General features: G+C 61.5%; 50 protein-coding genes and 3 pseudogenes. 35 read left to right on the top strand and 18 right to left on the bottom strand.

The features are described from left to right. Positions 1-591 precede the first annotated feature (591 nt). The 6 genes and pseudogenes from NKH03_RS24870 to NKH03_RS24845 form a co-directional block, all read left to right on the top strand. On the top strand, positions 592-1,932 hold the full coding sequence (locus NKH03_RS24870) for a DUF6600 domain-containing protein (protein WP_352971177.1): 1,341 nt from the start codon (positions 592-594) through the stop codon (positions 1,930-1,932). Between the two features lie 269 nt (positions 1,933-2,201). Then, complete coding sequence (locus NKH03_RS24865) at positions 2,202-2,426, top strand: DUF768 domain-containing protein (protein WP_352971175.1); 225 nt, start codon at positions 2,202-2,204, stop codon at positions 2,424-2,426. A 177-nt stretch (positions 2,427-2,603) separates the two neighbouring features. Continuing rightward, positions 2,604-3,671, top strand: coding sequence for a glycosyltransferase family 2 protein (locus NKH03_RS24860; protein ID WP_352883330.1), 1,068 nt, complete (start codon positions 2,604-2,606; stop codon positions 3,669-3,671). Then, positions 3,646-4,338, top strand: a complete 693-nt coding sequence (locus tag NKH03_RS24855; protein ID WP_352869566.1) for a class I SAM-dependent methyltransferase — start codon at positions 3,646-3,648, stop codon at positions 4,336-4,338. Before NKH03_RS24860 ends, NKH03_RS24855 begins: the two co-directional genes overlap by 26 nt. Further along, on the top strand, positions 4,316-4,765 hold the full coding sequence (locus NKH03_RS24850; RefSeq protein ID WP_352971174.1) for a GtrA family protein: 450 nt from the start codon (positions 4,316-4,318) through the stop codon (positions 4,763-4,765). Before NKH03_RS24855 ends, NKH03_RS24850 begins: the two co-directional genes overlap by 23 nt. A gap of 53 nt (positions 4,766-4,818) precedes the next feature. Beyond that, positions 4,819-4,977: pseudogene (locus NKH03_RS24845) on the top strand (AraC family transcriptional regulator); the annotation flags it as partial. A gap of 102 nt (positions 4,978-5,079) precedes the next feature. Here the strand turns inward: NKH03_RS24845 and NKH03_RS24840 are convergent. After that, a complete protein-coding gene (locus NKH03_RS24840; RefSeq protein WP_352869562.1) occupies positions 5,080-5,703 on the bottom strand; it encodes a hypothetical protein in 624 nt (207 codons plus the stop codon). Continuing rightward, positions 5,690-6,664 carry a hypothetical protein gene (locus NKH03_RS24835; protein ID WP_352971173.1) on the bottom strand — a complete coding sequence of 325 codons (975 nt, stop codon included), beginning with the start codon at positions 6,662-6,664 and terminating at the stop codon, positions 5,690-5,692. The genes NKH03_RS24840 and NKH03_RS24835 overlap by 14 nt, the downstream gene beginning before the upstream one ends. Before the next feature lie 698 nt (positions 6,665-7,362). Here NKH03_RS24835 and dgoD point away from each other — a divergent pair. The 7 genes from dgoD (at position 7,363) to NKH03_RS24800 (ending at position 14,597) form a co-directional block, all read left to right on the top strand. Continuing rightward, on the top strand, positions 7,363-8,535 hold the full coding sequence (gene dgoD, locus NKH03_RS24830; protein WP_352971171.1) for a galactonate dehydratase: 1,173 nt from the start codon (positions 7,363-7,365) through the stop codon (positions 8,533-8,535). A gap of 5 nt (positions 8,536-8,540) precedes the next feature. After that, positions 8,541-9,317, top strand: a complete 777-nt coding sequence (locus NKH03_RS24825; protein WP_352971169.1) for an SDR family oxidoreductase — start codon at positions 8,541-8,543, stop codon at positions 9,315-9,317. Between the two features lie 25 nt (positions 9,318-9,342). Beyond that, on the top strand, positions 9,343-10,320 hold the full coding sequence (locus NKH03_RS24820) for a substrate-binding domain-containing protein (RefSeq protein WP_352971167.1): 978 nt from the start codon (positions 9,343-9,345) through the stop codon (positions 10,318-10,320). A gap of 76 nt (positions 10,321-10,396) precedes the next feature. Continuing rightward, positions 10,397-11,920 carry a sugar ABC transporter ATP-binding protein gene (locus NKH03_RS24815; protein ID WP_352971166.1) on the top strand — a complete coding sequence of 508 codons (1,524 nt, stop codon included), beginning with the start codon at positions 10,397-10,399 and terminating at the stop codon, positions 11,918-11,920. Then, on the top strand, positions 11,917-12,918 hold the full coding sequence (locus NKH03_RS24810) for an ABC transporter permease (protein WP_352971164.1): 1,002 nt from the start codon (positions 11,917-11,919) through the stop codon (positions 12,916-12,918). The genes NKH03_RS24815 and NKH03_RS24810 overlap by 4 nt, the downstream gene beginning before the upstream one ends. Before the next feature lie 2 nt (positions 12,919-12,920). Next, a complete protein-coding gene (locus tag NKH03_RS24805; protein ID WP_352871689.1) occupies positions 12,921-13,721 on the top strand; it encodes a FadR/GntR family transcriptional regulator in 801 nt (266 codons plus the stop codon). Continuing rightward, positions 13,722-14,597, top strand: coding sequence for an aldose 1-epimerase (locus NKH03_RS24800; RefSeq protein WP_352879573.1), 876 nt, complete (start codon positions 13,722-13,724; stop codon positions 14,595-14,597). A 263-nt stretch (positions 14,598-14,860) separates the two neighbouring features. On the opposite strand, the pseudogene NKH03_RS24795 reads toward NKH03_RS24800, so the two are convergent. After that, positions 14,861-15,322: pseudogene (locus NKH03_RS24795) on the bottom strand (NAD(P)/FAD-dependent oxidoreductase); the annotation flags it as partial. Between NKH03_RS24795 and NKH03_RS24790 the strand changes: the two are divergent. Beyond that, positions 15,320-15,840, top strand: a pseudogene (locus NKH03_RS24790) (hydantoinase/oxoprolinase N-terminal domain-containing protein); the annotation flags it as partial. The pseudogenes NKH03_RS24795 and NKH03_RS24790 overlap by 3 nt on opposite strands. 321 nt (positions 15,841-16,161) lie before the next feature. On the opposite strand, the gene NKH03_RS24785 reads toward NKH03_RS24790, so the two are convergent. Then, positions 16,162-17,031 (bottom strand): LysR family transcriptional regulator, encoded by an 870-nt coding sequence (locus NKH03_RS24785; protein ID WP_352971161.1) that lies wholly within the window; start codon positions 17,029-17,031, stop codon positions 16,162-16,164. A 211-nt stretch (positions 17,032-17,242) separates the two neighbouring features. On the opposite strand from NKH03_RS24785, the gene NKH03_RS24780 reads away from it, so the two are divergent. The 3 genes from NKH03_RS24780 to NKH03_RS24770 all read left to right on the top strand — a co-directional run bounded on the left by NKH03_RS24780 (position 17,243) and on the right by NKH03_RS24770 (position 19,131). After that, complete coding sequence (locus NKH03_RS24780; RefSeq protein WP_352871684.1) at positions 17,243-17,398, top strand: YjiS-like domain-containing protein; 156 nt, start codon at positions 17,243-17,245, stop codon at positions 17,396-17,398. A 235-nt stretch (positions 17,399-17,633) separates the two neighbouring features. Then, on the top strand, positions 17,634-18,482 hold the full coding sequence (fghA, locus tag NKH03_RS24775) for an S-formylglutathione hydrolase (protein WP_352971159.1): 849 nt from the start codon (positions 17,634-17,636) through the stop codon (positions 18,480-18,482). A gap of 115 nt (positions 18,483-18,597) precedes the next feature. Next, positions 18,598-19,131, top strand: coding sequence for a hypothetical protein (locus NKH03_RS24770; protein WP_352971157.1), 534 nt, complete (start codon positions 18,598-18,600; stop codon positions 19,129-19,131). 16 nt (positions 19,132-19,147) lie between these two features. Here the strand turns inward: NKH03_RS24770 and NKH03_RS24765 are convergent, their stop codons facing one another. The 10 genes from NKH03_RS24765 to NKH03_RS24720 all read right to left on the bottom strand — a co-directional run bounded on the left by NKH03_RS24765 (position 19,148) and on the right by NKH03_RS24720 (position 27,388). Beyond that, positions 19,148-19,738, bottom strand: a complete 591-nt coding sequence (locus NKH03_RS24765) for a hypothetical protein (RefSeq protein ID WP_352971155.1) — start codon at positions 19,736-19,738, stop codon at positions 19,148-19,150. Beyond that, positions 19,735-20,334: a L,D-transpeptidase gene (locus NKH03_RS24760; RefSeq protein ID WP_352971153.1), complete on the bottom strand. Its 600-nt coding sequence runs from the start codon at positions 20,332-20,334 to the stop codon at positions 19,735-19,737. The genes NKH03_RS24765 and NKH03_RS24760 overlap by 4 nt, the downstream gene beginning before the upstream one ends. Beyond that, on the bottom strand, positions 20,318-21,481 hold the full coding sequence (locus NKH03_RS24755) for a CpaE/TadZ family protein (RefSeq protein WP_352971151.1): 1,164 nt from the start codon (positions 21,479-21,481) through the stop codon (positions 20,318-20,320). The genes NKH03_RS24760 and NKH03_RS24755 overlap by 17 nt, the downstream gene beginning before the upstream one ends. Further along, positions 21,478-22,119, bottom strand: a complete 642-nt coding sequence (locus NKH03_RS24750; RefSeq protein ID WP_352971150.1) for a TadE/TadG family type IV pilus assembly protein — start codon at positions 22,117-22,119, stop codon at positions 21,478-21,480. Before NKH03_RS24750 ends, NKH03_RS24755 begins: the two co-directional genes overlap by 4 nt. A gap of 2 nt (positions 22,120-22,121) precedes the next feature. Beyond that, the gene (locus NKH03_RS24745) at positions 22,122-22,658 is read right to left on the bottom strand and encodes a TadE/TadG family type IV pilus assembly protein (protein WP_352971183.1); all 537 of its coding nucleotides are present in this window, start codon (positions 22,656-22,658) and stop codon (positions 22,122-22,124) included. Between the two features lie 5 nt (positions 22,659-22,663). Then, complete coding sequence (locus NKH03_RS24740; RefSeq protein ID WP_352971148.1) at positions 22,664-24,193, bottom strand: TadE/TadG family type IV pilus assembly protein; 1,530 nt, start codon at positions 24,191-24,193, stop codon at positions 22,664-22,666. Positions 24,194-24,264: 71 nt separating this feature from the next. Then, positions 24,265-24,555, bottom strand: coding sequence for a hypothetical protein (locus NKH03_RS24735; RefSeq protein WP_352971146.1), 291 nt, complete (start codon positions 24,553-24,555; stop codon positions 24,265-24,267). Continuing rightward, positions 24,542-25,984 (bottom strand): type II and III secretion system protein family protein, encoded by a 1,443-nt coding sequence (locus NKH03_RS24730; RefSeq protein WP_352971144.1) that lies wholly within the window; start codon positions 25,982-25,984, stop codon positions 24,542-24,544. The genes NKH03_RS24735 and NKH03_RS24730 overlap by 14 nt, the downstream gene beginning before the upstream one ends. A gap of 55 nt (positions 25,985-26,039) precedes the next feature. Then, a complete protein-coding gene (gene cpaB / locus NKH03_RS24725; protein WP_352971142.1) occupies positions 26,040-27,077 on the bottom strand; it encodes a Flp pilus assembly protein CpaB in 1,038 nt (345 codons plus the stop codon). Between the two features lie 92 nt (positions 27,078-27,169). After that, positions 27,170-27,388 (bottom strand): Flp family type IVb pilin, encoded by a 219-nt coding sequence (locus tag NKH03_RS24720; RefSeq protein ID WP_352871662.1) that lies wholly within the window; start codon positions 27,386-27,388, stop codon positions 27,170-27,172. A gap of 529 nt (positions 27,389-27,917) precedes the next feature. On the opposite strand from NKH03_RS24720, the gene NKH03_RS24715 reads away from it, so the two are divergent. The 7 genes from NKH03_RS24715 to NKH03_RS24685 all read left to right on the top strand — a co-directional run bounded on the left by NKH03_RS24715 (position 27,918) and on the right by NKH03_RS24685 (position 35,060). Then, entirely contained in the window at positions 27,918-29,306 is a 1,389-nt protein-coding gene (locus tag NKH03_RS24715; protein ID WP_352871661.1) for a TadA family conjugal transfer-associated ATPase, read from the top strand. Positions 29,307-29,341: 35 nt separating this feature from the next. Next, positions 29,342-30,277, top strand: a complete 936-nt coding sequence (locus NKH03_RS24710) for a type II secretion system F family protein (protein ID WP_352971140.1) — start codon at positions 29,342-29,344, stop codon at positions 30,275-30,277. Between the two features lie 31 nt (positions 30,278-30,308). Continuing rightward, complete coding sequence (locus NKH03_RS24705; RefSeq protein ID WP_352971138.1) at positions 30,309-31,244, top strand: type II secretion system F family protein; 936 nt, start codon at positions 30,309-30,311, stop codon at positions 31,242-31,244. 54 nt (positions 31,245-31,298) lie between these two features. Beyond that, a complete protein-coding gene (locus NKH03_RS24700) occupies positions 31,299-31,838 on the top strand; it encodes a tetratricopeptide repeat protein (protein WP_352971136.1) in 540 nt (179 codons plus the stop codon). A gap of 1 nt (position 31,839) precedes the next feature. Then, positions 31,840-32,379 carry a prepilin peptidase gene (locus NKH03_RS24695; RefSeq protein WP_352971135.1) on the top strand — a complete coding sequence of 180 codons (540 nt, stop codon included), beginning with the start codon at positions 31,840-31,842 and terminating at the stop codon, positions 32,377-32,379. Positions 32,380-32,639: 260 nt separating this feature from the next. Then, on the top strand, positions 32,640-33,776 hold the full coding sequence (locus NKH03_RS24690) for a hypothetical protein (protein ID WP_352971133.1): 1,137 nt from the start codon (positions 32,640-32,642) through the stop codon (positions 33,774-33,776). A 264-nt stretch (positions 33,777-34,040) separates the two neighbouring features. Then, entirely contained in the window at positions 34,041-35,060 is a 1,020-nt protein-coding gene (locus NKH03_RS24685; RefSeq protein WP_352971131.1) for an isopenicillin N synthase family dioxygenase, read from the top strand. A gap of 247 nt (positions 35,061-35,307) precedes the next feature. Here NKH03_RS24685 and NKH03_RS24680 read toward each other — a convergent pair whose 3' ends face one another. The 4 genes from NKH03_RS24680 to NKH03_RS24665 form a co-directional block, all read right to left on the bottom strand. Next, complete coding sequence (locus tag NKH03_RS24680; RefSeq protein WP_352971181.1) at positions 35,308-36,417, bottom strand: alcohol dehydrogenase family protein; 1,110 nt, start codon at positions 36,415-36,417, stop codon at positions 35,308-35,310. A gap of 17 nt (positions 36,418-36,434) precedes the next feature. Further along, positions 36,435-37,814, bottom strand: coding sequence for an aspartate aminotransferase family protein (locus NKH03_RS24675; RefSeq protein WP_352971129.1), 1,380 nt, complete (start codon positions 37,812-37,814; stop codon positions 36,435-36,437). Positions 37,815-37,847: 33 nt separating this feature from the next. Then, on the bottom strand, positions 37,848-39,341 hold the full coding sequence (locus NKH03_RS24670) for an NAD-dependent succinate-semialdehyde dehydrogenase (RefSeq protein WP_352971127.1): 1,494 nt from the start codon (positions 39,339-39,341) through the stop codon (positions 37,848-37,850). A 292-nt stretch (positions 39,342-39,633) separates the two neighbouring features. Then, positions 39,634-40,125: an Lrp/AsnC family transcriptional regulator gene (locus tag NKH03_RS24665; RefSeq protein WP_352871651.1), complete on the bottom strand. Its 492-nt coding sequence runs from the start codon at positions 40,123-40,125 to the stop codon at positions 39,634-39,636. An 83-nt stretch (positions 40,126-40,208) separates the two neighbouring features. On the opposite strand from NKH03_RS24665, the gene ehuR reads away from it, so the two are divergent. The 11 genes from ehuR to NKH03_RS24610 all read left to right on the top strand — a co-directional run bounded on the left by ehuR (position 40,209) and on the right by NKH03_RS24610 (position 50,803). Continuing rightward, positions 40,209-41,594, top strand: coding sequence for a MocR-like ectoine utilization transcription factor EhuR (gene ehuR, locus NKH03_RS24660; protein ID WP_352971124.1), 1,386 nt, complete (start codon positions 40,209-40,211; stop codon positions 41,592-41,594). 123 nt (positions 41,595-41,717) lie between these two features. Continuing rightward, on the top strand, positions 41,718-42,503 hold the full coding sequence (ehuA, locus tag NKH03_RS24655) for an ectoine/hydroxyectoine ABC transporter ATP-binding protein EhuA (protein WP_352971122.1): 786 nt from the start codon (positions 41,718-41,720) through the stop codon (positions 42,501-42,503). Between the two features lie 67 nt (positions 42,504-42,570). Then, positions 42,571-43,422, top strand: coding sequence for an ectoine/hydroxyectoine ABC transporter substrate-binding protein EhuB (ehuB, locus tag NKH03_RS24650; RefSeq protein WP_352871648.1), 852 nt, complete (start codon positions 42,571-42,573; stop codon positions 43,420-43,422). 165 nt (positions 43,423-43,587) lie between these two features. Further along, complete coding sequence (gene ehuC / locus NKH03_RS24645; protein WP_352971120.1) at positions 43,588-44,247, top strand: ectoine/hydroxyectoine ABC transporter permease subunit EhuC; 660 nt, start codon at positions 43,588-43,590, stop codon at positions 44,245-44,247. A gap of 34 nt (positions 44,248-44,281) precedes the next feature. Beyond that, a complete protein-coding gene (gene ehuD / locus NKH03_RS24640; RefSeq protein ID WP_352871644.1) occupies positions 44,282-44,941 on the top strand; it encodes an ectoine/hydroxyectoine ABC transporter permease subunit EhuD in 660 nt (219 codons plus the stop codon). A gap of 3 nt (positions 44,942-44,944) precedes the next feature. Next, the gene (gene eutA / locus NKH03_RS24635; RefSeq protein WP_352971118.1) at positions 44,945-45,724 is read left to right on the top strand and encodes an ectoine utilization protein EutA; all 780 of its coding nucleotides are present in this window, start codon (positions 44,945-44,947) and stop codon (positions 45,722-45,724) included. A gap of 5 nt (positions 45,725-45,729) precedes the next feature. Then, entirely contained in the window at positions 45,730-46,722 is a 993-nt protein-coding gene (gene eutB / locus NKH03_RS24630) for a hydroxyectoine utilization dehydratase EutB (RefSeq protein ID WP_352971116.1), read from the top strand. After that, positions 46,719-47,711 (top strand): ectoine utilization protein EutC, encoded by a 993-nt coding sequence (gene eutC, locus NKH03_RS24625; RefSeq protein ID WP_352971113.1) that lies wholly within the window; start codon positions 46,719-46,721, stop codon positions 47,709-47,711. The genes eutB and eutC overlap by 4 nt, the downstream gene beginning before the upstream one ends. A 196-nt stretch (positions 47,712-47,907) precedes the next feature. After that, positions 47,908-49,098: an ectoine hydrolase DoeA gene (gene doeA, locus NKH03_RS24620; protein WP_352971111.1), complete on the top strand. Its 1,191-nt coding sequence runs from the start codon at positions 47,908-47,910 to the stop codon at positions 49,096-49,098. A gap of 5 nt (positions 49,099-49,103) precedes the next feature. Further along, positions 49,104-50,102: a N(2)-acetyl-L-2,4-diaminobutanoate deacetylase DoeB gene (gene doeB, locus NKH03_RS24615; protein ID WP_352971109.1), complete on the top strand. Its 999-nt coding sequence runs from the start codon at positions 49,104-49,106 to the stop codon at positions 50,100-50,102. 446 nt (positions 50,103-50,548) lie between these two features. Then, the gene (locus NKH03_RS24610) at positions 50,549-50,803 is read left to right on the top strand and encodes a hypothetical protein (protein WP_352971179.1); all 255 of its coding nucleotides are present in this window, start codon (positions 50,549-50,551) and stop codon (positions 50,801-50,803) included. The last annotated feature ends 219 nt before the right edge of the window (positions 50,804-51,022 follow it).

Here is a 51,022-nt window from a genome sequence, read left to right as displayed (position 1 = left end):
CTGGGGTGCGGCGAGCAGTTCGCGAGCGCGCGCGATGTTGGCCTTGCGGTTGGCGCTGGCAAGCAGCCCATAGTGGCGGATGCGGACAGGTCGCGGAGGCCGTCGACTTCGAGGTGCCGATGAGGTTTCTGCTCCCGCGCGGCTTGACGAGGTCGAACATGATCATCGGTGCGCAACCGGCGCAGCGGTTCGTTTGAAATAGTATCTCATCCCAGTGTGTGTGCACGCAGCGATTTGTTCATGGCCGTTGCCACGCTACTCAGATTGGTGGGAGCAGGAAGCTTTGTCTACATAGGCTTGCAGGGTTTCTTCGCGGCATCGAGCGGTCCGAAAATGGCTGTCTCCTCATGTGACTTTGCGGAAACAGTTTCGTGGTTGCGAGCAGGAACACCTCCAATCTCCGGGCGCGGATTTGTGAGGGCGGTTGGTGACCTGGTGCCCCTCATGAAGCAACTCTGATGTTTGATCCCTTATCATTGTGCGATGCCAAAGCCGCTGCGTGAGCGAATGCGGGCGACGCTAGCAAGGTGGAACAATTCGATTGCCGGCGAGTTTCCAATATGAAGGGCGATCTGTTTCGGAGGAAACGGGATGAAACGCGTCCTTGCCCACAATGCAGTGCGACTGATGCTCGGCGGTGTAACCGCCTGCCTGCTCACGATCGTCGAGATTCCCAACCCGATTACGCCATTGCCGCTTGTGTCCGAGGCAAGGGCCGCCACCCAGATTTCGATCAGCACATTCTACGAAGACCTGTCTTCCCATGGCGATTGGATCTCGTATCACGGAGCGACCGTTTTCGTGCCGGTTGATGTGCCTGACGATTGGCGTCCGTATACGCTTGGACACTGGGTCTATACCGAGCAGTATGGCTGGCTCTGGGTGTCCGACGAGCCATTCGGTTGGGCGACGTACCATTACGGCCGATGGGGCTATGCCGACGATATCGGCTGGTACTGGGTTCCGGGCACTCGCTGGGCGCCAGCATGGGTGAGCTGGCGTCGTGACAGGGAGCACATCATTTGGGCTCCGCTGCCGCCGCGCCGTGATCCGGATTTGATTTCAATCGAGATAACCTTCGACACCACGCCGGATTATTACTGGGTGGTGGTCCCCACCCGCGAATTCCTTGCTGCGGACGTTTCTGTCGTCGTTATCCGTGATGAGTCCGAGTTTGTGCGCATTGCCGAGGCGGCCGAGCCGGCCGGCGACGTGACGATCCAGAACAACGTGATGATCAACAAAGTCATTGATGTTGATGTAATCGAAAAGGCGACGAACCAGAAGGTGACTGCCGTCAAGGTCAGCAAGACCGACGCGCCCGAGCAGTCCGGCAAATTGGAAAATAATACGGTCGCGGTCTTTGAAGGTGAGGTGAAAGCCGACCCCAAGGTCAAACCAGCCAAGCTCAAAGACATTGAGGAGGTGAAGCAGGTTCAGGCTGGCCGGAAATCGAAGCCGACCGAAGGCGCAGCAAAGACCGAACAGGCCGAGCCGGAACAGACGGCCAAGCCTGAGAAGCCGAAGGCCAAGAAGCAGCCCGCCGTCGAGCAGCAGCAGGCCGAACCGGAACAGACAGCCAAGCCTGAGAAGCCGAAGGGCAAGAAGCAGCCTGCCGCCGAGCAGCAGCAGGCCGAACCGGAACAGACGGCCAAGCCTGAGAAGCCGAAGGCCAAGAAGCAGCCCGCCGCCGAGCCGCAGCAGGCCGAGCCGGAACAGGCGGCCAAGCCTGAGAAGCCGAAGGCCAAGAAGCAGCCCGCCGCCGAGCCGCAGCAGACCGAGCCGGAACAGGCGGCCAAACCTCAGAAGCCGAAGGCCAAGGAGCAGCCCGCCGCCGAGCAGCAGCAAGCCGAGCCCGAGCAGGCGGCCAAGCCCAAGCCACAGAAGCAAAAAAACAAGGCGTGCGATCCGCAGACTGACGCGAACTGCTAGCTGTGCGCGGCACCGCGATTATTCCATCGCGGTGCCGCTGAACGGCAATGCGCGAAAAGCTGCGAACCCTCGCCACTTTCCTTCGCTGCCAGCCTGCTCTCCTCTATACCGGCTGGAAGCGCGGAATGCCCGTCAACGAACATAGGGTAGGCATGCAACCCGAAGAGGGTGAGACGTCACCTCGCGCCCGAGGCTATTTCGAAAGGCCTGACATTGTCTGTTCCCCATCCTAGGTTTGTCTCGGCAGAGGTCGTTATCCAGCAATCGCCATGAGCAGCCGCGGTGCCGACTTTCTATACAAATGGATTTCCGAACACATGCCGGAAGGGCCAACCGACGACCCGGGCCGGCTTGTAACCGATATGGCAGACCAGGCCCTGCGGGCGGCGGCCGTCGAAGGCATCCCAATTCAGGAGATCGATGAAGAGATCGGTAGCGTTTATGAAGCGATCATTCATGCCGTTGAACATCGCGACGGCGGTCTCGCGGATTAGAGATTTTGTGGTTGCCTCAGGCGGTTCGCGGTCGCGACGAGGCTGCAGATATGGACTATTGAGTTTTGAGCAGGTGCCAGCAGCGCGCCTGTCTTTCCCCGGACTCGCCATATCTAAAATTTTCTAAATTAGCTATGCCTTATGGAACTTTGGCGCGGGCGTTTCATTTTCATCCGCATGCGAGCCTCTGTGATCCAAAGCGTCGGGACGGGAGTGAACGCGTCGCCGCGCTACTCGCTGGTCCTGCCGATATATAATGAAGAACAAGTGCTGCCGCGACTGATCGAACGGATCCGGTCACTGATCAGTCGGCTGGACGGAGAGACCGAGGCGATTTTTGTCGATGACGGTAGCCATGACGGCAGCGTCAAATACCTTCGGCGGGTGGTCACCGCCGAACCTCGCTTCCGGCTTATCGAGCTTTCCCGAAATTTCGGACACCAGATTGCGATCACGGCTGGCATGGATGCTGCTGAGGGGGATGCCGTCATCGTCATGGATGCCGACCTGCAAGATCCACCGGAGGTCGTTCTTGATCTCGTGGCAAAGTGGAAGGAAGGTTTCGAGATCGTCTACGCCCGCCGTGTCAAGCGCGAGGGCGAATCCTGGTTCAAGCGGCTTAGCGCCGATCTTTTCTACCGTTTCCTGGAGAAGATGACGCCGGTCAACATCCCGCGCAACGTCGGGGACTTCCGCCTGGTCGGCCGCCATGCGCTGGATGTCTTCAGACACATGCCTGAACACGATCGCTTCGTCAGGGGCATGTTCGGCTGGATGGGATTCAAGCAAGCGGGGGTGCCATTCGAACGCCCCCCGAGGACCATCGGCCAGACCAAATACCCTTTCTGGAAGATGATGCACCTTGCCGTCCACGCCGTTGTCAGCTTCTCGGAAAAGCCGCTCCACTTTGCGCTTTGGGGCGGATCGGCCATTTCCGCACTTGCGCTGGCCTTTGGCGCTTATGCCGTGTTCGCCTGGATTTTTGAAACCGGCGTCATTGCCGGCTGGACGTCCACCGTGGTGATCGTATCGTTCCTGTGTGGCATCAATCTTTTCATGACCGGCGTGGTCGGCCTCTATGTCGGTAGCATCCACGCCGAGGTGAAACGCCGCCCTCTTTACGTGATCGATCGGCTTACCGGCTTCGACGAGCCGGTGCGTGCCATCGCTGGTGGGCGCCGGAGATCGTTTCGCAAGCCCAAGAACGGAGTCGCTCCCGGTGTCCGAACTCTTCGACAGCTATAGATCCAGTTACGGAGAGACGATCGATGGGTCGATCCGCTTTTCCGGACTCAAGCACGATTTCTTTTTGGTCGCAAAGGCCGACTTGCTGCGGCGCCTAGTCGCCGAGCGAGGACTTCGTCGGCGGGGAGCCATGGTGCGGGCGCTTGATGTGGGCTGCGGTGTCGGTTCGCTCCATCCTTATCTAGACGGCGCTTTCGAGCGCCTGGATGGCTGCGACGTGTCGCAAGGGTCGATCCAGCGCGCCAGCGAGGACAATCCGGGCGTCGTCTATAGGACATGCACCACGACGGGCCTGCCTTATGACGACTGCGTGTTCGACTTGGCTTTTGCCAGTTGTGTTGTTCATCATGTTTCGCCCGCATCCTGGCTCGATTTTTTTCGCGAGATGCGACGCGTCGTGCGGCAAGGCGGCGTCGCCTGCATCATCGAGCACAATCCCTATAATCCGCTGACGCGTCTGGCGGTGCTCCGGTGTCCGTTCGACCAAGACGCGGTCCTGCTCAACGCGGTCAAAGCAGCGGCCCTCTTTCGACAAGCAGGCTTCAGGGAGGTTCGATCCGAGCACTTCCTGCTGCTCCCGTCGACCGGCGGGTTCGCCAGAAAGGTTGAGCGTGCCCTCGCGCCGCTGCCGCTTGGAGCCCAGTATGCGTGTAGTGCGCGCGTCTGAACATCGGTCTGCCGGCGGCTCCGCCCTAAAGCTTCTGGCGCGCTTCGGCCTGGTCGGCATCGCCGCCACAATCCTGTATGCTGCCTTGGCGGCCGCCTTTGTCAAATCGGAACGGTTCGGCTTCAGCCCCGTCCGAGCGTCCCTTGCAGCTTACGCAGCCGCGGCGTTGTTTTCCTATCTCGCGCACAGGTCAGTAACCTTCATGTCGCGCGGGTCGCATAGATCAGAGGCTCCGCGATTTCTCTTGCTGGCGGTGATCGGCCTGGCCATCGCCTATGGCGCGCCTGCGCTTTTGACGGCGAAGCTGGGCCTGCCGCTCATCTTTCCCATCATGATTACCTGCTTGCTTGTGCCCGCGATCAATTTCGTCGTGCTCGACCGATGGGTTTTTGCAGAACACATTCCCGATCAGTCCGGCGATGGCTGACGCGTGATCCGCCAGAAAGATTTCCGTTCTAAAGCCGCTTGCTGAAGCACGGCTCCAATGATCTCGAGCCCGCCGCGCTCTGCCTTTATCGCGATTGGCTGCCGAGCAGCGGCGAGGAGGCACGCGACTTCCCGATCTATTGCCAACGCCGGCTGTCCTCCATCCGGGAGGTGCAGGCATATGAGATAATCACGGAACTGTTGTGCTGCTGAAATAGGGCAACTCCAGAAAATTGTGAAGCGGTTTTCCGTCCGGAATTGCGTCAAAACAAAGAGTTAGAGCACTTCACCGTTTCCGCAAAACGGTGAAGTGCTCTAGCCGGCGTCCAGCCGGAACGATACCAATTTAATGGCGCGTTTGTAGATCTTGCTGGCGGCCGGGCTTGGCGGAATCCCGTCGCGATAGTCGAAAGTCACTTCGAGTACCTTTGCGCTGGCAAACGCTGCGTGCGGGATCGCGAACGAGATCGTCGTCGGGTCTTTGCTCGACAGTGTTACCTCGTGTACCCGAACTCCGTTCACCGAGATCATTACCCTTTGAGTGGTCTGTGGTGGACGAATGACGGCGGACATTTGTAGCGTTGCCGTAAGCCCGTCGCGAACGGAAGGCATTTCCAGTCTCAGCCGAGAGGTCTCGCCCAGCGAATGGGTTCCGTCGCCTACCGGGCCCGACCAACCGCAGACCATCATGCCGGCTGCTTGTTTGGCGCCGTCGGACCGGAACGATACCGTCTGGCCAGGAGTGTAGCTGCCAACCGCATCGCGATTGAGGCACGTCGTCGTGCGATCGATGTAATAGGCCCGATAATCGGCGTTGACATCTGGATTGAGAGCGAGTGCGAGGATGATGATCTCGGACACGGCCAGAACCAACGCCAGCGCGTAGCCGCCAGTCGAGGCAGCACGGCCAAAGGGTGACAGGCTGTCAGACCAGGGCAAGATAGCCTCCAATCCACGCCACAGTCATGAAATAACATGCGCTCAGGAAAAGAGCCAAAGTCACGAGATAGGTCAGCTTCGATACCGACAGCAGCTCGGCAATCAAGATCATCAGCGGCGCAAGCCCAATGACGTATCTAACCATGGAAGCCAGGTTGGTGATCAACGGCAGGATGATGCTGCTCGCACAGAAGAGCGCAGCGCCATATCGCCTGCGAGCCGCCAGAACGACCGATAGGGTCAGCCCTATGATCGCTGCGAGCGCGCTCCATTGCGGCGCCGTGGGCAGCCGTCCTTTTGTCGGCACAGCTGCGAGACCGTCCCATAGAAAAAGGAGCGGATCGCCAGTAACCCGCCCAAACGCGCGCTGGACGTGCAAGAACGCAAACCCGTCCCCGACAGTGAGATACAAAAAGAGCATGTAAGCAAACAAGCCGGCGGGCGAGATGAAGATAGCTACGAGCATATCCGGACGACCAAGCACCCATCGCGGCAAAGACACCGCCGACCCGCCCTGCTGGCGGTGCTGCTCGAACATTTGGATGACGGTTGCAAACACAGCAAGGACCCCGACCAGCCTCGTTGCCGACAGCAAAGCGCATGAAACGCCAGCGGCCAGGTAGTTGGAGCGCTTGAGTGCCAAAAAGACGCACGAAGTCAGGAGCACGAAAAGAGGTTCGGTAAGGAACGTGGTGAAGTGGAAGGAGAACGGGCCGCTAAGCAGGAACGCGCAATACAGCATATAAGCGCGCATGTTCTTCTCCAGAAGTGGCCATGCCACAAGGCAGGCGGCGTAGCTGCATGCAATCGAGGTGATCGTCGCGATCAGAATCGTGGGAAAAGGGAAAGCAAACCGAAGAGTCGTCACGAGCATGGGATACAATGGAAAGAAGCCCCAGCGTCCGACGTTGCTTTGGCCTGGAATGGGAAAACGCTCGTAGCCGTGTTCGGAAATGTCCACATACCACGCGCAGTCCCACCTGCAGAGCGCACGCGCATAAGCTTCGAAGCCTGGTACTGCCGAGACTGAATGGAACGCAGCATACCGAATGACAAGCCCGCTGATCATGAACAGGAGCGGAACCGCCGCGGCGATGACCCAAAGGCGACCGCCAGCGTTTGCGCGGGCCCTGTCTCCAAGCGCCGGTTGTGCCTCCACAGGTGATGGCGCCACACTCTGCGATGGCGACCCTGCCTGCGCCGGCTCGATGGCCCTGCGAGCCATAAAATCGGTCCATCGGAAGCATCAAGATCGTCAACTTGAAGCCCCGTCTGCAACTTGATCTAGTATCGTAAAGATCAACGATGCCGCGCCACTTCGGTTCCTTCTGCAGCAGGGGTCGTTGGGTCAGGTCGATCGATCACACCAGCCGAAGAATGGAGTGATATTCGCGCTTCAACGGCACCGTTTCCTCGCAACGGCCGGCCTCTTCATCGACATGCATGGCTCAGTGGGCCGGCCGCTGGGGCGGCCTGCAGTGCGCTTTGCGCCTGCCGCGGTCATTCGCTGCTGACCATCCTGGATCTAATGGTAGTGAATTGCCGGCACGTGCAGCAAAAATACGACATGAGGCCGGCCATGCCGCACTTGACTTGTACATATTAACAAGAATAAATCATACATAATGTTGTGAAAAAAGACGACATATGGGAGGATCAATGAAAATTACGGCCATCAAGGCTCTGGTCTGCAATGCGGAAATGCGCAACTGGGTTTTCGTTCGGGTCGAAACCGACGAGCCCGGTCTGTTTGGCTGGGGTGAGGCGACGCTGGAATGGAAGACGCGTGCCGTTGTCGGCGCGCTGCAGGACCTCGAGGCACTGCTCATCGGGCAGGATCCGCGCAATGTCGAACAGTGCTACCAGATCCTGACGCGCCATGGCTTCTGGCGTCTTGGCGTCGAGGGAATGTCAGCCGTCAGCGGCATTGAGATCGCACTTTGGGACATCCTGGGCAAGTCGCTGAGCGTCCCGGTCTGGCGGCTTCTCGGCGGCCAGGTTCGCGACTATCTGCGCACCTACACGCATCTCGGCCTAGGTGACATGAAGGCGGTCTATGAGACGGGATCCGCCGACGCGATCGTCGAACGCGGACGCATCGTGACGCAGGCTGGCTACGACGCGATCAAGGTCGTCTGCATTCCCTACACCCACTACGTCTCGCCCGCGAAGGCGGTGGACGCCGTTGCAAACATGGTTGGCGCGCTGCGCGAAGCCGTCGGTCCCGATATCGACATCATGGTCGATTTTCACGGACGCCCGGCCTCCGTCAACGCGGCAATGGACTATCTCAAGGCGATCGAGCCGGCCCGCATCCTGTTCGCTGAAGAACCGGTGCCGCCTGAAGATGTCGCCGGCCTGGCGCATATCACCGCGCGATCGGCGGTACCGATCGCGTCCGGCGAACGGCTGATCGGGCGCCGCGAGTTCACCCACTCGATCGCGGCGCGCGCCTTCAACATTGCCCAGCCCGATATCTGCCATACCGGCGGCCTGCTCGAGACCAAGAAGATCGCGGCCCTGGCGGAAACGGCGGGCATCGGCCTTGCGCCGCACAACCCGCTCGGCCCGATCGCCGGCGTCGCAGCACTTCACTTCGGCATATCGACGCCGAACGTCATCATCCAGGAGGAGATGTCCGGCGCGGTCGCCTGGTACGACGACGTCGTGACCTGGCCGATCCAGCGCAAACCAGGTCGCTGGGACGTGCCCGAACTGCCGGGACTTGGCGTCACCGTCGATGAGGACGTCATAGCGCGCCACCCCTTCAAGCAGGAAGTGCTGCATGCCCGCAACGCGGTCATGCCCGACGGCACCGTGGTCGATTGGTGAGCGCCATGACAGGCAGGCTTCAGGGAAAGATCTCAATTATCACCGGCGCCGGACAGGGCATTGGTGCCGCCACCGCCCAGGCCTTCGCCATGCAGGGGGCAAAGACCATTATCGCCGAACTAAATGCGGCAAGCGGAAAGGCAATCGCCGACGCGTTGCGTGCCCAGGGTGCCGACGCCCTTTTCGTTGAAATCGATGTCACGGACCAATCGGCGGTAGCCGACATGGTCGCCAGCACGATCGCGGCCTATGGCGGCGTCGATGTTCTCGTCAACAATGCCGGCGCCAACGTCTTTCACGAACCCCTGCTGATGCCGGAGGAGGAATGGGACCGTTGCCTGAAGCTCGACCTCCAGGCCGCATGGTTCTGCGCCAAGGCCGTTCTGCCGACCATGCTGGCGAACGGTTCGGGATCGATCGTCAACATAGCCAGCTGCCACGCTTTCAAGATCATTCCACACACATTTCCCTATCCAGTTGCCAAACATGCGCTTGTCGGCCTGACCCGCTCGCTCGCCATCGAATATGCGGCGCGCGGCATCCGCGTGAACGCGATCGCCCCCGGTTATGTCGAGACGCCGATCACGGAAGCCTACTGGAACACATTTCCAGACCCCGCCGAGGAGAAGCGGCGGGCCTACGACCTTCATCCGCCCAAGCGCATTGGCCGGCCGGACGAGGTTGCAATGACGGCCGTTTTCCTCGCTTCCGACGAAGCGCCGTTCATCAATGCCGAGACGATCATCATCGATGGTGGACGCTCGGTTCTCTACCACGACTGACAACCACCAAGCAGGGAGGATCCACATGAAAACGACGACCAAGGCATTGGCAACATTGGTGATACTGGCCGCCGGATTGATGGCTGGCGCGGCCAGCGCCGACGACATCAAGATCGGCTACATCAACAAGATGGGCGACCATCCATGGTTCGTCGCCGAAGTCGGCGGCGCCAAGAAAGCGGCAGAGGCGGCCGGTGCCACCTTCGTATCGCAGGACGTCCAGTTCGATGCCAATTTGACGATCACCACTTTCGATACAATGGTCGGTGACGGCGTCAAGGGCATCGCCATCGTCGTTCCCGACAAGGCGCTGGGACCGGTCATCGCCGAGAAAGCCAAGGCAGCGAAAATTCCTTTGGTGGCGGTCGACGACGACATCTACTACCAGGACGGCACCCAGGTCCCCTATGTCGGGATGAATGCGTACAACATCGGCGCGCGCGTGGGCGAGGAGCTGGCCAAGCTCTACAAGGCCGACGGCTGGGCCGGCAAGGAGGTGCGCATCGCCTCGATAGAGGACCGCAAGGCGGACACCTGCATGCAGCGCAACAAGGGCGCCGAGGAGGCGTTCCTGAAGGCGGTGCCCGACTTCAAGCCCGGCAATATCGTTCGCGTTCCCTACGACAACACGATGGTCAATGCCATCGACGTGATGACTACCACCTTGACCGCCAACCCCAGCGTCACCAACTGGATCTTCTATTCCTGCAATGACGACGGCGTGCTGGGTGGGGCGCGTGCCCTGGAAAACGCCGGCTACACCCCGGACCAGGGCATGGGCATCGGCATTGACGGCAGTCGCGCCTGTGATGCCTTCGGATCAGGAAAGCCTTCGGCATTTCGTGGTACGATGTGGCTGAACTCTGCAAACCATGGCGCGCTGGCGGTAAAGATCCTGCTGGCCTCGATCAAGGATGGAACGCAGCTGCCGGTTCAATCCTTCACCGACCCGGAATACATCACCGCCGACAATTTTGCCTCGGACTACAGGGCTATGGTCTGAATGTGAACCGGGTTGGGTTCTTGCGCCGAAAGGCGCATGACGCTGTTCAGTTGCACGTATTTCCAGGGAGTGAGCTTTGACACAACCGGAATTCTTCTCGCTCGACAAGGTATCGAAGCGCTTTGGCGTCGTGCAGGCGCTCGACACCGTCTCGATTGCTTTCCGCCCAGGCGAGGTGCTCGCTCTGGTCGGTGAGAACGGCGCCGGCAAGTCGACGATGATGCGCATTCTCGAGGGCGTGTTCGGACCGGACACCGGTACCGTGCGGCACGGTTCCACGCCGATCGTTTTCGGCGAACCGCGCGACAGCCACAGGGCTGGAATACGCGTCATCCACCAGGAGCCGGAGATCGTGCCGAACCTGACGGTGGCCGAGAACATTTTCGTCGGCGAATTGCCGCGACTGGCAGGCGTCCTGCTCGACTGGCGCAAGCTCGAGGAGCAGACCGACCGGGTGCTTGCGATCTTCGGCATGCAGCAGGACATGCGGCCGCGGCAACTCTGCGGCACACTCGGCCCGGCGCAACGCCAGATGATCGAGATCATGCGCGCCATCCACGCCGGCGGCCGCCTGATCGCTTTCGACGAGCCGACCTCGTCGCTGACCGATGACGAAGCGCGCCGTCTGTTTTCAGTCATCCGCCGACTGCGCAAAGATGGGACATCGATCATTTACATCTCGCACCGGCTGAACGAGATCATCGACCTTGCCGACCGCATCGTCGTTTTGCGCGACGGTCGGCTGGTCGACGATTCGCCGGCGGCCGGCGCCAGCGAACAGACCATTGCCAAGCTCATGGTCGGCCGCGACATTGCCGACCTGTTCACCCGCGAGACGTGGCGGTCGGGGGAACAATTGCTGGAGGTGTCGGGCCTGACCACCGACCGCGTCAGCGATGTCAGCCTCAGGGTTCGTCGCGGCGAAGTGCTCGGCATCGCCGGCCTCATGGGCGCGGGTCGCTCCGAACTGGCAAAGGCGATTGTCGGCTACGACCGGCGTCTGGCCGGCACCATAGCCATGAACGGTGTGTCCGTTCTCCCCAACAGTCCGCATGCGGCGATCGTCGCCGGCATCGGTTTTGCCCCCGAGGACCGCAAGCACGAGGCGCTGCTTTTGTTTCGAAGCATTCTCGACAACGCAGCACTTTGCGTGCCCGACAAGACGTCGAGCTTCGGCTTCTTCAACCGGCGCAAGGCGCTGGAGATTGTCTCGCCGCTGGCAGCCAAAATGTCGATCAAGGCTCCCAATCTCGACGAACAGGTTTCAAAGCTGTCGGGCGGCAACCAGCAGAAAGTCGTTCTGGCGCGCTGGCTTGCCCGGCAGCCGATGCTGCTCATCCTCGACGAACCGACCCGCGGCATCGACATCGGCGCCAAGGCGGAAATCTATCGACTGATCGATGAACTCGCGGCAAGCGGGATCGGCATCATGCTGATCTCTTCGGAAATGCCGGAACTGATCGGCCTCGCCGACAGGGTTCTGGTCATGGCAGGAGGCCGGATCACCGCCGAATTGTCCCGGCCCGACATCGACGAGGCGACGATCCTCAAACACGCCATGCCGCAATCTGCACCAGCGCTCGGAGACCACATCCAATGAATAGCCTCGAGCTTCGCGCCTCGAAAGCGCAGACCGACGCCAGCGGCGCTTCCTCGCGCCTTGTGGAGCGCCTTGGCGTCCACAATATCAGCCTGCTGGTCGCGCTCGCCATTCTCGTCGTCATCTTCGGTTCGCTGCGCGGCGATGTGTTTTTCTCCAGCCGAAACCTGCTCAACATCGGTCTCGGCATCACCATCCTCGGCGTGCTGGCTATGAGCCAGACCGTGGTCATTGTCGCCGGCGGCCTCGATATCGCCGTTGGCGCCACTGTCGGACTGACCACCGTATCGACTGCAATGGCCATCCAGGCGACCGGGTCGCCGTCGGCGGGCATCGTTGCCGGCCTGGTCCTTGGCGGTCTTGCTGGTCTCGTCAACGGCATCATCATCACCTACGGACGGGTCAATGCGGTCATTGCCACGCTCGGCACCATGGCGATTTTTCGCGGCATCGCCTTCATCATGTCCGATGGGCAGTCAATCGCCATCTTCAGCGACACGTTCCGGTTCATAGGCATTGGGCGGATCCTCGGCCTGCCGCTGCTGATCTGGATTCTTGTTCTGACCGCGATCGTGTTCCATCTCTTTCTGGCGCGCTCGATCGTCGGCCGCAACATCTATGCGCTCGGCGGCAATCCCGTTGTCGCTCGCTTCTCCGGCATCAACATCAACCGCTACCGCGTCGGCATCTACATCATGAGCGGCGTTGCCGCCGGATTGGCCGGGATCCTGCTGGCCGCCCGCACCGGCTCGGGGCAGCCTGTATCCGGATCGCAGGGCCTGGAACTCGAGGCCATTACAGCGGCGGTTCTGGGTGGCTGCGCCTTGCAGGGCGGCAAGGGAACGATTGTCGGGGCGCTGCTCGGCGTCGCCATCATTGGCGTGCTCAACAACGGAATGATACTGACGTCGGTACCAACCTTTTATCAATTGCTTGCAAAAGGCTCGCTGCTGATCCTTGCTGTGGTGATTGCCGAGTACCACTTGAACAGGACATGACTATGGACGCGGTGACCGCTTCGATTGGTCAAGGCAAGCAGGATCCGTCCGCCGGGGATGGCGCCACGTCATCCCTGAAGGATCGTATCGCCCGCGATCTCGGGCAGCGGATTCTCGCCGGCACCTATGCACAGCACGCGCTGCTGCCGACGGAGGCTGAACTGTGTGTCATCTACGGCGCCAGCCGCACAGCGCTTCGCGATGCGCTGCTGACGCTTTCGGCCAAGGGATTGATCGAGGCGCGCAAGCGGGCAGGCACCCGAGTGCGTGTGTCGAGCGAATGGAACAGGCTGGATGCGCAGGTTCTCGAATGGATGCGCGATATCGAGCCCGATCTCGATTTTGTTCGCGGCTTGATCGAGGCGCGGCTGGTCATCGAGCCAGCCGCCGCCCAGCTTGCGGCGAAGATGGCGACCTCGGGCGATCTCGCGGTGATCGAAGCCGCCTACGAGGCCATGCGCATCGCGCCGGAAGATGACCTCGCCGCCTGTCTCGACGCCGACGTCCGCTTTCATACCGCCATCCTGCGCGCCAGCCGCAACCCGGTTTTCGCCAATCTCGGCAACATGCTTGCGGCGGCCCTGAGCTTCTCCTTCCGATTGACCACATCGGCCACCGCCAACTATCAGCAGACGCTGAGCGCGCATGGCGACGTGCTGGAGGCCATCCGCATGCGCAGGGTCGACGACGCGCATGACCAGATGAAAGCGCTGATCGGCATCGCGTCGAATGACCTTCTCGCTGTCGCCCGCAAGGGTCGCCATCAACAGCCGGCCGCCGCTGCCAAGGCCGATACCTCCTGAATGATTGAGACCATTGAAATTCGAAGCGGCGACCTGTCCGCCGAGATTGTTCCGTCGCTTGGGGCCGGTCTGGCGCGGTTCGACCATGGCCGCGTGCCGCTGTTCAGGCCGTGGCCGGAGCACGGGAGTTCGAACCCCTTTGATCTCGCCTGCAATTTGCTCCTGCCCTGGTCAAATCGCATCTCGAGCGGCGGCTTTACCTTCGACGCCAAATTCCACGAACTGCTTCCCAACCTTGCCGGCGAGCCGTTTCCCATTCACGGCAATGGATTTTCAAGCGCATGGAATGTCGACAGCCTGACGCCGGACCAAGCCAGGCTGTCGCTGATCAGCGGGGGACCCGGGCCGTATCGGTACCGAGCGGAGGTGAGCTACGCTCTGACTGGACAGGCGCTCGAACTGCTGCTTCAAATCGTCAACCGCGCGCCGGTCAGGCTTCCGTTCGGGCTTGGAATCCATCCATGGTTGCCCAGAACCACACGGACAACGCTTCACGCCCCGGCGTCACAGGTCTGCCTCGAACGGCCCGACCATCTTCCCGACGGGTTCGTGGATGTCAAAACCCGTCCCGATTGGGATTTCGGCACGCCGACCGCCTTGCCAGGTGGATGGATAAACAATGCCTTTGCCGGCTGGGACGGCGTCGCTTCCATATGTTGGCCGGAGCAAAATCGTGGCCTCAGGATCGAAGCGTCGCCGCCCCTGAACTTCTACCAGGTCTATTCGCCATCGCGGGCGAGCAACTTCTTCTGTTTTGAGCCGGTAAGTCATGTCGTCGATGCTCACAACCGCGGCTCGATCGAAAAATGGAATGGATTGTCGGTGCTTGGCCCTGGCGAGAGCTTGGTGGCAGGTTGCGGCTTCCGTGTCATGTAGAGCGATCACTCACCCATAAAACCAAACCAAACTAGCCGCCTCCGAAGGCTGTGCTCTGCCGCGATAAATCTCGCTGTCAACGACGTCCGCTTTCGGCAGTGGTGCCGGGATGCTGAGCGGCCGCCCCATCAGGATCGACTCCCGTCGTTCGAGCCAAAATGTCGGGCGCACAACTGCCTGTCGCCTGTCTATTGGCGATCTCCGCTTTTGGTGAGTGGGCGGGGCCGCAGGAATGACTGCCATGGATATCGACAGTTGCTTCTTCAGGCGGCGCGGCCGAAGCGATCGACCCTGAAATCGTCAAGCGGCGTTTCGCAACGGTCGGTCGTGATGAGCTCGGCCATGGCGTCGCCCACACCCAGGCCGAGTTGGAAGCCGTGTCCGCTGAAGCCGAAGGCATGGAACAGGCCTGGCGTCGTCGCCGAGCGTCCCATGATCGGCAACATGTCCCTGATATAGCCCTCGCAGCCAGACCAGGTGCGGATGACCGCGACCTGCGCGATTGCCGGCAGCAGCCGCGCGACCGCGCGCAGTTGTAAAGGAAGGCGCATGGGATCGGCCGTCGCATGGCCTGGATCGAGGTCCACCGGCACCCTTTCGGCCGCGCCACCGAACACGATATTGCCCCGCTCGACCTGACGCAGATAGGCGCCATGGTCCTTGTCGCGGGTCCAGATGCCGACCACCGGCAGGATCCGATGCGGCAGCGGCTCGGTCACGCCAACACCATCATCCAGCGCAAGGGCGCACCGCTCGCGCTGTTCACCAATGCCGGCTTCGAGGATGTCATCGAACTGGCGCGGCTTCGCATGCCGGACATGTATTCCCTGTTCTGCTCGCGGCCGGACCCGCTGATCTCGCGCGACATGGTTTTCGGCATTCCGGCCCGCATGCGTGCCGATGGGAGCGAATCCCAGGCGCCGGACATCGCGGCGGTGGAAAGGGCAGAGGCAGTGGCGAAAGCGAACGGGGCGCAAGGGATCATCGTGTCTTTCTTCCATTCCTGGCGCAATGCCGCTCAGGAAACTTCAGTGAAGGCAACCATCGCGCGTCTTGCGCCCGACCTGTTCGTTTTCTCCTCGGCCGAGGTCTGGCCGGTTATCCGCGAGTACGAACGCAGCTCGACCGCTGTCCTCAACGGCTATGTCCATCCGCGAGTCTCTGGCTATCTGACGGCGCTGGAAGAGCGGCTAAAGGACCACGGCGTGCCGGCCCACCCATGCTGACGAAGTCGAACGGTGGGCCCACTCATAGGATCGCGGGCGATCCCGGCCAACGGTACCATTGGCTACTTCCGTAATTTGTTGAGATTGCCATGTAATTTCATGTTTTGAGCATTGCCGCAGCGCGCGGACGGCTCAATCCGGCATGGGAAACATGTATGAACTCGATGCTATCGCCGCAGCCGGATCGGCGGAACGTCACTTGCTTGCGGGGGTGGGCGGGGCCGGTCATCGGCGCGGTGATCCTGGGTGTGATGTCGTCAGGCTTCACGTTCCCCGCGGTTCGACGCCTACGGCAACCGGCGCGTCGGGGCCAGCCGATACGGTCTACATCACGCGGCTTACCGGATCGGCGTCTCGCCGCGAAACAGCGGCTGGTGTGCTCGCATCAAGGCGGCAATCCGGTCGGCGACTTTTCGTACCGGCGGGGAGTGACGTTCCTCGTGATGGGTGACGATCCATTGGTCGGTTTCGAGTTCGGGGATGGGCTGCGCGACGCGAACCAGCCGTGGATCGCTGTCGCCGACGAAGCACGGAAAGATCGAAAGCCCGGCGCCGGCGGCTACCAGTTCGCGCACCGAATGGGTGTTGTTGCCGCGCACGGCGATGCGGTCGCCGTGATGGGCTTGTAGCCATCGCGCCGAGGCAATGTTTGCCCCGTCGCCGGTGACGCCGACGAACAGGCCGGCGGCGATGCCATTGATCAGGTGGCGTCCGGAATAAATGGCGTGAGCGACCTTGCCGCTCTGACGGCCGGCCAGCCACTGCTCGGTCGGGCGCTCGCTACGGATGCCGATGTCGGCGGCACGGCGGCCGATGTCGACCCGGTCGGTGGTTGTGACGAACTCCACCCTCATGCCGTCATCGACCGTCCAGATTTCGCCGATGTGGGCGGAAACGAAGGCCGAGGTCCATGGCCCGGCCGAGACGCGGACAATGCGGTCGGGCAGGTTTCCTTGGCGCCAGCGGGTCAGCGACTGCATCGCTGCCTCGACGTCTTCGGCGCGCCGCAGCAGTTCTTCACCGACCGGGGTCAGTCGGTAGCCGGTCTGCCGACGCACGAACAATGGCTCGCCGATCTGCTTTTCAAGCGCGGTGACGCGCCGTCCAAGGGTGGCTGCGCTGAGGCGCGTGGTTCCCGTCGCCGCGCTCAGGCCACCCAGCCGCGCAACGTCGAGAAACAATCTCAAATCGTCCCAGTCGATATCCATTTTGCAGAAATGAAAAACTCCTTGCGACCGTGGCTGTAGCGCGAAGTGGGCATCACGCGCAAGTATGCGGGCATTGGAGGCGTTGGACAATCCTGCTTGTTGGGACAGTGAAAAGCGCCTCGACTGGCCCAGAAGCCAGCGCAATCCTTTCCATCGCGCGTGCCTTTCGCGCGGATGTTTTGCGCTTTCGACTGACCCAAAGGAGACGATCATGCTGTATGAACTTCGACGCCGTTTCGCCCGCTGGCTTTCCTATCGCCAGACGCTTGCGAGCTTGAGACAGGTTTCGGACCGCACACTGGCGGATGCCGGCATTTCTCGCGAAGAGGTCCGCGAGCGTGTCCACCACGCCAGTCTGGATCGTTGAGACAATGGAGGCGAGCATCGCCTCACACATTGCGGAACTCTAACCGGACCAGATGCGCGGGAACGACCGAGACGTTGACTTCGCGTTGTCCTCCCGGTCGTGAGCTTGCCCACGTCTTGCGTGACTTGCGTCATCCCACGGAATCCGGATCATGGTCCATCCTCCAGGGTTGCCGCGATCCCGACCGATGCCGTAGCACCATGGTTGGCGTTTTGAATTGGCGGAGAAAAAGCACATGTCAGAACAGATGAAGATGATCTCCACCGCCAGGTCGCACGGCGGCGTGCAGGGCGTCTATTCCCACGCTTCGGATGCCTGCGCCTGCGACATGAATTTTGCCGTTTTTGTGCCGCCGCGGGCCCGTGAAACGCCTTGCCCCGTGGTGTGGTACCTCTCCGGCCTCACCTGCACCCATGCCAATGTGATGGACAAGGGCGAGTACAGGCGGATGGCCGCGGAGCTTGGCCTGATCGTCGTTTGTCCCGACACCAGTCCGCGTGGCGCCGACATTCCCGACGAGAAGGACAATTGGCAATTTGGCAGTGGCGCCGGCTTCTACGTCGATGCGACGCAGGCGCCTTACGCGAAGAACTATCGCATGTATTCCTACCTCACCGAGGAACTGCCGGCCCTGATCGCGCGGGAATTTCCGGCCGACATGAGGCGCCAGGCGATCTTTGGCCACTCGATGGGCGGCCATGGGGCGCTGACGATCGCGCTGAAGAACCCAGAGCGCTTCAAAAGCTGCTCGGCGTTCGCGCCGATCGTTCAGCCGGCCACCGCCGGCTGGTCGAGGCCGGCCTTCGAAAAATATCTCGGCAACGACGAGGCCTCGTGGCGCGGCTACGACGCCACCTCGCTCATCGAGGATGGACACCGTTTTCCGGGGTTTCTCGTCGATCAGGGAACGTCGGACGGATTCCTCGATGATGGGCTGAGGCCCTGGCTTCTGGAAGCGGCCTGCGCCAAGGCCGGCATTCCGCTGACGCTGCGCATGCAGGACGGCTACGACCACTCGTATTTCTTCATTTCCAGTTTCATGGACGACCATCTGAGATGGCATGCGGAACGGCTTTCGTCGTAAGCCGATTTGGGCGACCGTCTCTGGCATCGCCTTACGGAGCCGGACATCTCGCTGGAACCGTTAAGCCTTGCGCAATCTATGCGGTCTATCTTGGCTGGTAGATTGTCGAGGGAACATGAAACGCAAGCCGCTTCTGCTTTTTGCCTTCCCGTTTCTCATTCTTGCGATCCTGGCAGGGGAGCGCATGGCGACCTTCTTGCTGGGAACCTATCCAGCCAGCCCCGCCGCATGGTGGATATGGCTTGAACTGCGCCCTTTGTCGGCGATGCTTTGGCAGCAGGTCGATGTCTATCTGGGGGGCTCGATGGCTCTCGACGCAGCCATCATTGCCGCGGCATCGATCGTCTGCTGGATGGCGTGCCACACCAGAAGGTCGGCTTTCTTCTTCCTCGCCAACCACGTCGCCCTGATTTTCGCCGGGCTGATGATCGCGGTCGGCAGCCATTCGGAAACGGCGAGCACGATCGCCGCGTTCACGTCGCCCAGCGGTCTTCCAATCTCGCTGACGGTCGATTTCACCTTGAAGAACAGCCTGGTGCTGCTTCTGGGCGTCACGGCCTGTGCCTACTGCCACATCGCCTTCCTCGCCGAAGCGCGGGAGCGGTCCGTCCGGGCCATTCGCATCCTGGCCCTGCGGCGCGATCTCTAGGCCGTTCCCACCAAGTCTAGTTGATCCTGCGGTAATAGACCTTGCCGTCGGGCTTCTCGATGCGCTGGTAGTTGGAGCTTGGGGGAGGAGGCGGCGCCGGTGCGGTCCTCTTCCTGGGCGCGGGCGGCGCTTCGATGACGCCGGGTTCGCTGTCGCCTTCGAGAGCTTCGGGCGCTTCCGCCAGCGTGCTGGTGGTGATCTCGGACGGTTCCGCCGCACTCGACACGGCCTCGTCGCCGGCGACCGGTACATTCTTGGCCAACCGGGCAATGCTGCCATCGATCTCGTTGAAGCTGCCTTGCAGTTGGCTGTCCAGTTTCTCGAACCGGCTCTGGAAGCCGTTGTTGACCGTGTCGAGCCGTGCCGCGATCCGCTGCTCGAACGCGCCGAGCTGCTCCAGCCGCGCCTCGACGAAACGCAGGTCGCTGATGCCCCGGTAGAGATAGATCGCCGCCGCTATGTTGATCCCGGTGATCAGCAAGGCGCCGCAGGCCACGACGATGCCGATCGTCCTTGTGCTGCCGGGTCGCTCGATGGCGCCCTGTTCGCGCTGTTCATGGTTTCCGATATCGATCGCCGGCATGTCCGGTTCGCTGATCGTCGTCATTGGACCACCACCTTTGCGCCGACCGCGACGCGCTTGAAGAGATCGATCACATCCGTGTTGGTAAGCCGAAAACAGCCCGACGTCCCGTCGAAGCCGACACCCGTCGGATCGTTGGTGCCGTGTATGCGGTAGAGCGTGTCGCGCCCGTCCCGGGACAGGTAGAGCGCCCTTGCGCCGAGCGGATTGTAGGGACCGGCGGGCACCATTTTCGGCAGCTCCGGCTGGCGGGCCCGCATCTCCTGCGGCGGGCGCCACTCCGGCCATTCGGTCTTCGACCCCACCTTGACGACGCCCGTCCAGCCGAACCCGTCGCGCCCGACGCTGATCTGGTAGCGCAGCGCCTGGCCTTGGCGGGTCACCAGGTAAAGCGCCTTCTCGTCCTTGCGGATGATGATCGTTCCCGGCTGTTCGGTGGTTGGAAAGGCAACGGCCTTGCGCAGGCTGGGGCCCATCGCCGGCAGCGGCGGCCGCTCGACCGACCGGGCCTCGGCCAAGTGCTGGACGGACAGTGCCAGCGCCATGCCGAGCACGCAGGCGCCGGCCAGCCGCCCAGCGATCCGGTATCTCGCGATCCGATACCTATCGGGCAGCGTCATCGAGCCGCTCTTTGAACATCCGCTTCAGATCCTTGTTGAAGCGCGCCCGCCCATCCACTTCCGATGGCGGGATGGCCCTGTTCAGCGCATCGGTCAGAAGCGCGTTGTCCAGCGCCACCGACTTGATGTGCGGCGCCTTGAATATCTTTTCGAGCTCGCTGCGCGAAAAGTGGTTCCCGAACCATTTGCGCTTGTGCTTGTTGGCGACCAGCGTGATGTTGACCGCGTTGCCGCGCAGCTCGCGGATCTTCTTGTAGAGCCGCTTGCCTTGCCGCAGCGAAGCGACATTGAGCTCGAAGACGATAAAGATCTCGTCGCTCGTCGAAAGCACGGAATTGTGCCAGGGCGTTTCGAGATTGGGCAGGTCGATGACGATGTCGTCGAAGCGGTAGGCGACGAGGTCCAGCAGCCGGAAGACGAAATCGCTGCCATGCGGCTCGAACGGCAGTTGCGGCCGCTCGAACGCGTAGAGGGTGAGGCCGGACGGGCGCGAAAGCTTGATGACGTCCATCAGCTCGACATCGAGCCGTTCCGGCTGGCCGATGATGCCGGCAAGGTCGAACTGGTTGAACAGATTGAGATAGGCGCCGCAATTGGCGCTCTGGAAATCGAGATCGACCAGGCAGGTGGATGCCGCGCGCTCAGTCGATTTCGCGGCCAGGAATTCGGCCGCGGACAGCGCCAGCGTCGTGGCGCCCGCGCCACCGCTGGCGCCGATGAAGGTGATGATCCGGCTTTTCGTTCCCTGGTTGCCGGTGTCGTGGAAGGTCACCGCGTTGAGCAGCTCCTTGCCGTCGAGCGGCTTGTGCAGCCAGTCCGAGGCGTTCATGCGCACCAGCACGCGCGTCTGCTCCGACGTCAGCTCGTCGGAAACCGCGATCAGCGGCACGGTCGCCCACAGCGCGCGCGCCTCGACGATACCGGGCCTGCCGAGCAACTCGCCATTGCCGAGGTCGAGAATGACGATGCCCGGGCGCGTGTCCGCGGGCGGCCCCTTGAGAAAGTCGCTGGTCTCCGAAATCCGCACATCGTAGATCGCCAGCGCATCGAGCCGCGTCGCCACATCGCGCTTGAAGCTCGGATCCGACGAGAACAGCGCCACCTGCTTTCGCTTGGTCGGCGTAACCTTGGTGTTGATGGCATTCATGGCGCAGTACTCTTTAAATCTTCGCCCGTGACCGTGCTCAGCATGGAAGGCATTGTGATGTCGTCGAATCCGAGCAGTCCGCCCAGGAAGAAGAACTGGAAAGTCAAATTCTGCAGGCTGACGGTTATTGTCGGAACAGGTCCGCCCAGACGGGTCTGGTAGCCCAAGCCGGTGGCGCTGTAGGTAATCACCACGTTGTCGCGGTGCAGGCCGGGAAAGAAATGGCACATTCCAACTCGCTGGTCTGTGCCCGCCGCTGGACAGGAGTTATCGTTGGTGTTGGCCGTGTCGCCGCGAAAGATGCGGCTGAAGTTGAAGTTGGTGGCATCGAATGCGCCGCCATTGCTGCACGCTCCTACGTTGCCGGTGTATTTGCAGACGAAGGGTCCATAGGCGGCAGCAACGACTGGGGCGCCCGGTGTCGTCGTCGGGCCAGCTCCCGTAAGTGCGGTGGCAACCGGATCGGAAATGGAGGCCAGACGTGCGCCGAGCTGCACGGCCTTTGTGGCGGCGTTCCATTGATACAACGCATAGCCGAAATCGACGAAGCCGAGCACAAGGGTAAACAGCAGCGTCGATACGATGGCCATTTCCACCATCGCCGTCCCATCATCCGATTTTGCGAAACGCTTCATCATGATCAGAACCGGATTAACCGCTCCTCGTGAAAGCCGCCGAGGGTGATCGGGCCGATGCCGATGATCGACAGCATCCCGACCCCAGTGTATGGGTAGGTGCCGACCGCGCGGACGACGCAGACTTGTGTCGTGGTGGAGCGGTATTTGGTAACGCCGGCCACCACGGCGTCTTGGCAGGTGTTGTTCATGGTCACCGTGACATCCGCTTTCAGCCAGCCAGCGATACGCGGAACGTCTGGAACACCTGACACTCCCACTGCCGTCTTCCCAAACACCGCGATGTTTGTGGCTACATCCGCACAGTTGATCGCCGCGAGCCCGGCATCGGTATACAACTTACTGTTGCAGCGCGCGGCAAAGCGAGCACCGTCCGTAAGCCCAGCCTCCATCAGCAGCTTGTCGTGGATCAAATTGCCGAACTCGAACACGCCCGCCGACAACGTCAGCACCAGCGGCGCAATCAGCGCCATTTCTACCAGCGCTGTACCACGCCCGTCGCGTCGAAATCTATTGAGATGATGGCCTAGTATTGCGATCATCATCGTCACCGATAAAGCTGCGCTTCGTCGCGGAGGAAATTATCAAGAGTACTCGAACCGTCGTGACCGGTGATGTCGACCAGTTCAACCATCACGGAAGCATCATCCGATGCTGACATGACCGGTTCCGTAAGGAAGAAGCTGCCGAATGCTTCGACCGGCAGATCGGTGCTATGCCCGGACAGATCGTTGCCAGCACTTTCGAGTGCGTTGCAGTTCAGGATTGCCCCATAGAGCAGACGCCGGTCCACCGATGTGACCGGTGGTTGGCAACCTGCCGACGGTGTCCCGATTTCTCCACCCGTTGATGCGGTGCTAACCAATCCGGCCGATATCTCGTAACGGTAAACCTGATAGCGCGTCGGCTTGGTCGTGTTCCATGAAGCTGGATACGAGGTGGAACCGAAGTTGGTGCTCCAATAGCTGGAAAAATCCCAATTTCCGTCACCCATCCTGCCACTCATGTACGGAGTAGTCGCGTCGCGCGGAAGGCCCTTTCTTCCAGCCTCCGTGAACGAGAGCTGGTTCATGGCAGGGCATTGATTTACGCTGCCTTTGACCTGTTTTGCCCCTTTCCGCACATTCGCAGAAGGACCGTATTCGGGGGCATTGAAGGTGCCTCCGGCTCCGATTCCAAAACGAACATTGAAGGCGTCTTGCACAGGGCCAGCGTTCTGACCCGTCTTGGTCGAGACGCTCGCAGAACTGTAACAGCCAATTGGCTTCGATGTGGCGATGGTTTGCGCGAGAGCTTGGGCGCCGTTTCCCACACCTGACGGGGGCTCTAAAAAGCCGAAGTTACCTGGCCCGGCGGCAGCCCCGCTACCGACTTTCCTCATTTCGATCAACCGACGATGCACAGCCGGGTCAGAAACGGCCTGCGCCAATGTAAATCCGCCCGCCGAATTGGTCCCGTTCACCATCTCATAAGGGTTGCACATGAAGACAGGCGTGAAATCGCAGACCCCAGAGGTGAAGCCCGCGACGGCGACTGCCCCCACGTTGAAGCTGTTGCTGGCGCCGGACGACAAAAAGGAAGCCGGGAAGATTGCATCAAAGCCAGTGGGCGTGACAGTCACCTGGATGAACCGCGTTTGCCCTTCTCCCACGATGGGATCGGCGTCCGCGAGATAAGTTGCCTGGTTGGCTACTGTTATCTGAATGCCGTCCGCGGCAGGGATAGCTTTCAGAAAGCACCATGAGATACTTCCGGCACTATTGCATCGCTGTGTGCCTCCCGGTTGGCCGGCCAATAGGATTCTTGGGCCTGCTGTCGAGAACTGGCTCTCATTGCGAACAAGCACGTCCATTGCGCGTTCAGCCCGCATCCAGGCCCCGCTGCTTCCGTCTAGTTCGGCCGCCGCGGCAAGTGCAAAGCTGTCGGCGCCCTTCTGCAAATCATTGTGCAGATTGTTGATCCGGCTCATGTCAATCGCTAGCAGCGAAAAGCCGATGATCGCCGGCAGCGTGATGCTGACGAGGATCAGCGCTATTCCTCTCTGATCGTTCCAGAAGGCACGAATGGTCCCCAACATGACCTTACTCTCTTTCGCCTTGCGCCAGAGCCCCTCGCTTGCCCGGCGCCCTCCGCATCCTTCCGTTCAGTTCACGGCGTCACACCGGACCCGCCGACATTGACCGTGATCGCCGGCGGCGGCGGCGGTGGTGGTGGAAATTTGTAGTTGTGCGCGACAAGTGCTGCGCGCGTGCCGTCGCCTTCGATGTGTGTGTTCCTGGAGGCCGGGTTGAGCGGATCGACCGTCTGCAGCAGCGAATTGAACTTCTGCGTGTCGCCGGCGGCCAACGTCACCGAATCATAGTGGTTCAGATAGTCCGCGGCGCAGCCCGACAGCGCACCGGCGCACAGAATGAGGATCAAGGCGCTATTTCTTGACATAGAGCATCTTGTCCTTCGATTTGAAGTCGAGCATGTGGCCATAAGGGCCGGTGACGCCATCGCCCGTTTCGTATTTTCGGATCATATCCTTGTTAACCTCGAGCTGGCCGAGCACGAAGAATTCCGGATCGTTGGCGGGCCGCGTCTTGTCGAACGGCGTCGCCAGCTGCTCGCCGGGCTTCACCGGCCGAACGATGTGCGGCGTGACGATGACCACCAGCTCGGTCTCTTCCTTCTGGTTGCTCGAATTCCGGAACAGCGTCCCGATGACAGGCACCTGGCCGAGCCACGGCACCTGGTTCTGAAGCTTGGTGGTCTTGCTGGACAGAAGCCCGCCGACCGCGAAGCTCTGGCCGTCGCGCAATTCGACGACTGTGTCGAGTTTGCGGTTGGTGAAGATCGGGTCGCCGGCGGTGGTGAAGCCGGTCAGGTCGCTGACCTCCGGCGCCAGCTTCATATGGATTTTGTCGTCGGCGAGCACGACCGGCGTGAACAGAAGATTGACGCCGAATTGCTTGTACACGATGCTTATCTCGCCATCTTTGTCGAGCGTGCGAATAGGCACTTCACCGCCGGCGTTGAAGCTGGCCGGCTCGCCGGAAAGCGTGGTCAGATTGGGCTCGGCCAGCGTGCGCACCACGCCCTTGGCCTCCAGTGCCTCGATGACCAAATCGACTTTGATGTTGCTGTCGATGACGCGGGTGATCAGTGCCGCAAAGGGGCTGCTGTTCGACAACAGGCCGGTGATAATATTGCCCGGTCCGGCCACCACATTGTCTTCATCGACGGCGGCATCGCCAGTTCCGGTACGAGTCGTGCCGCTGCTGTTGCGGCTCCTGATCGAGACGCCAAGGTCGCGTCCAGCATTGCGCTTGGCCTCCAGCACACGAACTTCCAGATTGACCTGCTGGCTGTCATCGACGGTAACGGAGTTGATGACGGCGTCGGGACCATATTGCTGCGCAACCTGCATGATTGCCTCCAGCGTCGCGCCGTCCTTGACATGGCCGCCGAGCCTGACTTTGCCGTTGATCGAGCCGATTTCGATGCGTGACCTCGGCGCCACCTGGCGGATTGCCGCCGCCATGTCGCTGACGTCGACGCCGACCTCGATCTGGAGGGCGCCGAGCGAGCGTTTGTCCGTCGAAAACAGGTTGACCGTGGTGGTGCCGGCGCCCTTGCCGATGACATAAAGCGTGCGGTCGGTCATCGGCTGGGCATCTGCGATCTTCTCGTCGCCGACGACGATGTCGCCCAGATTGGCACTCACCTGGACCGTTACCGATTGCGACATCGGCAGGAAGATACGATGCACACTTGGGGTCGACACGTCGATGAAACGGTCGGCCGCGTCGGCCGCCAGGCTCGACGACAGCAACGCACAGAAACAGGCCAGAACAGCGGCCGGTGATCCCCAGAACACGCGCATTTACGCTACCCCCTCGCCGGCTGATTCGGACTCCACATATCCTACTATGCCGGTGCTATTTTTGTCGCGGCACATCATATGTTTCGAGCTTTATACCTCGAAAGACACCGACTGTCGCCCGCGCCGGTGGTTCCGGCTGCACATATTTGACCACTTCCTTGACAACTTCTTTCACCTGCGGCGCAGATGCCACAGCCGGAGCCGGCTTTACCTTGCCCAGTTCATCGAGGCGGCTCCCCACTTTTTCCACGGCCTGGGTCAAACCGGCGATCCTGTCTTCGGCGCGCTTGCGCTCCTCCGCGGCCGCTGCTTCTGCTGCTGCCTTCTTGTCGAGTTCCGCCTGCCTGGCGGCGACATCGGCCGCCGTTTCGCCGGTCAGGTCGGAAAGCGTCACACGTTCGGTCGTCTCCCCCTTGCTGGCGGCGGCCTGGCGCAGCGCCAGCGACAATTGGCCGGCGCCTGCCGCCAGGGTCAGCTTCTGCGCATCTCTTGTGCTGGCCTCGAGCGTGACGGACTTGACCACTGTCGGGCTGTCCTTGCTTTCGTCGGCCACCTGGTCGATGGCGAGCACCTTCATGCTCTGCAGCAGCACGTCGACGAAACTCTTGTCCGTGCCATCATCGCCGCGCGCTGTGCGGGTGAGTAGAATATCGACTCGATCGCCCGGGAAAACGAAGCCGGCGACGCCGAGCACGTCGTTGACGCGGATCGAAACGGCCTTCATGCCTTCGCCAAGCACTGCCGATAGTGTGGCGCGTTGGCCGGGGCCAGTAATCTTGGTAGCAAGAATCGGCTCATTGACGCCGATCGCTTGCAATGCCTGCTTGGCGTCACCAGCTAACAGGTCCTTGGTTGACTTGAACGCCCCGGCTGGGACCGCACCTGCCGGCCACGCGACTTCACGCAATTTATCCGCGGTGAGCGCGTCGCCGAACTTCAGCGGCATTGCCGCCACGACGACTGTGCTGCCTTGAACGAGGCCCGTTTGCGCCATGGCGCTACGCTGGCCGGCCAGCCAGATATTGACCAGCACAACTGCCAGAACGCCGAACACGCCGGCGAGAACGATCATGATAAGCGTATTGGCGCGCATGTCCCAAGCCCCAAGCCCCAATGCGGGATTCGCCCGCTGCGATCAGTTTCAGGCCCGGCTCGAACGATCCGGGCCTGAGTGTAGTCAGGCGATCAGGTGCCGACGCCGGTCGAGGCAATGCAGCTGCCGACGCTGCTGGCTTCCAGCGCGGTGCAGAGCGCCGAGAAACGACCGTTCACCCATCCGCCGATGGCGATGACCGTCATGATCGAGGCGACCGCAATGATGCCGATAAGGATGGAATATTCGACCATGGCAGCGCCGTTTTCATCGTCGCGGAACTGCCGGGTCATCGTCATGAGCTTGTTCATGTCAATTTCTCCCTTTGGAGGTTGGAACCCGACGAGACAGAGCAAAGGATGAAATCCATACCCAAGCATCCCCCGTCATCTCGATCCTAGGTCCCGAGAAAATGCAGAGTCAAACGGATTAAGAGTTCCTTAACTTTCATATACGTGATTCGGCAAGAATATTGCAAACCGAGGTCTTCGCAAAGGCTTGATTCTTTTCATTTTTCGATCGTCCTTAACCATCCGTTCACAATTTCGTCGCGGATGTGGCGAAATTAGGGAAACATTAGCCATACTGCATATTCCTTTATATCTAAGGGCTTAGCGCTACGTCCAGACGGTTTGACGCCGAAACTCAGAGGGGCCCGGAAAGCGGGGTCGACGCTCTGACCGCGAACAGGCAGCCATATCAAATAAACACGTTATTTCAGGCCCCTGCTCTTAACTATGTATAAAGTATTGGTTGCGCGCGAGCCATCCGGGCGCTTGTGCCCCTGGTGGTTAACGGTTAGTTTCCGCTAATATGAGTCAGAGGGGAGTATAAGCTATTATGCTGGGGCGGTTCATCAAGGGGCCAAGCGAACAGCAGGCAATGGTAAAAGTCGAGCCGCTGGCGGTGCCGCCTGTTGCTCAGCCCGTTTCGCCGGCGGCCGACATTGAAACACATGGTGACGATTTTCTGACGCTCAAGGTCGAGATTCATCGCCATCTTATCGATCGGTTCAACCTGACCGCGCTTGAAAGTGCTTCCAAGGATGAGATCCTGAACGAGATCCGTCCGATCGTGCGCGAGTTCGTTCGAAATCGGAACGTGCCGCTGAACGCCCGCGAACTCGATCAATTGACCAGCGATACCGCCGACGAGATGCTGGGACTTGGGCCGATCGAGCCATTGCTCAAGGACGATTCGATTACCGACATCATGATCAACACCCACAAGCGCGTCTTCATAGAGCGGCGTGGCGTGATCGAGGAGACGGCGATCCGTTTCCGCGACGAGGCGCATTTGCTGCGCGTCATCAACAAGATCGTATCGGCGATCGGCAGGCGTGTCGATGAATCGTCGCCGATGGTCGATGCACGGCTGGAAGACGGCTCTCGCGTCAACATCGCGGTGCGGCCGGTCTCGGTCGACGGCCCTTTGGTGTCGATCCGCAAATTCTCGAAAAATCCCTATTCGCTCGAGCGTTTGATGGCATTCAATTCGATCCGCCCGCCGATGATCGAACTGCTGCGGATCGCCGTGCAGGCGCGCAAGTCGATCCTCGTTTCGGGCGGCACCGGCAGCGGCAAGACGACCTTGCTCAATGCGCTGTCGAGCTACATCCCCTCCAGGGAGCGGCTGATCACTATCGAGGATGCGGCGGAACTGCAATTGCAGCAGCCGCATGTTGGCCGGCTGGAGACGCGTCCGCCCAATGTCGAGGGAAGGGGCGAGGTTCGCCAGCGCGAATTGCTGAAAAACGCCTTGCGCATGCGGCCGGATCGCATCATCGTCGGCGAGGTGCGCGGCGAGGAAGCCTTCGACATGCTGCAGGCGATGAACACGGGCCATGAAGGCTCGATGACCACCATCCATGCCAACACGCCGCGCGATGCAATCTCGCGGCTGGAACAGATGGTCGGCATGGCCGGCATGCCGATGACGCACGATTCGATCCGCGCGCAGATCGCCTCCGCCATCGACATCATCGTGCAGACACAGCGTCTTTCGGACGGCGGCCGGCGTGTCACCTCCATATCGGAACTGACTGGCATGGAGGGCAATGTCGTCCAGCTTCAGGAAATCTATCATTTCGTCCGCCGTGAAGTCACAGCCGAGGGCAAGGTCATCGGAGACTTTCGCGCAACCGGTGTCCGTCCGCGCTTCGCTCCGGAGGCCGCGACTCTTGGCCATCATTTTGCCAAGGACGCCTTCAACCCGCAGGTTGCCCTCTGATGCCGACAGGTCAAGCTCTGCTGTATTTCATTTACATGCTGGCGGCAGCCTCGGTCATTCTCGCCGGCGAAGCTCTCTATCTTTCCTTTGCTGGTCGCCGTTCCCGATCCATGGCGGTTAATCGCCGGCTGAAGCGGCTCGCCGGCGAGGTTCCGGCCGAACAAACGTTACAGGGGCTGCTGCGAGAACGCGGCTTGACGGATTCCGGCGACTTTCTTTTTGGAATGGTCTGGCTGAACAGGCTCTATACCCAATCCGGCATCACCGGGAATCCCCTGACGTTCGCCGCGACGTTCCTGCTTGCGGGTCTGGCGATGGCGTTGCTGCTGGCGATCCTCTTCAATTCTTCCGCTTTGGCATCGCTCATTGTCTTTCTGGTCGTAGGGCTTGTCTTGCCGCTTCTCGTCCTCCGGCGCGCCCGCAACAAGCGAATCCGGAAGTTTGCCAAACAGTTGCCCGATGCGCTCGACATGATTGTCCGTTCGCTGCGCGCCGGGCACCCCGCTTCGGTAGCGATCGGTCTGGTCGGGCGCGAAATGCCCGATCCGCTCGGCACGGAGTTTGGCATCGTCTCCGATGAAATCACCTTTGGCCTCAGCATCGAGCAGGCCGTGCGAAAGCTTTCGCAGCGTGTCGGCTTCGAGGGCCTTCAGCTGCTGTCGGTATCGCTGTCGATCCAGGCCAAGACGGGCGGCAATTTGACCGAAATTCTGGCCAATCTTTCCTCGGTTCTGCGTGAACGGCAGAAATTGCGAATGAAAATCAGGGCGCTTTCGGCCGAAGGTCGCGTCTCCGCGTGGATCATCTCCTTGTTTCCTGTTGTGATGTTCTTCACACTTCAAATCCTTGCCCCAGCCTATTACGGCGTCGTCTGGGGCAACCCGCTCATCTTCCCGATATTCCTGATTTTCGGGTTGTGGGCGCTGCTTGGCGACTTCATCATGTACCGGATGGTTACTTTCGATTTTTGACTGGGAGCGACGAAAGAAATTGTTTTCGAACATGGACCTGGGCTTCTTGGTGTCTATTGCCGTCTTTGTGACGGCGGTGTCCTTTTTCCTGTTCGGTGCGCTTGTCTTCCTCCCGGCTCTGCAGACACGAAAACTCGTCGCGCAGAGCCTGATGGGCAAAGGAATTACAGACCGCCGATCGATGCTCGGACAAGACCAGCTTGCCAAGCTTGCGGCGCAGCGGCCGGTCGACGCATATTTCAAGTCGATCGAGAAGGAGCGCGATGAGCCAAATGCCCTGGAGGCGAAGCTGTTTCGCGCCGGCTTTTATCAATCAAGCGCACCACTGATTTATACGCTAAGTCGCCTGATCGCCGTCTGCGTCGGCTTTCTGGCAATGTATGCACTCCTGTCGCGCGCTCTGCCGCCGCACCTGCCAGGTTTCATCACCCTTGCTGGTTCTGCCCTGTTCGGGTTGGCCTGCATCGTGCTTCCCGCCATTCTGCTCGACCGTTTCGAGAACAGCCAGAAACAGATCTATCGTCGAGCCTTCCCCGACTTCATGGACATGATGATCACCTGCGCCGATGCCGGCATGAGCTTGGAGGGGGCAGTCGAACGCGTCAGCCATGAAATGGCCGCCACCCACAGATGGCTGGGAATACAGCTGTCAATCATGAATTTGCAGTTGCGTGCTGGCAAGCCGTTGCGGGAAGCGCTACGCGAACTCTCAGATCGCATCGGACTTGACGAGGCGCGGGCACTGGCTGTCCTCTTTAGGCAGTCGGAAGAACTCGGTACCAGTCTCACCGACGCACTGCGTGTTTATAGCGCCGAGATGCGTGGGCAAAGAATCCTGAGTGCAGAGGAACGCGCCAACTCTTTGCCTGTGAAAATGATGATTCCGTTGGGGCTTTGTATCTTCCCTGTGGTTATGATGGTTATCATGCTACCGGTGATCATCCGCATGAGGGGCATTTTGTTCTAATTGCGTGTATGATCTGATTCTAATATGAGGTCCGAGATCCTTGGGGGAATCTGTATGAAGAGGGCTATCGCGGCGGCGTTCTGCCTGTTGACGGTTTTGCTTGCCGGCTGCCAGACGGACGCCACCGACGGTGTCGTTCGCACCAACGAGCCATCGAAAGGCGACGTGACGTCCTTCGGCGATGCTTTCGACGGGCTGAAGACGGTCAGCGACGTCGAATATTACGCCTCCGACCAGGCTGTTGCCGAAGCCAAGAACCAGTTCCGCGCCGAGAACTACGGCAATGCCGGTGCTCTGTTCTTCAAGGCGACGCAACTTGCCCCCAATGATGGCAACGCCTGGATGGGATTGGCCGCCTGCACCGACCGGATACATCGCTTCGACCTGTCCGACCGGGCGTATGCCCGTGCCTTCAAGCTGGTCGGGGCGACGCCCGAATATTACAACAATGTCGGTTATTCCTATCTGCTGCGCGGCAAGCTGCAGAATGCACGCAGCACTTTCCTCAAGGCCTACGAACTGGCGCCCAACGATCCGACCGTCGCCAACAATCTGAAGCTTCTGTCGTCAAGCGTGCAGAATATCGAGCGCTAGCATGCTGCTCGTCGAAGCGCTGCTGCTGAAGGTCCTCGCCATCCCTCTGCTGGCAAGGATTGGCTGGCTCGACTTCACCACTCAGAAGATATCGAATCGCGACGTGCTGCTGTTGCTCTGCCTGGGGGCGGGGGGCCTGCTGCTGCTGTCGCTCCAATCCGGATCCTGGTGGAACATGGGGCTGAGCGCCCTTGCCGGGCTTCTGTTGTTCGTCGCGCTCTTCCCGTTCTGGGCGCTGCGCAAGATCGGCGCCGGCGACGTCAAGCTGATCGCTGTGGTGCCTTTTTTGATCGGTGGCAGCGATCTGGTTGTATTTTCGGTGCTGCTGCTGGTTTTCGCCCTCGCCACCGCCGCAATCGTGAAAAACCCGTTCATGCTGCCTGCCGGTGCTTTTCGGCTCATTGTCCAGCATTTGGATCGCAAGGGCGTGGTGCCGTTCGGAGTGCCGATCTCGATAGCCGCGATCTGTACGATAGCGTTCCTGATCTACAAAAGTTTGGTGCTGGCGAGCGGTTCTGGAATCCTCAACCAGCTTAACTGAGCCTCGCAGCCGCAAACGAAAAACCCGCCTGCGCGGCGGGTCACTGGCGCAAATCAGCACCATGGACAAAGGTGTACCATAGCTGAGGTCACGAAATCAAGAAAAAATTCCTATCATGAACGGCACAAAAGCTGCTGACACAGCCGAACCGGCTGTCGTCAGGTCTTTTGTGAACCTGAGTTCGGAGCCCTACGGGGACTGAGGACCTTGCCGAGCAATCAGGTCGATGGCTAAATAAACGATCACAGGGAGAAGGCAGCATGGCACTTCACCTTTCGGCGGATGCCTCGGTCCCAGTCGCCCCGCAAAAATATCTCTTTGGTCCGTTCATCGACTTTTTCATGCTTGGCGGAAGCGCGTTCCTGATCTTGCCGGTGCTTTATTTTGTGCCTCTCAAATACGAAGGTCTGGTGGCGCTGACGGCGTTCCTGCTGTCCCATCTCATCAACCAGCCGCACTTTGCCCATTCCTACCAGATTTTCTATCGCAATTTCGGGCGCAAGCTGCGCGGTGACGGGTACGACAGGAATCTCCAGCTTCGCTACATTTTCGCGGGCATTGTCGTCCCGCTGATCATGTGCGCTTTCTTCGCCTATGGCTCCGTAACCGGGAACGCTCGGCTGCTGGGATATGCCACCAATGCGATGGGCTTTTTCGTCGGCTGGCACTATGTCAAGCAAGGCTACGGCATGCTGATGGTGGACGCCGTGTTGAAGCGCAAATTCTTCAGCGACCAAGACAAGAAGGTGCTGCTGTTCAACGGCTATGCCGTGTGGCTGTTCGCCTGGCTCCAGACAAACGCGGTGATCACCGAAAGGCAGTTCTGGGGCCTGGATTACTACACATTCGCTGTCCCGCCATGGCTCCTCGACATCGCGCTGGCGGTCGCCGCTGCTTCCTCGGCGGCCACCGTCGTGATGTTCGTCAATCGCTGGCGCAAGCATGGTGGCGCGCTGCCGTATAACGGCGTCGTCGCTTATATCGTCACCCTTTATGCCTGGATCCTGTTCGTGACGATAAATCCGCTTTGGCTGCTCGTGGTGCCGGCGCTCCATTCGTTGCAGTACCTGGCGGTGGTCTGGCGTTACCAGACCAATGTCGAGCGCGACCGCGCCGATGCCGCCAGGGATCCGGAGCTCAAGGTCCTGTCCATAGCCGGACCGATGTACAGGCTGCGGGTGCTGATATTCATCGTCGCCGGCACAATTCTTGGCGCGCTTGGTTTCTGGCTCGTGCCGATGGCGCTGACGGCCTTGGTCCCCTACGACAAACAGGTGCTCGGCTCGTCGCTTTTCCTGTTCATCGCGTGGATATTCATCAACGTGCACCACTACTTCCTGGACAACGTGATGTGGCGTCGCGGAAACCCGGAAGTGTCGAAATACCTGTTCCGCTAGCTGCTTGCGGATCCTCTTCGGCCACGCCCACCATTGGACGATGTCGCGCTCGAATTGCGGGTAAAAGACCCGTTTGGAACATTATTTGCCGACAGGCCATAATATGCAGCGCCGGCGTTCTTCCATTCGGACCAGATTGGCGTGCCGTTGCTTTGATCGGCGGTCACCGCGTGCCACTTTGGAGGCGCGATCCGTGCTCGGATCTCCTGCCTGTGGTCGCTTCTAATTCTCCCAGGCAAGGCAGAGAATGGAAGGAACCCGACCATGCCCAGAATTGTGCCGGTGCTCGATCTCAGCCGTCTCGAACAAGGTGCGTCCGAGCATCGCACATTTCTCCTGGATCTGCGTACGGCGGCCCGGGACGTCGGCTTCTTCTACCTCGGCGGCCACGGAATTTCCGCCGCGGAGATCGACGACGTGCTCGACGCCTCGCGCCGGTTCTTCGCATTGCCCGAAGCCGACAAGCTGGCCATCGAAATGGTCAAATCCCCGCAGTTTCGCGGCTACACCCGCGCCGGCGGTGAACTGACCAGGGGCGCCGCCGACTGGCGCGAGCAGCTCGACATCGGCGTCGAGCGCCAGCCCATCCCGCAAGGGCCTGGAATTGCGCCCTGGACACGGCTGCAAGGGCCGAACCAGTGGCCACAGGCGTTGCCGGAGCTCAAGCCGGCGCTGCTGGCATGGCAGACCAAGGCGACGGCGGTGGCGATCCGGCTGCTGAAAGCCTTCGCGCTGTCGCTCGATCAGCCCGAGGACGCGTTCGACGCGATCTACCGCGACTCGCCCAACCATCGCATGAAGATCGTGCGCTATCCCGGCCGTGACGCGACCGGTACCGACCAGGGCGTCGGCGCGCACAAGGATGGCGGCTTCCTGACCCTGCTGCTGCAGGACGACAACAAGGGGCTGCAGGTCGAATATGATGGAAGCTGGGTGAATGTCGACCCGCTCCCCGGAACGCTGGTCGTCAACATCGGCGAGCTGCTCGAACTGGCATCGAATGGCTATCTGCGCGCCACCGTGCACCGCGTCGTGACGCCGCCTGCCGGCGTCGAGCGGATTTCCGTTCCCTTCTTCTTCAGCGCGCGGCTGGATGCCACCATCCCGCTTCTCGGCCTTTCCGAGGAACTGGCGGCGCAGGCACGCGGACCGGCAAGCGATCCCGACAACCCATTGTTCCGCGATGTCGGGACCAATGTGCTCAAGAGCCGGCTGCGTTCACATCCCGACGTGGCGCGCCGCCACTATGCCGATCTGCTCGAGACCGGAGCCGCGGGCTCGTGAGGGCTGCCGAGCACGAATTTTTGTCATTCTCGATATTTTTTGGAATTCCATCCGTCGCCAAGCCGTCGAAATAAGCTCAAATAGGTAAAATCGTTCGGCGGTTTCCTCCCATTCCGCCGGACGATGTTCCCCTCTGAAGGTTTTGACCTTCTTTTGGCCGGGCCGTATTCGAGCCCGGCCATTTTTCGTGCTGGTTTCGGACGGCGCAATCATTTCCGCATCGAGGCAGTGTTGAGGCATAGGTTATTCAGCCAGCCGAACCCCACATCGCATCCGGCACCACCACCAGCTTGCCGACGAAATCCTTGGCGATGAAATCCGCCTGCGCATGGTGGAAATCGGAGAGCTTGTAGACGCCGCCGACCAGTGGCCGGATTTTCTTTGCCTCGATGTACCCGACGATGCGGCGAAAATCCGCGCGCGTGCCTTGGCTCGAGCCATGCAGCTGCAATTGCTTCAGGTACATGGTCCTGAGATCGAGCTGCACGACCGGGCCGGCGATCGCGCCGGCGGTGGTGTAGCGGCCCTCGGGTCTCAAAATACGCAACAGGTCGTTGAAGATGGCGCCGCCGACGAGGTCGGCGACAACGTCGATCGGCTGGCCGCCGGTCGCCTCGGCCACCGCTTGCGGCAGGTCGGCAACGCCACGGGTGATGACAGCCTCGGCGCCGATGTCGCGCACCGCCTGCTCCTTGCCCCTGCCGACGACGGCATAGGGGACGGCGCCGCGCGCCCGTGCCAATTGCACGATGCCGGAGCCTACGCCGCCCGAGGCGCCGGTGACCAGCACGCGTTCGCCGGCTTTCAGGCCCGCGCGTTCCAGCATCTGTTCGCCGGTCAGATAGGCGCAGCAGAAGGTGGCGAGTTCGACATCGGTCATGTCCGTGTCGACGACATGGGCATTCTCGGCCGGCACGGCCTGGTACTCGGCGTAACCGCCGTCGCGGCCGTGGCCCATATAGTCGATGTCGGCGAGCGAATCGTCGTCGCGATTGTAGATGGAGAAATCGACCATCACCCGTTCGCCGATCCGGTCAGGCGAAACGCCTTCGCCGACGGCGGCGATGGTGCCGACAGTATCGGTGCCCTGGATGCGCGGGAAGCTCAGCGTGTTGCCCTGGCGCCGCCATGTCGACACCGCGGCCGCGTCCTCTTCCGTGCCATAGGCGCCCTGGCGCACCCAGACATCGGTGTTGTTCATCCCGCAGGCGCTGACTTTCACCAGCACCTCACCAGGAGCAGGCGAGGGCACTTTCACATCGCCGCGGTAGACTAGTTTTTCCGGACCGCCGTGCCCGGTAAGCAGCACGGCGGCCATGGTGGCGGGGAGGGTTCTGGTCATGGCATTCTTAGTCATGGCGTTCATGGTCGATCTCAGAGATTGGCGAACACGCTCTTGACCGCATCGGCGGTCTTCGAAACGACGATGTCGGCTTCCTCACGGGTCAGGCAGAGCGGCGGCGCGAAGCCCAGGATATCACCCTGCGGCATGGCGCGGCCGATGACGCCGCTTGCGGCAAGCGCTGTCGCCACCTGCGGCCCGATCTTGAGCGAAGCGTCGAAGAACGCCCGGTCGTCCTTGTCGGCAACGAACTCGACCGCCGCCAGCATGCCGTCGCCGCGCACGTCGCCGACATGTTTGTGGCCGCCGACCGCCTTGGCCAGCTCGGCGCGGAAATAGGCGCCGGTCGCGCGGGCATTGGTCACCAGGTCCATCTCGTCGATCAATTCGAGATTGGCGACGCCGGCGGCAACGCAGATCGGATGCGCCGAATAGGTCCAGCCATGACCGAGCGAGCCGAGTTTGTCGGAACCCTCAACCAGCACCTGCCACATCTTGTCGGCGACGATGACGCCCGATAGCGGCGCGTAGGCCGAGGTCAGACCCTTGGCGATGGTGATCAGGTCCGGCTTGATGCCATAGTGGTCGGAGCCGAACATGGTGCCCAGCCGGCCGAAGCCCGTCACCACTTCGTCGGCGACCAGCAGAACGTCGTATTTCTTCAGCACCGCCTGGATCTTTTCCCAGTAGAAGGCGGGCGGCGGCACGATGCCGCCGGTGCCGAGGATCGGCTCGCCGATGAAGGCGGCGACCGTTTCCGGCCCCTCCGCCAGGATCATCTCCTCGAGCTTGTCGGCGCAATGTTGCGAAAACTGCTCCTCGCTCATCGAGCGGTCGGCGCGGCGGAAATAGTAAGGCGCCTCGGTGTGCAGGATCGGCGCGCGCGGCAGGTCGAAGGCGTTGTGGAACAGGTCGAGCCCGGTCAGCGATCCCGTCATCACGCCCGAGCCGTGATAGCCGCGCCAGCGCGAGATGATCTTCTTCTTCTCCGGCCGACCGAGCACGTTGTTGTAATACCAAATCAGCTTGATGTTGGTTTCGTTGGCATCCGATCCCGAGAGGCCGAAATAGACCCTCGACATGCCCTTTGGAGCGCGGTCGATGATCATCTTGGCCAGCGTTATCGAGGCCTCGGTGCCGTGGCCGACATAGGCGTGGTAGTAGGCGAGGTTCTTCGCCTGGGCGGCGATGGCATCGGCGATCTTCTGACGGCCGTAGCCGACATTGACGCAATAGAGGCCGGCGAACGCATCGAGGCTCTTCTTGCCATTGTTGTCCCACACGGTGACGCCTTCACCGCCGGCCATGATGCGCGTCGGGCTCTCGCCACGCGCATGCGTGCCCATATGGGTCGAGGGATGGAAGAAGTGATCGCGATCCCAGGCAGCGAGTTCGTTGGACTGGTCGAGCATTTTTTGACTCCTTGAGGGATGGCCGGACGAAATCTAAGCGATGTCCAGGCAGAGATACTTCAGATCGGTGAAGGCTTCGAGCCCGTGGCGCGAACCCTCGCGGCCGATGCCGGATTGCTTGACGCCGCCGAACGGGATCGGCGCGCCGGTGATCTTGACGCGGTTAATGGCGACCATGCCGTAGTCGAGCGCGCGGCCCATGCGCTGCTGGCGGGCGCCGTTCTCGGTCACGACATAGGCGACGAGGCCATATTCGGTGGCATTGGCACGGGCGATCACCTCGTCCTCGCTGTCGAAAGGCGTCACGGCGGCAACCGGACCAAAGGTTTCCTCGCGCATGATCAGCGCCTCATCGGTGACATCGGCCAGCAGCGTCGGCTGGTAGAATAGCGTCCCGGTCTCATGGCGCTTGCCGCCGGTGAGGCAGCGGGCACCGTGGGTCAGCGCGTCGGCGATCTGTTCCTCGACCTTCTTGACGGCGCGCTCATGCATCAGCGGACCGATGTCGGTATCGTCGGCAAGGCCATTGCCGGTCCGCAGCGTCTCGATGCGCTGGGCGAAAGCCGCGCAGAAGCGATCGTAGATCGGACGCTGGATATACATGCGGTTGGCGGCGAGGCAGTCCTGGCCCGACGTGGCGAATTTGGCATCGATGGCGATGTTGACCGCTCTGTCGATATCTGCGTCGGCAAAGACGATCAGCGGTGCATGGCCACCAAGCTCCATCACCAGCCGCTTCATCGTCGGCGCACTTTGCGCGGCGATCAGCCGGCCGATCTCGGTCGAGCCGGTGAAGCTCATGGCGCGAACGCGCGGATCTTCGCACATCCGTCCGACGATGGTCGAAGCCTTGCCGGTGACGATGTTGAAAACGCCGGCGGGCAGGCCGGCGCGCTCGCCGAGTTCGGCCAACGCCAGCGCCGACAGCGGCGTTTCCGAGGAGGGATGCGCGACGATGGTGCAGCCGGCGGCCAGAGCTGCCGCCGCCTTGCGGGTCAGCATCGCCGCCGGAAAATTCCACGGCGTGACGACACCGACGACACCGAGCGGTTCACGCCGCACCATCATTTCAGCGTTCGGCAGATGGCTGGTGACGCTCTCGGCGTTCAGACGTTTTGCTTCTTCCGCATACCATTCGACGAAGGAAGCGGCATAGTCGATTTCACCGAGCGACTCCCGCAGCGGCTTGCCCTGTTCCAGTGTCATCAGCAGAGCGAGGTCTTGCTTTGCGGCGATGATCAGCTCGAACCATTTTCGCAGGATCCTCGAGCGCTCCTGCGGCAACAGTGAACGCCAGGCCGGAAAGGCGCGCGCGGCTGCATCGATCGCCTTTGTCGTCTGCTTGCCATCGAGCGCGGCGACGAAAGCGACGGTGGTGCCGGTGGCCGGATCGGTGACTTCGAAGCTTCCGGCGGCTTCGCTTGCCGTCCAGTGCCCATCGACATAGGCGAGCTCACGCAGCAGCCGCCGGTCGGCGAGGCGATCGAGCGCTTCATGGCGATGCAAGCGGGCAAAATGCGCGGACATGGTTCGAGGCCTCCCGGTTCGGAATGATGCGGGGAAGACTATCCGTCCTATGCGGACAGAGAGGCTGTTTGGACAGCCCCATAGAGAGAGATTGTCTCTATTGGCCCGTGGGCGCAGATGATCTCTCTACTGGCCGATGGGCGCTACTAAACCCTGGAGATTGGCCGAAAGCTCCCCGCCTTCGTCATCCTCGGGTCTGCGCCGCGTCGCTGCGCTCTTTGCTTCGCCCAGGATGACGAAGTGACGGGCGTTTCGATCAGTCTCCTGGGGTGTACAGTAGGGGAGATCGACCTCAAGCCGACGCCGGCAAAAGGTCGGCTATGGGCAGCGCAATCTCGTCCTTCACTGTCTTGATGACGATGTAGGTGAAATAGCGATCGATGCCGATTTCACGCTCGAGCAAGCCATCGACCAGGCGCTGGTAGGCGTCGATGTCGCGCGCCATCACCTTCAGCACATAGTCGACGCCGCCGCCGACGGACCAGCAGGCGACGATCTCGGGAATGTCGCGGATGACGCGCTCGAAGCGGTCGAAATCGGCCTGGCGGTGGTTGGCCAGCGTCACCTCCATCAGCACGGTGGCGACGGGGGCGACGACGCGCATGGCGATCCTGGCGTGATAGCCCGAGACGATGCCGGCCTTTTCCAGCTTGCGCAGCCGCATCCAGCACGGCGTCGGCGACAGGCCGACCTGTTCGGCCAGCGCCAGCTTGGTGATGCGTCCGTCGCGCTGGATGGCGTCGAGGATTTTCAGGTCGATCGGGTCGAGTTTCGCTGAAGTCATAAGGGCCCACTTTTTCGTCGACGGTACCATGAGGGCGCATTATTTCGATTGTCAATTGCACCTATTTCGATCTCTAATAAGTCATGACATTGTGGCGTCCCGATCCCAAGCTCATCCGACGGCCAGCCTATCAGTCGCTTGCCGACCAGTTCGCGCGCGCCATCCATGACGGGCGCCTTGCCAATGGCGCGCGGCTGCCGACCCACCGCCGACTGGCCGACGACCTCAAACTTTCGGTGCAGACCGTCAGCCGCGCCTACGAGGAATTGATCCGCCGCGGCCTGATTTCGGGCGAGATCGGCCGCGGCAGTTTCGTCCAGACGCAGCGCCGCGAGCCGGAACCGCCCTATCTTCCGGAGCGGCTCGGCGAAGTCATCGATCTGTCGATCCTGAAGCCTGTCTGCGAACCGATGCATCTGGAGCGGCTGAAGCAGGCGCTGGGCTGGCTGGCGGAGAATCTGCCGTCGAGTTCAGCACTTTCGTTCCGTCCCAACATGGTGTTTCCACGTCACCGCGCGGTGGCGGTCGAATGGCTTCGACTGTGCGGGCTCGACACCTCCGCGCAGAACATAAGCCTGACCAACGGCGCCACAGCCGGCATGACGGTGGCGCTGATGAGCGTGGCGCCGCCGGGCTCGACGGTCGCCACCGAGGCGATCGGCCACCATACGCTGGTGCCGCTGGCCCGCTATCTCGGCTTCAACCTCGAGGGGCTGCCGATTGATGACAGTGGGCTGATCCCGGAAGCGCTGGACGAGGCTTGCCGGCTTTCCGATATCCGCGCCGTCTTCGTGCAGCCCTCGGTGATCAATCCGACGGCGACGCTGATGGATGCGGCGCGGCGCGAGCAGATCGCGGCCGTGGCGCGCAAGCACGACATCGCCATCATCGAGAACGATGTGCTCGGCCCGCTGGTCGAGGACCGGCCGCCGCCGGTCGCCGCGTTTGCGCCAGAGCGCACGCTCTACGTCACCTCCTTTACCAAGATCGTGGTGCCTGGCTTGCGCATCGGCTATCTCGCCGCGCCCGACCGCTATGTCGCCGCCGTCGCCAACCGGCATCTGGTCTCGAACTGGATGGCGACGCCGCTGGTGGCCGAGATCGCCACCAAATGGGTGACCGACGGCACCGCGATGGAACTTGTCCACTGGCAGCGCGCGGCGCTGCGGCGGCGGCTGGATATCGCGGCGGAGGTGCTGGCCGGGGTCGACTATCGCGCCCGGCGCGACGGGCTGCATGTCTGGCTGCAACTGCCCGCCGACCGCGCCGAGGAAAGTTTTGTCGCCCAGGCCCGGCTGCAGGGCGTGGCGATCGCGCCCGGCACATCCTTCCGCATTTCGGATGCGCCCTGGCATCCGGCGGTGCGCATCTCGCTGGGCTCGACCACTGAAGGGGAACTGCGCGCCGGCCTCGGCGTTGTCACCAAGCTTTTGCTTGGCGATCCGGAACATCTGTTGCTCGCTATCTAGGCCGAAGTGCTCGGAAATTGTGCGGAATCAGAATAATTGTCATGATATTATTTTCCCAATTGACATGATTTGGCGCGTTCCGCATCGTTAAGAGCATAGACCTCTCCAGGACGGGGAACCGCAGTGCCCACGCCCATCATCAAGATCGACGCCATTTCCAAAAGCTTCGGCACGTTCAAGGTGCTGGACGGCCTGTCGATGCAGGTCATGCCTGGCGAGAAGCTGGCGCTGATCGGCCCGTCGGGCTCGGGCAAGACGACGATCCTGCGCATCCTGATGACGCTGGAGCGCATCGATGGCGGTCATATCCAGATCGACGGCGAGCAACTCTACCACATGGAGCGCAACGGCCAGTTGCTGCCCGCCGATGAGCGGCACCTGACAAGGATGCGCCAGAAGATCGGCATGGTCTTCCAGCTGTTCAACCTGTTTCCGCACAAATGCGTCATGGACAATGTCACTTTGGCGCCGATGCTGACCAAGGGCACGCCGCGTGCGGCCGCCGAAAAGCGGGCGATGGAACTGCTCGAAATGGTGGGCATGGCCGACAAAGCCAAGAGCATGCCGGCGCAATTGTCCGGCGGGCAGAAGCAACGCGTCGCGATCGCCCGAGCACTCGCGCTGTCGCCGAAGATCATGCTGTTCGACGAGGTGACGTCGGCGCTCGATCCGGAGTTGGTCGAGGAGGTGATGAACGTCATGCGCAAGCTCGCCGCCGAAACCGACATGACCATGCTGCTGGTCACCCACGAGATGGGTTTTGCCCATGATTTCGCCGACCGGGTGCTGTTCTTCGATCGCGGCAAGATCGTCGAGGAAGGCAAACCCGACGAGATTTTCCGCAATCCAAAGCAGGAGCGTACGCAAGGCTTCCTGAAGAAGATCATCGCGGCCGGACAACGCGTCTGACCGCAATGCCAGGGGTGGCGAGGCCATCCGGAACAAAAGCAAGACAAGAAACAAGGAGTTGGGAACAATGAAGAAACTTGGCATTCTGGCCGGTGTCGCCGGCCTTGCGCTAACCGCGGTGCTGGCCGCCTCGACCGCCGGTTCGGCCGACGACAGCAAGCTCGAGCAGCTCAAGGCGCAAGGCTTTGCCCGCGTCGCCATCGCCAACGAGCCGCCCTATACGGCGGTCGCCGCCGACGGCAAGGTTTCGGGCGCTGCGCCCGATGTGGCGCGCGAGATCTTCAAGCGCCTCGGCGTCGCCGACATCGTCGCCTCGATCTCGGAGTACGGCGCGATGATCCCCGGCCTGCAGGCCGGGCGCTTCGATGTCGTCACCGCCGGCCTGTTCATGAAGCCGGAGCGCTGCGCCGCCGTTGCCTATTCGGAACCGGTGCTGTGCGACGCCGAGGCGATGCTGGTGAAGAAGGGCAATCCGAAGGGTTTCAAGAGCTATGAGGATGTCGCCAAGGATGCCACCGCAACCATCGGCGCGCCCGGCGGCGGCACCGAAGAGAAACTGGCGCTCAATGCTGGCGTGCCGCGCGAGCGTGTCATCGTTGTGCCGGATGGCCAGAGCGGCGTGAAGATGCTGCAGGATGGCCGCATCGACGTTTACTCGCTGCCTGTTCTGTCGATCAACGACCTGGTCAAGAAAGCCAATGATCCGAACCTCGAAGTCATCGCGCCGGTGCAGGGCGCGCCGGTCTATTGCGACGGCGCCGCCTTCAAGAAGGGCGACGAGGCGCTGCGCGACGCCTTCGACGTCGAACTGGCCAAGCTGAAGACATCGGGTGAGTTCGCCAAGATCATCGAGCCCTACGGCTTCTCGGCGGCAGCGGCGATGTCGACGACGCGCGACAAGCTCTGCGCGGCGAAGTAGGGCTTTTCTTTTTCCTTCTCCCCGTTTCACGGGGAGAAGGTGGCCCGAAGGGCCGGATGAGGGGCAGCGCCAACTTCTGAGAGTTTAGCGCCGCCCCTCATCTGCCTGCCGGCATCTTCTCCCCGTCAACGGGGAGAAGGAGCTAAACCAAACGTTGGAACCTAGATGACCCAGTGGTCCGGCTATGTCGGCCTGATATTGCAGGGAGCGCTTGTCACCATCGAGCTGACGCTGATGGGGTCGGTGCTTGCCCTGTTCATGGCCTTTCTCGCCGGGATGGGACGGCTGTCGCATTTCTTCGTGCTGCGCGCGCTGGCCACCGCCTATATCGAATTCTTCCGCGGCACCTCGATCTTCGTGCAGTTGTTCTGGGCCTATTTCGTGCTGCCCTTTGCCGGTATTTCGCTGACGCCGCTGCAGGCCGGCGTGCTGGCGCTCGGCCTCAATGTCGGCGCCTATGCGGCCGAAGTGGTGCGTGGCGCCATCCAGTCGATCGGCCGCGAACAATACGAGGCCTGCACCGCGCTCAATCTTGGCCGCTGGCAAGCCATGCGTCACATCATCTTGCCGCAGGCGCTGCTGGTGATGCTGCCCACCTTCGGCAACAACGCCATCGAACTGCTCAAGGCGACCGCCGTTGTGTCGCTGATCTCGCTCACCGACCTGACCTTCCAGGCGCAGGTGGTGCGCGCCCAGACCGGTAACACCATGGTGCCCTTCACCACCATCCTGTTCATCTATTTCATCCTGGCGCTGCTCATCTCATGGGGCGTGCGCTCGCTGGAACGCCGCATGGCGCGCGGCCTCGATGGGGTGCGCGTCTGATGGCCAATGCCCTTCTGATAAATTGGGCCTGCTGATGGAATGGGATTGGAATTTCGTCTGGGAAATCATGCCGACGCTGATCCAGGGGGTAAAGATCACCATCCTGGCGACGCTGCTGGGTTCGGTGCTGGCGGCGATCGTCGGTCTGGGCATCGCGCTGGCGCGCCGCTCGCCCAACAAGGCGTTGTCGCGCACGGTCGGCTTCCTGGCCGAGTTCATTCGCGGCACGCCGTTGCTGGTGCAGCTCTATTTCATCTTCTACGTGCTGCCCGACATCGGCATCCTGTTGCCGCCGCTGGTGGCCGGTGTCATCGGGCTCGGGCTGCACTACGGCACCTACACGGCGGAAGTCTACCGCGCCGGCATCGACAATGTGCCGCGCGGCCAATGGGAGGCAGCCAAGGCGTGTAATCTGGGCGCCAGGCAGACCTGGACCCACATCATCATTCCGCAGGCCATTCCGCCGATGATCCCGGCGCTGGCCAATTATTTCATCGCCATGTTCAAGGAAACGCCGCTGCTGTCGGCGATCACCGTGCTGGAGTTGATGAACCAGGCGAAAAGCGTCGCCAACACCTATTATCGCTACATCGAGCCGATCACGCTGGTCGGTGCTTTCTTCCTCGTCATCAGTCTGTTTTCGGTCATTCTGCTACGCTGGCTGGAACGCCGCTACGGCAAGATCGAGAGGTAACCGATGAAACCCTTGCCCGAGATAAAGGTCTATCCGAAACGGCCGTCACTGGATGCGCGCCCGCTTGAGCGTCGCGTCGGCCTGATCATCCTGGCCACCGACCACACCAGCGAGCCGGATTTTCGCCGCATGGTGGCGAGCGAGCGGATCGGCGTCTACGTCGCGCGCATTCCCTACGCCAACCCGACGACACCGGAAAATCTGCGCAAGATGCAGCCGGCGCTGACGGCGGGCGCGGCCCTGATCCTTCCGGATGAGCCGCTTGATGCCATCTGCTATTCCTGCACGTCGGCCTCGGTGGTGATCGGCGATGCCGAGATCGAGGCCGCAATCCAGGCCGCCAAACCCGGCGTGCCCGTCGTCACGCCGCCGATGGCGGGCGTGCGCGGGCTGCGTGCGCTGGGCGCAAGCAAAATCAGCATTCTCACGCCCTACACGGTCGAGACATCTAGGCCGATGGCGGCCTATTTCGCGGCGCGGGGGTTCGACATCGCCAGCTTCACCTGTCTCGGCTTCGAGGACGACCGCGAGATGGCGCGCATCGCCCCGTCAGCGCTTGTCGATCTGGCGCGTGAGGCGACCGACGCGAGCGCCGATGCGCTGTTCGTGTCTTGCACGGCGCTGCGTGCTGCCCTCGCGGTCACCGGCATGGAAAAGGCGATCGGCCGTCCCGTGGTGACCAGCAACCAGGCGACCGCCTGGAATTGTCTGCGGCTTTGCGGCGACGAGACAGCCCATCCCGAATCCGGCCGTCTGATGACGCTGCCGTTGCCGCGTGATTGATGATCATGACACAGGTTACGCTAGAACACATTCGCGCCGCGCGTGAGCGCATTGCCGGCAAGGTCGAGCGTACGCCGACCGTGCTGTCCCCGAGTCTTTCCGAACAGTTGGGCGCACGGGTTCACCTCAAGCTCGAACATCGCCAAACCACCGGCAGCTTCAAGCTGCGCGGCGCCTCGAATGCCGTCGCTTCGCTGAGCGCCGACGAGAAGGCGCGCGGCGTGGTCGCGGCGTCGACCGGCAATCATGGCCGGGCGCTTGCCCATGCGGCGAAGCTCGAAGGCATGCGCGCGGTGATCTGCATGTCGCGGCTGGTGCCGGGCAACAAGCTCGACGAAATCCGCCGGCTTGGCGCGGAAGTCCGCATCGTCGGCAACAGCCAGGACGATGCCCAGCAGGAAGTCGATCGGCTGGTGGCGCAGGAGGGGTTGGTGATGCTGCCACCCTTCGACCATCCTTCCATCATTGCCGGGCAAGGCACGCTCGGGCTGGAGATGATCGAGCAGGTCCCGGATGCTGCCCTCGTTCTGGTCCAGCTCTCTGGCGGCGGGCTCGCCTCCGGCGTTGCCGCAGCCATCAAAGGCGTCAATCCCGGGACAAAAATCATCGGCGTTTCGATGGCGCGCGGTGCGGCGATGAAGGCCAGCCTCGATGCCGGCCATCCGGTGCTGGTGGAGGAGTTGCCGACGCTGGCGGATTCGCTCGGCGGCGGCATCGGCCTCGACAACCGGCTGACCTTCGCCATGTGCCGCGACCTGCTCGACGATGTCATACTGCTTGGCGAGGACGAGATCGCCGCCGGGATCCGCCATGCCTACGAACGAGAACGCGAGATCGTCGAGGGCGCCGGCGCGGTCGGCATCGCGGCGCTGCTCGCCGGCAAGGTCAGGTCGGGCGGGCCGGTGATTGTTCTGCTTTCCGGCCGCAACATCGACATGGACCTGCACCGCAAGATCGTTTGCGGCGAGGCACCGTCGCTCAAGGAGCGCGCAGCATGAGCCGGATTACAATCCTGACCGAGGCCGAGTTGCGCATGATCGTGACGCTCGATCTCGATGCCGTCGCCTGCGTCGAGAACGCCTTCCGCGCGCTCGCCACCCTGCCGGTGGCTATGCCGCCGATCATGCGGCTCGACATTCCCGAGCATCGCGGCGAGGTCGACGTGAAGACCGCCTATGTGCCGGGCATCGACGGCTTTGCCATCAAGATCAGCCCCGGCTTCTTCGACAATCCGAAGCTCGGCCTGCCCAGCGTCAACGGCATGATGGTGCTGTTGTCGGCCAAAACCGGTCTGGTCGAGGCGCTGCTGCTCGACAATGGTTATCTGACCGACATCCGCACGGCCGCCGCCGGTGCCGTCGCCGCCAAACATCTGTCGCGGCCGGACTCCTCAGTGGCCGCGATCTTCGGTGCCGGCATCCAGGCCGGGCTGCAACTTGAAGCACTCATGCTGGTGCGGCCGATCGCCGAGGCACGCATCTGGGCGCGCGATGCCGCCAAGGCAGAGATGACCGCCGCTGCCTTGCGCGAAAAGCTCGGCATCACCGTGCGCGTCGAATCCGACCCTGCAAACGCGGTCGTCGGCGCCGACATAATCGTCACCACCACGCCGTCGACCGAGCCGCTGATCAAGGCGGGGTTTGTTTCCGCGGGCCAGCACATCACCGCGATGGGCTCCGACGCCGAGCACAAGAACGAGATCGCCCCGGCAATCCTGCGCATGGCCGATCTTTATGTCGCCGACAGTGCCCCCCAGACGCGGCGCCTGGGCGAACTGCATCATGCCATCGCGGCGGGTGTGGTGGCTGGAGATGCGGAGGTGACCGAACTCGGCCAGATCATCGCCGGCGCAAAACACGGCCGGCGTTCGGCCGGCGACATCACCATTGCCGACCTGACCGGCACCGGCGTGCAGGATACGGCGATAGCCACGCTCGCCCGCGACCGTGCGCGGGCGGCCAATTCCGGGACCATTTTCGAAAGCTGATGCTGGCCGCAGGAGCATGATCCGGAAAAGTGGGAAGCGGTTTTCCGAAGAGATCATGCTCAAACAAGAAAATTAGCATGATCCGGAAAAATGGAAACCGGTTTCCCGAGAAGATCATGCTCAAGCAAAATTATCTGGAGCCGGACTCAACGAAGTTGAAACAGGCTCCAGGCCCAACAAACGAGGACCAAGAACAATGCAGCCGAACCTGAAATTCTCGCGAGGCGAATATGCGGATCGCCTAGCCAAGACGCGGAAAGCCATGGAAGCGAAGGGCGTCGATCTCCTGATCGTCAGCGATCCATCCAACATGGCCTGGCTGACCGGCTATGATGGCTGGTCGTTCTATGTACACCAGGCCGTCATCGTGCCGCCCTCGGGCGAGCCCGTGTGGTATGGCCGCGGCCAGGACGCCAACGGCGCCAAGCGGACCGCCTATCTCGCCCATGACAACATCGTCGGCTATGCCGATCACTATGTGCAGTCGACCGAGCGCCACCCGATGGATTTCTTGTCGAGCGTGCTTGCCGATCGCGGCTGGGGCAAGCTCACCATCGGCGTCGAGATGGACAATTACTGGTTTTCGGCCGCCGCTTTCGCATCGCTGCAGAAGCATCTGCCCAACGCCCGCTTCGTCGACGCCACCGCACTGGTCAACTGGCAGCGCGCGGTCAAGAGCCCGACCGAGATCGACTATATGCGCAAGGCCGCCCGCATCGTCGAGGCGATGCACCAGCGCATCGTAGACAAGATCGAGGTCGGCATGCGCAAATGCGATCTCGTTGCCGAGATCTATGATGCCGGCACGCGCGGCGTCGACGGCCCAGAGGGGCGAATTGGCGGCGACTATCCAGCGATCGTGCCGTTGTTGCCGTCGGGGGTCGACGCCTCGGCGCCGCATTTGACCTGGGACGACAAACCGATGCAGCGGGGCGAGGGCACCTTCTTCGAAATCGCCGGTTGCTACAACAGGTACCACTGCCCACTGTCGCGCACCGTTTTCCTCGGCAAGCCGACGCAGGAATTCCTCGATGCCGAGAAGGCAACGCTGGAGGGCATGGAAGCGGGCCTGGCGGCAGCGAAACCCGGCAACACCTGCGAGGATATCGCCAATGGCTTCTTCGACGTGCTGAAGAAATACGGCATCGTCAAGGACAACCGCACCGGCTATCCGATCGGCCTGTCCTATCCGCCGGACTGGGGCGAACGCACGATGAGCCTGCGTCCCGGCGACCGCACTGACCTCAAACCGGGCATGACCTTCCACTTCATGACCGGCCTGTGGCTGGAGACGATGGGACTGGAAATCACCGAATCCATCCTGATCACCGAAACCGGTGTAGAGTGCCTGGCCAATGTGCCGCGCAAACTGGTGGTGAAGGATTGAACCGGATGTCGAGTCTACGCTCATCACCGATCGCGCCGACGGTGGATTTCGACCGTGACGGCGTCCAGCATGGTTTCCTTCGTCTGCCCTACAGCCGCGACGATTCGGCGTGGGGCTCGGTGATGATCCCGATCTGCGTCATCCGCAACGGCGAGGGGCCGGCAGCACTGCTGACCGGCGGTAACCATGGCGACGAGTATGAGGGGCCGCTGGCGCTCTACGATCTCGCCCGCACGCTCGATCCCAAGCATGTCAGCGGCACCGTGATCATCGTGCCGGCGATGAACTATCCAGCCTTCCGCGCCGGCACCCGCACCTCGCCGATCGACAAGGGCAATATGAACCGCAGCTTTCCCGGCCGGCCGGACGGCACGGTGACCGAGAAGATCGCCGACTATTTTCAACGTGAGTTGCTGCCTCGCGCCGACATCGTGTTCGACTTCCATTCCGGCGGCAGGACACTGGACTTCGTGCCGTTCTGCGCCGCGCACACTTTGCCCGACAAGCCACTGGAACAGAAAGCTTTCGACGCGGTTGCGGCATTTTCTGCCCCGTTCTCGATGCGCATGATCGAGATCGACGCTGTCGGCATGTACGACACGGCTGCCGAGGAGATGGGCAAGGTCTTTGTCAGCACCGAGCTTGGCGGCGGCGGGACCTCCCGCGCGCAAACCGTACGGATCGCGCGGCGCGGTATTCTCAATGTGCTGCGTCATACCGGCATCGTTGCCGGGGCGGTCGAGAAGAGCCCGACGCAGTGGCTCGACATGCCATCGGGCGATTGTTTTTCGTTCGCCGAGGATGACGGCATGATCGAAACCATGATCGATCTTGGCGAGCCCGTCGAAGAAGGCGCGGTGCTGGCCCGCATCCATTCCACCGGTCGCACCGGCATCGCCCCCCAGGAAATCCGGGCAAAAATGTCGGGCATGCTGGCGGCGCGGCATTTCCCCGGCCTGGTCAAGGCCGGCGACTGCGCGGCGGTCTTGGCTGTGCACGTCTGAAGCTTGAACCCTGCGGCAAGGTTGTCCATCCAAGCTTGTTTCCGCCCTTCGGCGCGGCGGAAAGAAGCAGCATGGCGAGCGGAGTCGACATTGCATGAGGATGTCACTATATAGCGGCGGCTTCGACCCGCGTGCCTGAGGGCAGCACCCCGAAGCAACTGTAAATGTGTTGTGTGTTGCGCCATCTATTGTGACGAAAATCGGCCCGGAAACCGGAAAAAAGCAAATAGAAACAATGCGCAACGCTGGGCGAGACCCAGCCAACGGTACCGACTCCTCCAGAATCAGAAAATGTTCTTGACCCCTCGATTTCCTATGGCTCTGTGGACCTTGGACGGCATCGGCTTGCCGAATGGCCGCGACTCGGCTGGAATGGGGACATGCATCCTTTGCGGGGTGCCGACGTTTATGATTACCAACCGGCTTTGCCGCAAGGGAATAGCAGTATGAGTGAACACGCGATCGAATTCTTGCAGGAATGGATCGGCGAAAAGGTCCACTGCCAGCCTTCCGAGGCCCGGATCGAGAAGCAGGCCGAGACACTGGCCAAGGAATGCGCCGCCAAGGCGGCCGAAGTCGGCATACCCCTGGAAGATATCCAGGAGGAAGTCGGCGATATCAAAGAACTCATCGCCTCCAGGCTCGAGGAAGCGGCCGAGGCCGACGAGCAGCAGCAGGCGACCAGCAAAGCCGCGGAATGACCGCTTAGAGCAATTCCAGGAAAGGTGTGAAACGGTTTTCCCGGGAAAAGCGCGTAACGCTTTCCCTTGGGAATTGCGTTAAGACAAGAAATTGGAGCGGTTCGCCGTTTCCGTGAAACGGTGAACTGCTCTAGCTAGTACCTCTGCACAGGGATTATGACTCTTTGGCCGTTGGCTTTGGATAGGCCTTGGCCAATTTAAGGCGCGCTTGTTCGGTTG

The organism is Mesorhizobium sp. M1406, assembly GCF_040317555.1.
In the GTDB taxonomy this organism is placed as follows: Bacteria; Pseudomonadota; Alphaproteobacteria; order Rhizobiales; family Rhizobiaceae; genus Mesorhizobium.
The sequence above is the reverse complement of the archived record's forward strand: the minus strand, read 5'-3'. Positions and strand labels throughout refer to the sequence as shown.

Bases quoted from the DNA above. Each gene is read 5' to 3' on its own strand.
- NKH03_RS24730 (WP_352971144.1), bottom strand. From the start codon at position 25,984: ATGCGCGTGTTCTGGGGATCACCGGCCGCTGTTCTGGCCTGTTTCTGT.
- NKH03_RS24785 (WP_352971161.1), bottom strand. From the start codon at position 17,031: ATGGATATCGACTGGGACGATTTGAGATTGTTTCTCGACGTTGCGCGG.
- eutA (WP_352971118.1), top strand. From the start codon at position 44,945: ATGAAACCCTTGCCCGAGATAAAGGTCTATCCGAAACGGCCGTCACTG.
- NKH03_RS24710 (WP_352971140.1), top strand. From the start codon at position 29,342: ATGCTGGCGGCAGCCTCGGTCATTCTCGCCGGCGAAGCTCTCTATCTT.
- ehuB (WP_352871648.1), top strand. From the start codon at position 42,571: ATGAAGAAACTTGGCATTCTGGCCGGTGTCGCCGGCCTTGCGCTAACC.
- fghA (WP_352971159.1), top strand. From the start codon at position 17,634: ATGTCAGAACAGATGAAGATGATCTCCACCGCCAGGTCGCACGGCGGC.
- NKH03_RS24720 (WP_352871662.1), bottom strand. From the start codon at position 27,388: ATGAACAAGCTCATGACGATGACCCGGCAGTTCCGCGACGATGAAAAC.
- doeB (WP_352971109.1), top strand. From the start codon at position 49,104: ATGTCGAGTCTACGCTCATCACCGATCGCGCCGACGGTGGATTTCGAC.
- ehuC (WP_352971120.1), top strand. From the start codon at position 43,588: ATGACCCAGTGGTCCGGCTATGTCGGCCTGATATTGCAGGGAGCGCTT.
- NKH03_RS24690 (WP_352971133.1), top strand. From the start codon at position 32,640: ATGGCACTTCACCTTTCGGCGGATGCCTCGGTCCCAGTCGCCCCGCAA.
- NKH03_RS24695 (WP_352971135.1), top strand. From the start codon at position 31,840: ATGCTGCTCGTCGAAGCGCTGCTGCTGAAGGTCCTCGCCATCCCTCTG.
- eutB (WP_352971116.1), top strand. From the start codon at position 45,730: ATGACACAGGTTACGCTAGAACACATTCGCGCCGCGCGTGAGCGCATT.
- NKH03_RS24665 (WP_352871651.1), bottom strand. From the start codon at position 40,125: ATGACTTCAGCGAAACTCGACCCGATCGACCTGAAAATCCTCGACGCC.
- NKH03_RS24680 (WP_352971181.1), bottom strand. From the start codon at position 36,417: ATGACTAAGAATGCCATGACCAGAACCCTCCCCGCCACCATGGCCGCC.
- NKH03_RS24825 (WP_352971169.1), top strand. From the start codon at position 8,541: ATGACAGGCAGGCTTCAGGGAAAGATCTCAATTATCACCGGCGCCGGA.
- NKH03_RS24765 (WP_352971155.1), bottom strand. From the start codon at position 19,738: ATGACGACGATCAGCGAACCGGACATGCCGGCGATCGATATCGGAAAC.
- NKH03_RS24820 (WP_352971167.1), top strand. From the start codon at position 9,343: ATGAAAACGACGACCAAGGCATTGGCAACATTGGTGATACTGGCCGCC.
- NKH03_RS24740 (WP_352971148.1), bottom strand. From the start codon at position 24,193: ATGTTGGGGACCATTCGTGCCTTCTGGAACGATCAGAGAGGAATAGCG.
- ehuR (WP_352971124.1), top strand. From the start codon at position 40,209: ATGACATTGTGGCGTCCCGATCCCAAGCTCATCCGACGGCCAGCCTAT.
- dgoD (WP_352971171.1), top strand. From the start codon at position 7,363: ATGAAAATTACGGCCATCAAGGCTCTGGTCTGCAATGCGGAAATGCGC.
- NKH03_RS24870 (WP_352971177.1), top strand. From the start codon at position 592: ATGAAACGCGTCCTTGCCCACAATGCAGTGCGACTGATGCTCGGCGGT.
- ehuD (WP_352871644.1), top strand. From the start codon at position 44,282: ATGGAATGGGATTGGAATTTCGTCTGGGAAATCATGCCGACGCTGATC.
- NKH03_RS24715 (WP_352871661.1), top strand. From the start codon at position 27,918: ATGCTGGGGCGGTTCATCAAGGGGCCAAGCGAACAGCAGGCAATGGTA.
- NKH03_RS24755 (WP_352971151.1), bottom strand. From the start codon at position 21,481: ATGAATGCCATCAACACCAAGGTTACGCCGACCAAGCGAAAGCAGGTG.
- NKH03_RS24700 (WP_352971136.1), top strand. From the start codon at position 31,299: ATGAAGAGGGCTATCGCGGCGGCGTTCTGCCTGTTGACGGTTTTGCTT.
- NKH03_RS24810 (WP_352971164.1), top strand. From the start codon at position 11,917: ATGAATAGCCTCGAGCTTCGCGCCTCGAAAGCGCAGACCGACGCCAGC.
- NKH03_RS24800 (WP_352879573.1), top strand. From the start codon at position 13,722: ATGATTGAGACCATTGAAATTCGAAGCGGCGACCTGTCCGCCGAGATT.
- NKH03_RS24610 (WP_352971179.1), top strand. From the start codon at position 50,549: ATGAGTGAACACGCGATCGAATTCTTGCAGGAATGGATCGGCGAAAAG.
- NKH03_RS24860 (WP_352883330.1), top strand. From the start codon at position 2,604: ATGCGAGCCTCTGTGATCCAAAGCGTCGGGACGGGAGTGAACGCGTCG.
- NKH03_RS24735 (WP_352971146.1), bottom strand. From the start codon at position 24,555: ATGTCAAGAAATAGCGCCTTGATCCTCATTCTGTGCGCCGGTGCGCTG.
- NKH03_RS24865 (WP_352971175.1), top strand. From the start codon at position 2,202: ATGAGCAGCCGCGGTGCCGACTTTCTATACAAATGGATTTCCGAACAC.
- doeA (WP_352971111.1), top strand. From the start codon at position 47,908: ATGCAGCCGAACCTGAAATTCTCGCGAGGCGAATATGCGGATCGCCTA.
- NKH03_RS24685 (WP_352971131.1), top strand. From the start codon at position 34,041: ATGCCCAGAATTGTGCCGGTGCTCGATCTCAGCCGTCTCGAACAAGGT.
- NKH03_RS24670 (WP_352971127.1), bottom strand. From the start codon at position 39,341: ATGTCCGCGCATTTTGCCCGCTTGCATCGCCATGAAGCGCTCGATCGC.
- NKH03_RS24750 (WP_352971150.1), bottom strand. From the start codon at position 22,119: ATGATGAAGCGTTTCGCAAAATCGGATGATGGGACGGCGATGGTGGAA.
- NKH03_RS24675 (WP_352971129.1), bottom strand. From the start codon at position 37,814: ATGCTCGACCAGTCCAACGAACTCGCTGCCTGGGATCGCGATCACTTC.
- NKH03_RS24780 (WP_352871684.1), top strand. From the start codon at position 17,243: ATGCTGTATGAACTTCGACGCCGTTTCGCCCGCTGGCTTTCCTATCGC.
- NKH03_RS24745 (WP_352971183.1), bottom strand. From the start codon at position 22,658: ATGATCGCAATACTAGGCCATCATCTCAATAGATTTCGACGCGACGGG.
- NKH03_RS24705 (WP_352971138.1), top strand. From the start codon at position 30,309: ATGGACCTGGGCTTCTTGGTGTCTATTGCCGTCTTTGTGACGGCGGTG.
- NKH03_RS24805 (WP_352871689.1), top strand. From the start codon at position 12,921: ATGGACGCGGTGACCGCTTCGATTGGTCAAGGCAAGCAGGATCCGTCC.
- eutC (WP_352971113.1), top strand. From the start codon at position 46,719: ATGAGCCGGATTACAATCCTGACCGAGGCCGAGTTGCGCATGATCGTG.
- cpaB (WP_352971142.1), bottom strand. From the start codon at position 27,077: ATGCGCGCCAATACGCTTATCATGATCGTTCTCGCCGGCGTGTTCGGC.
- NKH03_RS24760 (WP_352971153.1), bottom strand. From the start codon at position 20,334: ATGACGCTGCCCGATAGGTATCGGATCGCGAGATACCGGATCGCTGGG.
- NKH03_RS24850 (WP_352971174.1), top strand. From the start codon at position 4,316: ATGCGTGTAGTGCGCGCGTCTGAACATCGGTCTGCCGGCGGCTCCGCC.
- NKH03_RS24770 (WP_352971157.1), top strand. From the start codon at position 18,598: ATGAAACGCAAGCCGCTTCTGCTTTTTGCCTTCCCGTTTCTCATTCTT.